The following is a 50,231-nucleotide window of genomic DNA, read 5'->3' as shown; positions in this document are numbered from 1 at the left end:
AAAATGAAAGTTTAAACAACTTTATTATTAAAGTTTGGTTATCAACAATTTTATTTTCTCCTTTTTTAATTTTTTTATTCTCATGGATTTTATTAAAAAAAGATATAGATGCAATTTTTGGAGCATTTAAATATTATTTACTTTATGCAGCCATTGGTTTTTTATTTTCAATTCCTTCAATAATTATATTTGGATACCTATATCGTTATTTGACTAAAAGAAAAGTAACCTTAGTTCAATTAAATCTATATTTATGTATATTCTCCATTTTTAGTGTTTTTACTAGTTTTTATTTTCTTGGTATAAATTTTTTATTTTCAAATATAGTATTTCCGATAAGTTATAGTCTTGTAACTTGTCTATCAATAATATTTATTAATAAAAATTATTCTATTACTTCTTCAATAAAATCTTAAACTCAGTTCCCGTTTCTTTAGATGATTTGGCAACAAATATTTTTCCTTTGTGATAATCTTCGATAATTCGTTTGGCTAATGATAATCCCAATCCCCAACCGCGTTTTTTGGTTGTAAAGCCGGGTTGAAAAATCTTTTTCTGCAATTTGGTCGGAATTCCAGATCCTGTATCGGTAATAGAAATTTCGACAAATTTACCTTTCGTTTTTATATCGATATCCAAAACGCCTTTATTTTGCATGGCATCAGCCGCATTTTTCATCAAATTTTCGATAACCCAACTATATAAAGAAGAATTAAGATTGATGTTAAATTCATCGACATCGGTAGCAAAATTTACTTCAATTCCTTTCGAAATGCGTTGCGAAATATAATCGACTGTTTGTTTGGAAGTTGAAATAATATCAGTTTGTTTGAGTTCAGAAGTTGAACCAATTTTCGAGAAACGTTCGGCAATATGTTTCAACCGATCCACATCTTTTTCAATTTCTATGACTGAAGTTTGATCGATTTCTTCCAATTTCAATAATTCGACCCAACCCATCAACGAAGAAAGTGGTGTACCAATTTGATGTGCCGTTTCTTTTGCCATTCCAGCCCATAAATAACTTTTTTCGGTGTCACGAACTGTTTTGAAATACCAGTACGAAAATCCAAAAAACAGTAAAATCAATAAAATAATGATGAGTGGATAATATTGTAATTGATTGAGAAGTTTTGAATTTTTGAAATAAACATAATTTTTAGTTCCGATTAATTCAACATCAATTGTTTGTTCCGACGATTTCATTTTGTTGACATATTTTTTTAATTGAACCGAATCTTTTACGATGGATTCATCAATATTTTTGGTGTCTACAATAATGCCTTTTTCGTCTACAAGTGCAACAGGGATTGATTTGTTGTCTTCAATTAATTTGAATAGAAAATCTTGCGTTTTCGGGTCTAAAAATTCTGATGAGCTTATCAACTCTAGCGATCGCGCATAATTCTCTACACGTTTGTGTTCTTCACGTTTTAGCTCTTGTACAATTTTGTTACTCGACCATATTGTAATAGCGAAAATCACAAATATTATAAAGAAGCCAATCCAACGTTTGTTTATTTTTTTTGTTAGAAAATTTCTCATCTAAATGTAAAATCTTTCTTAAATTTATATCAAATGTAATGATTATTTGATTATAATATATTTTTATGGCGAGATAAGATAAATATGATGAAAGTAATTTTTTTTAAAGCCTTAAATAGTTTATTTTTGTAGCTAAATCTCATAGAGAGTAAAATTTATGGATCGTTTTTCGTTTTTAAATGCCGCTCATTTAGAGTTTATAGGCGACTTATATGATCAATACGTCCAATATCCGGATAGTATTGAACCAAGTTGGAAAGCTTTTTTCCAAGGGTATGACTTTGCGAATGCAACATATGATGGAGAGCCATTATTTGCACCAGCAACACAAACAGCTCCTAACAAAGCTAGTCAAACAACGCAAGCAGTAGTTAATCCTGCAGTAGTATCTCAAGTTCCAGACAACGTACAGAAAGAATTTAAAGTAATCAATTTGATTGATGCTTACCGTTCTCGTGGACATTTGTTTACTAAGACTAACCCAGTTAGAGCGCGTAGAACTTTTGAACCTTCATTAGACATCAAGAACTTCGGTTTGACAGATGCCGATTTAGGATTGACATTCAATGCTGGTGAAATTTTAGGTATCGGTGGACCAATCACTTTACGTGAAATCATTGGACACTTAGAAAACATGTACTGCGAATCTATCGGAATCGAGTATATGTATGTAAGAGAACCTCAAAGAATTAATTGGATTCAGAATTGGTTAAACCAAAACTTGAATCAACCAAAATTATCTAAGGAGGAGAAAGAACGTGTTTTAGAAAAGTTGAATGAAGCAACTGCTTTTGAAAACTTTATGCACACGAAATATGTTGGACAAAAACGTTTCTCGGTAGAAGGAAATGAATCTTTGATTCCTGCTTTGGATACATTGATTAATCGTTCTGCAGAACACGGCGTACAAGAGGTTATCGTAGGGATGGCTCACCGTGGCCGTTTGAATGTTTTGGCTAACATTTTTGGAAAATCATATTCTCAAATCTTTTCAGAATTCGAAGGAAAAGCTTTTGATACGGATTTAATGGCTGGTGATGTTAAATATCACATGGGATCATCAAATCAAATCAAAGCATTGAATGGAAAAGATATCCGAATCAATTTAGCACCAAATCCATCTCATTTAGAGACTGTAGATGCAGTTGTAGAAGGTATTACACGTGCAAAAGTTGAGGAAGATTATAAAGATGATTATTCTAAAATTATTCCAATCTTAATTCATGGTGATGCTGCTGTAGCTGGACAAGGAATCGTTTACGAGGTTGTTCAAATGGCAGGATTAGACGGATACAAAACAGGTGGTACAGTACACGTTGTGGTAAATAACCAAATTGGGTTTACAACAAACTACTTAGATGCTCGTACATCTACATATTGTACAGATGTTGCAAAAGTAACATTGTCTCCTGTAATGCATGTAAATTCTGATGATGTAGAAGCGGTAGTTCACGCTTTCCGTTTTGCAGCAGATTATCGTGCAGAATTCGGTTCTGATGTATTCATCGATTTATTAGGATACCGTAAATATGGACATAACGAAGGTGATGAACCAAAATTCACTCAACCTAAATTATATAACTTAATCGCTAAACACCCAAATCCTCGTGAAATTTACAAAGATAAATTATTAAAAGAAGGTGTAATTGGTGAAGAAATCGTTAAACAAAAAGAAGCTGAATTTAAAGCTTTATTAGAAACGAATTTCGAAGCTTCTAAAGAAATTGAGCGTAATCACATTTTCCCTTTCATGCCAGAAGAGTGGGAAGGATTTGAAATTGCTGATGATGCAAAAGTTTTTGAACAAGCAAATACTGCTTACGATGAAGCAAAATTAAAAGAAATTGCAAAAGCTGTTTCTACCGTTCCAGAAGGTAAAAAATTAATTAAAAAAGTTTCTCGTTTAATTGAAGGACGAGGAAAAATGATTGAGGAAGATAAAATTGACTGGGGATTAGGAGAAGCTTTAGCTTTCGGTTCTATCTTAACAGACGGACGTAACGTGCGTGTTTCTGGGGAAGATGTAGAACGTGGAACTTTCTCTCACCGTCATGCGGTTGTAAAAACTGAAGACACAGAAGAAGAAATTATCTTATTAAACCATATCAATAATGAACAAGGTCAATTAAGAATCTATAATTCATTATTATCTGAGTATGCAGTTTTAGGTTTTGATTATGGATATGCAATGGCAAATCCTAAAGCGTTAACTATTTGGGAAGCTCAATTTGGAGATTTCGTGAATGGAGCGCAAATCGTAATCGACCAATATATTTCTGCAGCAGAAGATAAATGGAAATTACAAAATGGTTTAGTAATGTTATTGCCTCATGGATATGAAGGGCAAGGAGCAGAGCACTCTTCAGCACGTTTAGAGCGTTTCTTACAAATGTGTGCTGGTAACAATATGTTTGTTGCAAATATCACAACTCCAGCTAACTTCTTCCACGCATTAAGAAGACAGGTTGTAACAGATTACCGCAAACCATTGGTTGTAATGTCACCAAAATCATTATTACGTCATCCATCAGCAGTATCATCATTAGCAGATTTCGCAAATGGAGGTTTCCAAGAAATCATCGAAGATGTAACAGTAGATGCGAAAAAAGTGAAAAAAGTAGTTTTCTGTTCAGGAAAAATCTACTACGATTTAGACAAAAAACGCCAAGAATTAGGTGATAAAGAAACTGCAATTATTCGTTTAGAGCAATTATATCCTTTAAATGAAGAAAAAGTAGATGCTATCATCTCTAAATTTGGTAATGCTAAATTGGTTTGGGCACAAGAAGAACCAGAAAATATGGGAGCTTGGATGTATATCTTACGTAAGTTAAGAAAATATCCATTCGACGTAGTTTCTCCAGCAGAAAGTGCTGCAACAGCACCAGGTTCAAGTAAACGTTGGGCTGCAATTTACGAAGAGGTAATTAATAAAGTATTCAATTAAAAAATAAAGCTAATAGATATGTTAGAAATGAAAGTCCCATCACCAGGGGAATCAATCACAGAAGTAGAGATCGCTACGTGGTTAGTAAAAGACGGTGATTACGTAGAAAAAGACCAAGCAATTGCAGAGGTTGACTCAGATAAAGCAACATTAGAATTACCAGCAGAAGAAAGTGGAATTATCACTTTGAAAGCGGAAGAAGGTGATGTTGTAGAAGTAGGACAAGTTGTTTGTCTTATTGATACATCAGCTGCTAAACCAGAAGGAGGAAGCGCTTCAGCTGCAGAAGCACCAAAGGCTGAGGTTAAAGAAGAAGTAAAAGCTGCTCCAGTTGCTACACCAGCACCTGCTGCTCCAGCTGCAACTTACGCTACGGGAACTCCATCTCCAGCGGCTAAAAAAGTTTTAGACGAAAAAGGTATCGATGCTTCTCAAGTAAAAGGTTCAGGACGTGACGGACGTATCACTCAAGATGATGCAGCTCGTTTTACACCAGCAATGGGAACTTCTACTCAAGGAACTCGTGCTCAATCAGAGAAAAAATTATCATCATTACGTCGTAAAATTGCACAACGTTTAGTTTCTGTTAAAAATGAAACTGCAATGTTAACTACATTCAACGAAGTTGATATGTCTGCAATTTTTGCTTTACGTAACCAATATAAAGACGAATTCAAAGCTAAACACGGTGTTGGTTTAGGATTCATGTCTTTCTTTACAAAAGCAGTTACACGTGCATTAGAGTTATACCCAGACGTAAACTCTATGATTGACGGTGACTACCAAGTAAAATTTGACTTTGCTGACGTTTCTGTTGCAGTATCAGGACCAAAAGGTTTAATGGTACCAGTAGTACGTAATGCAGAAAATTTAACTTTCCGTGGTGTTGAGCAATCTATCAAAGATTTAGCAATCAAAGTACGTGACGGAAAAATTTCTGTTGATGAAATGACAGGAGGTACATTTACAATCACTAATGGTGGTGTATTTGGATCTATGATGTCTACACCAATCATCAACCCACCTCAATCAGGTATCTTAGGAATGCACAATATTGTTGAGCGTCCAGTTGTTAAAAACGGACAAATCGTTATCGCTCCAATGATGTATGTTGCTTTATCTTATGACCACCGTATCATCGACGGACGCGAATCTGTAGGATTCTTAGTTGCAGTTAAAGAAGCGGTAGAAGATCCATTAAACGTATTAATGGGCGGTGACGCTAAAAGAGCTTTAGAATTGTAATACATAAAAACATTCTAACAATCCATAAATTGAAAGTCGTTCGTAAGAACGGCTTTTTTGGTTTATGTAATTAATTTATAATATTATTTTTTTGTGTTTTTGTAATTGATTTAATGAAATTCAGTTTTTTAAATAATGTAATTTTTAAATGTTAATTTATTAATTACAAGTGTTTTATGTTTTTGTTTTTAAGGAAATTAATTCTTTAAATTATTGCTGATTAATATATATTGAAATATAATATAACCCGTAGTTCATTTGTATTAGATTGTATATAAAAGTTGTGCAACCTTCTAAAAAACAGGAAATTGTAATTATTACACAAACAATTCAATACACAACATTAGAGCAAATTTCTATAAAATTTTAGAAGTATTAAAGAGTTTATGTCTTGAAAGTGAGAATTTTTTTTTCAGATACGAAGGCCCAGATTATCTGACTTGAAATTAGTTGCTTTAAATCAGACTTCAGGAAACACGAGTATTGATAGTGAATATCAACTTTTTAGAATAATACCTTCTGATATTAAGTTACTTATAGAACGTAGCGTTTATAATAGACGAAAAATAAGATTATTTATACATATGGAACGAATTCGAAAACGGTTAGCATAAAAATTGAATGTTTCTGAAAAGTAGTTTATTGTGGATAGCATGCCTTTAGAAGTTTGCAAATTATCAAGAAGCACACGTAGTATAATATGCAGAGAAACCGATTATGCAATTCCAAATAAAGGTGATTGTGTTTCACAGAAAATGCATTATTACGGGTATAAAATTCATGGGTTTGCTCAGGGGAAGGAGTCTTTCAAAGTGTGGATATTAGTACTGTATAAGTGTATGAAATTCATTGTCTTAAAGATGTAAAACAGCAGTTTAAAAATTGTTCACTCTTAGGTGATAAAGGATTTTTATCCGCACAATACCAATTCGATTTGTTTACATCGCACAATATATAGCTAGAAGTTACTATGAGAACAAGTTAAAAAAAATATAAAGATCAACCTTTTGTAATTCGTAAATACAGAAAAAGGATAGAAACGTTATTCTCTCAATTATGCGACCAGTTCAAGATTAGAAAAAATAATGCTAAAAGCTTTTTAGGGTTTAAAACAAGGATACTATCAAAAATACTAACGCTCACTATTATTCAAACAATAAACAGAAACCAAAATAGAAATATTAACAACTTAAAAATTAACTAAATATACTACGGGTTAATAGACTATCTGCCAACTAATCGTGTCAGAAAAATATTTTTTTAAACTTAATTCTCTCTATTGACAGACTGTTTTTAAACGTTTAAAAATCAGTTGTATTATTTTTATCAAATCAAATTTACTTTTAAATTCTCGTTTACCTTGGCTTAAATGAGGTAGAATAAATTGTTTTATCTTATACTCACTAATGATTACCAGATGATTACTTATTTTTTTCGCAATCCAAATTTGATAATTTTCTCGAAACTTTTTTTATTTAATTTGTTTAAATAAGTTTAAAATTAAAGCTTTTTTTAATACAATTTTCATTTCACAAAAAAAGCTCTCCAAATGAAGAGCTTATTATATTATTTTCGAAAATTTATTTCTTTGGTTGAGGTGGAAATTTAGCTAATATTTCCTGTATTGCTTGCGGAATTCTTTCTGCTTTAGCACTGATACTACTCAAATTAAGATCAGAACCAACACCTTGCCAAACCAATATATTACGTTTATCATCAATAATGTCTATTACAATTGTTCCCGCTTGATAAGAAGAAACGCTATTTCCGCCGTAATATCCGCCATAGTAACCATAAGGACCGTAACCCCAATTGTTATTATTTACAGAAACTTGTTCTTTAGAACTTGTCAATAAGTTAATGACTAAGTCTGCATCAGAACTTACTTTTGTAAATCCTTTTGTAGCCATTTGTGCATCAATTGCTTTAATTAGTCGATTCTTATCCAAATCGTTAACCTTTAACTTATCTAATCCTTTTTGATGAAAAGTATAAGTTTTATATGAAGCAAAATTTGCTGATCTGTCGTAATCTGTACTTACTTGAACTGTTCCACAGCTTGTTACAAATAATGACAACAAAATTATAAAAGTAAAGTGTATAATTTTCATGACCTTGATTTTTTATTTAAAACTACAATTATTATTCCTAAATGTAAAGGTAAATCAAAAAAAAGAAGCTCAAAATACTTGAACTTCTTTTTAACTAATATTTACAATATTAGTTTGATAATTCTAACTCTTGAATTTTCACTTCAACAATTCCATTGTGATTGATTCTAACCAAATCTACAATTTGTGTTTCGTTGACTAATTCTGGATTAAAATCTGTCTGAACTTTCACATAATTCTCTGTAAAACCAAACATTTTTCCATCTTTATTATCATGTTCCCACAATACTTTCTGAGTCGAATTTAATTGCGATTGATAAAAAGCTTGACGTTTTTTCTCCGATAAAATACGTAACATTTTATTACGACGTTTACGTTCTCCTTGATCAACAACTCCTTCAAATTCGATCGCTTCTGTATTATCTCTTTCCGAATAAGTAAATACATGTAAATAGCTAATAGGTAATTCGTTTAAGAAATTATACGTTTCCATAAACAATTCTTCTGTTTCTCCAGGAAACCCAACAATTACATCCACACCAATACACGCATTTGGCATCACTTCGCGAATTTTTGTTACACGATCTAAATAAAGATTAGATAAATAACGACGTTTCATTTTCTTCAAAATCTCATCGCTACCAGATTGTAATGGAATATGGAAATGCGGCACAAATCGATTACTTTTTGAAACGAAATCAATTGTTTCATTTTTCAATAAATTTGGTTCAATCGAAGAAATTCTGATTCGTTCTATCGCATCAACTTGATCTAATTCTTGCACCAATTCCAAGAAAGTATGTTCGTGTTTTTTATTCCCGAATTCACCTTTCCCGTAATCACCTATATTTACACCCGTTAATACAATTTCTTTGATTCCTTTTTGTGCAATTTCATTTGCATTTTTGATAACATTTTCAACTGTATCCGAACGCGAAATTCCACGAGCTAAAGGAATTGTACAATATGTACATTTGTAATCGCAACCATCTTGCACTTTCAAAAAAGCACGCGTACGATCACCAATTGAATAAGAACCAACGTAAAAATCGGCTTCTTCAATCTCACAAGAATGAACAATTGTTTCTTCTTTTTTATTGATATCGTTTAAATATTCAGCAATATTAAATTTTTCTGCAGCTCCTAAAACCAAATCAACACCTTCCATTTCCGCAATTTCTTGCGGTTTCAACTGCGCATAACAACCTACAACGACAACAAAACCATCTGGATTTGCTTTCATTGCATTTTTCACAATCGTTCTGCACTCTTTGTCTGCATTTGCGGTTACCGAACATGTATTGATTACGTACACATTCGCAGAATCTGTAAACTCAACCTTCTGATATCCATTATCTTTCAAGTTTCTTGCGATCGTCGAAGTTTCAGAAAAATTAAGTTTACATCCCAATGTATGAAATGCAACTGTTTTAGTTTGATTATTCATAGCTGCAAATTTAAGAAATTATCCATAGTTTTGAAACATAAATAAATCAGCTATTCAAAATGACTAAATACTTTATCTACATTATGTTATTCGTTTCAATATTTTCGTGTTCTAAGAAAATTGAAATCGATGAAAACAAAGTATTTAAACTAAATCGTTACGATAATATTTCTTCTTTAGATCCGATTAATGCACGAACGCAAGCCAATAACTGGGCGTGTAATTTGATGTACAACAGTTTAGTGAAGATTGATAATCAATTAGAAATTCAGCCCGATATTGCAAAATCTTGGACAATTTCTGAAGATGGAAAAACGTATTCTTTTACTTTGAGAAACGATGTTTTTTTTCACAAACATGAAGCTTTCGGAAAAGATTCGACTCGAATTGTAACGGCTTCAGATTTTGAATATAGTTTTAATCGTTTAAAAGATCCGAAAGCTGGAGGTTCTGGAGGTTGGATTATGAATAATATCGATTCGTATAAAGCGATAAATGATACACTTTTTGAAATTAAATTGAAAGAGGCTTATCCTGCTTTTTTAGGTTTAATTTCGATGAAATATGCTTCTGTTGTCCCAAAAGAATTATTCAAAAATGGAAACAATGAATTCTTAAAACATCCAATTGGTACAGGTCCTTTTCAATTTAAGATTTGGGAAGATAATGTAAAAATGGTTTTCAGAAAAAATCCAAACTATTTCGAGTTTGATGAAAAAGGTCAACGTTTACCATATTTAGAAGCGGTTAATTTATCATTTTTACCGGAGAAAAATTCAGAATTTTTAGAATTAATTAAAGGTAATTTGGATATGATGGCAGATTTGGATCCTTCTTATAAAGACGAAATTTTAAATCCAATCGGAGATTTGAATCCAAAATATTCAAATATTTTAACGATTCAAAAAGTTCCTTATTTAAGTACCGTTTATTTATGTTTTTACCTTGATGCGCCTAATGCAGTTGATTTGAAATTGCGTCAAGCGTTGAATTATGGAGTTGATAAAAATAAAATCATCAAATATATGATGAAAGGACAAGCTTTTGAAGCAGATGGAGGTTTCATTCCGAAAGGTTTACCAGGTTATTCGCCAGAAAGTGGTTACAAATATTCTCCCGAAAAAGCACGTAAACTAATCAATAGCTATAAAAAAACGAACGAAAAAATTGTACCAATCGAGCTGACAACTGTGCAAGAATATGTAGATGTTTGCGAATATATTGCGGCAGAAATGGCAAAATTAGGTTTACCAATAAAAGTGAATGTTGTACCTGGACCAACGATGCGTGATGGAAAAGCAACAGGGAAATTTACGTTGTTCCGTGCAAATTGGGGAGCAGATTATCCAGATGCAGAAAACTTTTTGTCCTTATATTATTCAAAAAACTTTGCGCCAGAAGGTCCAAATTATTCACATTACAAAAATGGTGAGTTTGATAAAATGTATGAACAAGCATTTTTGATAAATAATCCTGACGAGCGTGCCAAAATTTATCAAAAAATGGATGCATTGATGATGCAAAACGCTCCAATTTTGCCATTATTCTATGATCAAACAACGTTATTTTTGAATAAAAAAGTCAAGAATTTTTCGATGGGACCAATCAAATTATTGGATTTAACGAGAGTTTACAAAGAATAATTCTTTTGACATTTCTCAAAAAGTTTGAACATCTTTTAAAAAAATCTAAATAATATTTCATTTTATTTCACGACATTAGATAATTGTTAACTTATTTGAAATAATCAGTTTTCTCTAACGTTTGAAATCAATATTTTAAAAGAAATAATTTCAGAATTAAAGGCGTTAAACCGAGTTTTTTTAGATATATTTGACACCAAATTTTTAATCAAAATCATTTAAATTTTTACTTATGAAAGTAAGACAACTTTTCGTAGTAGGATCTATCGTTACTCTTGTTGCAATTGGAGTAATCTCTTATTTTTGGCCAGGTATTTTATGGTCTTTAATAATTATTCTTCCTTTGATTGCTTTAGGATTTGCAGATATCTCGCAAACAAAACACGCTATCAGAAGAAATTTTCCAATTATTGGACATGGACGTTATTTGTTAGAAAGTATTCGTCCAGAAATTATGCAATACTTTGTTGAAACGGATACTGAAGGAAAACCTATTGACCGTTTAATGCGTAGTATGGTGTATCGTCGTGCAAAAAATGTAATTGACACAGTTCCTTTTGGGACGCAATTAGATGTTTATGAACCAGGATATGAGTGGTTAAATCATTCGATGTATGCTGGAAAAATCAAACATGCTGATGATCCACGTGTAAAAGTTGGTGGAAGTGAATGTAAACAACCTTATTTAGCAAGTTTATTAAATATTTCTGCAATGTCTTTCGGTTCGTTAAGTGAGAATGCTGTATTAGCGATGAACAAAGGAGCCAAATTAGGAAACTTTGCACACAATACTGGTGAAGGGGGAATTTCTCCATATCACTTACAGCCAGGTGGAGATTTAATTTGGCAAATTGGTACAGGATATTTTGGTTGTCGTGCTACTGATGGAGGTTTCGACCCAGATAAGTATGTAGAACGCGCTACTTTACCAAATGTAAAAATGATTGAGTTAAAAATTTCTCAAGGTGCAAAACCAGGTCACGGAGGAATTTTACCAGCAAATAAAAATACGCCAGAAATCGCTAAGATTCGTGCTGTAGAACCATATACAACTGTTGATTCTCCTCCATCTCATTCAGCTTTCTCTGATGCAGAAGGAATGTTACATTTCATCAAACAATTAAGAGAATTATCAGGTGGAAAACCAGTTGGTTTCAAATTGTGTATAGGGATTAAACGTGAGTTTATCGAAATTTGTGAAGCAATGATTAAAACGGGTATCAAACCAGATTATATCGCAATTGACGGTGGTGAAGGTGGAACTGGAGCTGCTCCTGTAGAGTTCTCTAACTCTCTAGGTATGCCTTTGTTAGATGGTTTAGCTTTCGCAGTTGATACTTTACGTGGTTATGGTCTTAAAAAAGATATTCGTGTTGTAGCTTCTGGAAAAATTATTTCTTCTTTCCACATTGCTCGTGCAATGGCGATTGGTGCAGATTTAGTTTATTCGGCTCGTGCTATGATGATGGCTGTAGGATGTATCCAAGCTTTACAATGTAATACAAATACATGTCCAGTTGGTGTTGCGACCCAAGATCGTGAATTGATGAAAGGGTTAGATGTAGAAGATAAAGCAACTCGTATGTATAATTTCCACAAGAAAACAATGCATATATTATCTGAATTAATTTCTGCAACAGGTGTTAAATCTCACAGAGATTTCAATCGTTCTCACGTAAATTTACGTATCGACAATACACGTATTATGTCTTATGATCAATTGTATCCAATTGTAGAAGAAGGTGCATATGTAGGAATGTCTGTAGAAGACGTATTACAAGAAATTAGAGTTCGTACATTAAGTAAAGTGAATTAATCAATTTCATATAATAGTAAAAAAGCAATCCAATTGGATTGCTTTTTTTATTCAAGAATATTCCGTAAATATTGAGACGGACGACAACCTGTATGTTCCAAAAAAGCATCCGAAAAAGTCTTTCTTGAATTAAAAACCAGTCTTTTATTGTATATTTTTTGAGATTTGGTTCATATGCAAATCGTTTCAAAAGATGATTAATTCTCAATTCGTTGGTTGTTATTTTACTTCTTTATACTCAACGCCCCTGAAGGACATTGGTGAACTTGTTTGATAAGTTCATCACTACTTGCATTTTCTGGTCTTAACCAAGGTTTTTCTTTTGGTTTGTAAACATTTGGAAGTGATTTTACGCAAATGCCTGCGTGTTGACATAATTTGGGCTTCCAGATTATGGTGATTTCTCCGTTTGTGTATTCGTGTTGGCTCATTTTGATATTTTTTATGAATTGAAGTTACTTAAAAATTTTCAATACTCAATGTTAAAATAATCTTAGTTCCAATATTTTGGGTACTCTCAATTCGCATTTTAATGTCAGCTATTTTAGCTAATTGTGTCGCGATATTCAATCCAAGTCCGCTACCGGAAATGTTTAGTGTAGATTCATTTTGAATACGGAAAAATCGTTCTTGAACAAATTTTAAATCTTCTTGATTCATTCCAATTCCATTGTCTTCAAAAATCAATTCATAACTATTATTCTCGATGTTAGAAAGAATTGTGATTTGACCTTTTAAGTTAGAATATTTTATAGCATTTGATAAAACATTATCTATAATAATCTCAAAAAATTCTTGGTAATTATCAATTTCACAAGCTTGAAGTTGTTCTGTATCGACAGAAATTTGTTTTTCTTGTAATAAAACATCAAAACGTTCAATTGATTTTAAAACTTCGGTTTTTAGCTCAAATAAAGAAGTTTTCAACTCTAAACTATTATTTTCTACACGAGAAATCAACAAAAATTGTTCTACCAAACGATCCAAACGATTCACTTGTTTCAAAGTATAATCAATTTTTTCATTGTATTGCTCAGGCGTGCGTTCGCGTCGAATCAAAATTTCCAATGTTCCTTTTATAATCGCCAAAGGTGTTCGAAGTTCGTGTGAAGCATCAGCCGAGAACTGTTTAGCTTTTAAAATTTGAAACTCTAATCGATCTAACAGTGAATTTATTGTTGCTGAAAGTTGAAATAATTCATCTTTATTTTTAGGTAATTGAATGCGTTCTGAAAGATTATTTTCGGTGATCGATTGCGCTGTATGAATCACATTGAAAACAGGTTTAATCGATTTAGCCGCAATAAAACGAGCTAAAAGAAACGTCAATAAAACTGAAATAGGAAAGATAATAAGTAAGGCAGTTTTTAAATAATCTAATGCTAATTGATTGTGTTTTGTAGAAACGCCTATTACTAAATAACCAACAACTTCGCCATGATGAATTAATTTTGCTTGAGAAATTAATAACTGAATTGAATTATATTCAGCATAAAATGGCTTGTTTTCTGGTTCTTCATTGTTCCAATCCAATTGATTTTGAACCATGTTTGGAGAACTTTCAACTAAGTTGAAATTTTTATCATAAATTGAGATAAAAACAGGATTCAGCGCAATGTCTGTATGTTCTACTTCTTCCCATTCGCGCGGTTGAACGAAGTTTTCTAATGTAGGTTCGTGTAAAACATAATCGACGTGACTGTTAATTTCTTCCTCCAACGTTTCGTACATTGTTTTGTTAATTCCCCTATTTACAACAAAGAAAATTAACCCAAAAATAATGAGTAAAACAGCAGAAAATAAAATGCTGTAAAAGGTTGCAATTCTATTTTTTACAGATAATTTTTTAAACATCGTTTGTTATATAACCCACGCCACGAATAGTATGTAAGCGCGGATCGTCTTTTTTTAGATTTAATTTTTTACGAATCGCGTTAATAAAAACATCAATTACACTTGTATCGTATTCAAAGTGAATGTCCCAAACGTTTTCAATGATTTCTTTGCGTGTACAAATTCGGTTTTTATTTTTGAAAAGGTAAGCTAAAAGTTGAAATTCTTTTAATGTTAATTCAACTAAATTATTGTCTAAAAAAGTCTGATGTGTTTCTGGATTGATTGAAATATTTCCGAAATTTAAAAGATTATTCGATTCATTTTGACGAAGATAAACGTTTATTCGCGCTACTAATTCATTAAAATCAAACGGTTTTTTGATGTAATCATTTGCACCAGCATTCAAACCTTCAATCGTATCTTGAACTGTATCTTTCGCTGTAATGAAAATAATGGGTGTTTTTTGGTTCATATTTTCAGAATTTCGGATTGCTTTACAAACGTCTAATCCAGAAATATTTAACATCATCCAATCCAATAAAATAACATCAAATTTCTCGTTATTTATTTTCACTAAGGCATCTTCACCACTTAAACAGTGCGTTGGCGATAAATTTTCTTCTTCTAAACCTTGAAGCATAAAATTGGCAATTCCCAATTCATCTTCAACAATTAAAACTTTTGGTTTGTTCATTTTCTAATTCGGAACAATAACATTCAAAGCATTCGGAACAATCGAAACTTCAATAGAATTTTGGTTAAAAATAACGGCTTCACCATCAACTTGAGCAATTGTTTTTGGTTGTTTGGAATTGAATTTTACTGAATTGACTTGCAATACTTTTGCTTGCTTCATTTTTTCAATTCGTTTTCCTAAAACATTAGCCGAAAACTGAATTTGTTGTATAAAATTAAGCTTTTTTACTGCAAGAAAGTCTAATTTTCCATCATTTAATTTTGCATTGGGTGAAAATGAGATGCCGTAACCCGCTTCGTTAGAGTTAGAGCAGAACACAAAATAAAAATCATCATCTAATATATGTTCATTGTCTAATTTGATGCTAAATTTTTTCGGTTGAAAGTTAAAAATTGCTTTTGTACTGGCAGTTACATATCCCAAAAAATTTCTGGTTTTGGTTTGCGCATAATTGTTAATTACATCTGCATCAATTCCCAATCCCATATTGCTAAAAAAGTAATTTTCGTTGATTTTTCCTGCATCAATTTTATTGATTTTTGCATTCAAAATCGTCTCAAAAGCTTTTTCTGTGGTTTTAGGAATGTGTAAATTCGCCGCTAATCCATTTCCGGAACCAATCGGAATAATCCCCAATGTAACATTGCTGCCAACCAAGGCTTGAGCGATTTCGTTTATCGTTCCATCACCGCCACAAGCTACGATTATATTAGGATTTTTTGTCAGAACTTGATTTGTAATTTCAGTTGCGTGACCAATATTTTCAGTTAAAAATGTTTCGAATTCAACATTTTTTTGACTAAAATAGTGTTGAATTTCAGTTTCAATCATTCGTCCTTTTCCCTTTCCAGCAATAGGATTGATGATAAAAATGATTTTATTTTTCATTTAATAAATGATTGCTAAATAAATAATCGGCTGTTTGATAATTAGATATGATAGAACGCTCGAAAATAGGATCAACCTTTGTATCAATTAAATTTTTGTCAATCCATTTGTATTGATTGATTTTCTTTTGATCAGATAAAATCGAAACATCTTCACCTTTTTTCATTCCTAATTTAATATACGTACCAACAAAAGAACGTGATTTGTATTGCGGATCAAAAATATCTTTTCCATAAAATTGAGATGTATATTTCCAATTGAACAACGAAAATAACGTAGGGAAAATATCAATTTGAGAAACTTCTTTTGTTACATTTTCGTTGGCGTGCGATTTTAAATTATAGATAAATGCCGGAATGTGATGATTTTTTACATCAATTGCATCTTTGCCCGCGCTACTTGCACAGTGATCGGCAATAAAAACAAAAACGGTATTACTGAACCAAGGTTTTGTTTTGGCTTTTGCAATTAAATCTCCAATTGCATAATCGGCATATTTTACAGCTCCAGGACGACCAGTTCCAGACGGAATATCAATTTTTCCATCTTCGTACGTATAAGGTTTGTGGTTAGAAGTTGACATGACAAAAGCAAAAAATGGTTGTTTTGTTTTGTATTTTTCATCGGCAACTTTGATCACTTTTCTGTAAATATCATCATCGGCAATTCCCCAAGCATTCTCAAAAGTAACTTCATCATCATTAATATTGTATCGATTGGTATTGATTTTATCACTCAAAACGCTGCCACGACCGCGATCGTAAATGTCAAAACCATTTCCACCATAAAACGCATTCATATTGTCAAAATATCCATCGCCACCATAAAAAAACATATTGTGGTATCCTTTTGCTTTGAAAACATTCGAAATAGTATATAAATTTTGATTATCAACACGCTTCACAATACTGTTTCCAGGCGTAGGAGGAATTGATAATGTGACAGCTTCCATTCCACGAACAGTACGCGTTCCGTTGGCAAACATATTTGAGAAGTAAATGCTGTTATTTGCAATATCATTAAGGTTTGGAGTTATTGATTTTCCGTTGAATTGCTCTTGCAAAAATGAAGCGCTCATACTTTCCATTAACACAAAAATCACGTTTGGTTTTTGTTCTGGTTGTGATGGATTACTCGCTAAAATTGTTCTTCGTATTGGATTTTTGAATTGTTGATCGAAAACAGTTTTCGAATCTTGCAATTCAGATTTCATCACTGCAAAAGCATCTTCAATCGGAATAGATTTATAATGTTCGTCATATTTTAAATGATTATTTCGGAAAGCTGAAAAGAAAGAAAAGATTCCCGCTTTTGAAATTTCGTTGTTGTATCGGTTTTCTGAAGTTGAACTACTATCATTATTTAAAAGAAACAATGAGCCAACCACAAGTACTAAATTGAACACAAAAACGCCAATTTTTTGACTTGTTTTTGGCTTGTTATGAAATGTATTGTAAAAGAAGTAACCTTTTTTTGTTGCAAAAATTGTTAAGCCAGTAATTAAAACAATTCCGCCAATTAAAACTGGTAAAGGATATGATTCTTGAATATTTTTAACAACTTCGTAGGTATAAATTAAATAATCGACCGCAATAAAATTGAATCGGCTTTTGAATTCGTCCCAAAATGTAACTTCGGCAAAAAATGTAAAATAAATGATTACCAAATACAATGTATAAACGAAATACACGAAAGTTCGATCAAATAATGAATTGACGAATTTGTTTGGTAAAATCATAAAATAAAATGATAAGAATAACGTGAAACAGCTTACAACGCTAATGTCGTACACCAATCCATAAAAAATAGTGTGCAATAACGAGCCAATATTCCAATCGAAATCACTTTTTACCCAAATTGCAAAAATTAGGCGTAGAATAAATGAAATTAGAATAAATAACGAACTGAAAAATAGTAAAATACTGTAACGTCCTTTTAAATTATTTGTAAACATTTTGTTTTTGAATTATTGTTCAAATATCTTGATATTTAATAGATTATTAACATGGAAAAGTGAATCTTAAGCGAATCTTAAGTTTGCGATTCTTGAATGAAAGATAGAAACTGAAAACGTTAATAATTCGTGAAAAAATGGTTTTGATTAGAAATAGTTGTAAATTTGTATTTGGTTTATAAAGTAGGTATAATGGAAGAGATATTAATCAATGAAAAAGAAGAAAAGTTTTTAACATATTGGGAGAAAAGATTCTCTACAATTTTTAAAGACAATACAAGTTGGACAACTTTGTTTATGACAGTTAACAAAGCTACTTTTCCAGATTCATTAAATATAGAAACGTTTTGCAAAAAGTTTATGCAAGATTTCAATATGAAATTATCATATAAATATGATGAATCAGATAACGAATACGATTTGACAATTACAAGATAATTACGGAAAACGAAAAATCCTTATCAATTTTGATAAGGATTTTTTTTGTTGTAAAATGGGACATTTGATTGATAATCATGCTTAAATTTTAAGAAAAATATTTAACCAAAAAATTAAATAAAATATTGTTGATTTAGATTTGATTTTACTAATTAAAATGTTTAATTTTGCAATTCACTTTTAAAGGTGATTTAGTTTTTAAAGTTTACAACATTTGTATAGCTCATAATAAGGTTGAGCGTCTCTACGGCAGACCATAAAAAATTGCCACTACAAATGAATTTTTTTCTACAAAATGAGTCTTGAACCACTCTCGTTAGAAAATAGTTTGTTTGTTGATGTAGATGATACAAATGGTTTAAACACATTAAACCAAATAGTACAGCAAACAATACAATGAACCAAAGACTTTTCATTCAGAAGAAATCGAATTTTGACGTTATCAGTCAGAAGACTACAATAGAACTCAAAAACCTTGTACCTACAATTGTGTGCAAGGTTTTTGTTATTTATGATCTATTTAATATAGAAGAAAGCCAATTACAAGAGGTTCAAAATAAGGTGTTTGTCGATCCTGTGACAGACGTTGTTTTCAAATACGTAGAAGATGCAGTTAACGAAAGCATTCCTTATTCTAAAAATTATTTTGCAACCGAATTTTTACCAGGTCAATATAATCAACGCGATGATTCTTCGGAACAATGTTTAGTGTTGATGAATGTTGAAAATGTAACCGTAAAATCTGGTTTACTATATGTTTTCAATGATGATTTGTCTGTGGAAGATTTAAAGAAAGTAAAAGATTACTTAATCAATCCAATTGAGTCGCGCGAGAAAGATCTTTCAAAAATGGAAATTCCAGCTAATCCAGAAGCTACAGAAGTTCCAATTATTGAAGGTTTTATTTCTGCTGACGAAAATAAACTACAAGACATTTACAACCAATTTGGATTATCGTTAGAGATGGATGATTTAGTTTTTATTCAAGACTATTTCAAATCAATCAATCGTAATCCAACCGAAACTGAGTTAAAAGTTTTAGATACTTATTGGTCTGATCACTGTCGTCATACAACTTTTGAGACGGAGATTACAGATGTTCAATTTAATTCTAAATTTAACGAAACACTTCAAAAAACATTCGATTATTACCAACAAGTTCGTCAAGAATTAGGAATAACTAAACCAATTCGTTTGATGGATTTAGCAACTGTGATGGGAAAATATCTTTCTCGTACAGGAGTTGTGAAAAATATTGATGTTTCTGAAGAAATTAACGCATGTTCTATTGTCGTTCCAATCGATGTAGATGGTGTTGAAGAAGAATGGTTATTACAATTCAAAAACGAAACACATAATCACCCAACAGAAGTGGAACCATTTGGTGGAGCTTCGACATGTGTTGGTGGAGCAATACGCGACCCTTTGAGTGGACGTTCTTACGTTTTCCAAGCGATGCGTATTACAGGAGCTGCAAATCCTTTAGAAAAAATTGAAGATACGTTACCAGGTAAATTACCACAACGTAAAATCTCTAAAGAAGCAGCAAACGGATACAGTTCTTATGGAAATCAAATTGGTTTAGCGACAACTTTTGTGAAAGAAATTTATGACGAAGGGTACAAAGCAAAACGCATGGAAGTTGGTTTTGTGGCTGGAGCTGTAAAAAAAGAATATGTTCGTCGTGAAGAACCAGTTGCAGGTGACCGAATTATTTTATTAGGAGGAGCAACAGGTCGTGATGGAGTAGGAGGAGCTTCTGGTTCATCTAAAACACACGATGGTCTTAAATTAGACGATTTATCAGCAGAAGTTCAAAAAGGAAATGCAATTGTTGAACGTAAAATTCAACGTTTATTCCGTAATCCAGATGTTTTAGCATTAATCAAAAAATGTAATGACTTTGGAGCAGGAGGTGTTTCTGTTGCAATTGGTGAAATTGCACGCGGAATTAATGTTAATTTAGATTTAGTTCCATTGAAATATGCTGGATTAAACGGAACAGAATTAGCGATTTCTGAATCTCAGGAACGTATGGCTGTTGCGGTTGAGGCTAAAGATGTGGAAACATTTATCTCATTAGCAAAAGAAGAAAATCTTGATGCGACTTGTGTTGCTGAGGTAACGGGAGATGATACAATGACTTTGGTTTGGAAAGGAACAAAAATTGTTGAATTAGACCGTAAATTTTTAGATACAAATGGCGTTCGTAAACAAGCTAAAATCGAAGTTACGGACGAAGAATATACAAATCCTTTTGAGAATAAAGCCTTCAATAAAGAAGCGTTTATTGCAATGATGCAAGAGTTAAATCATGCGTCGCAAAAAGGTATGGTAGAAATGTTTGACAATAACGTTGGACGTTCTACTATTTTGAATGCTTTTGGTGGACAAACAATGGATACACCAGAAGATGTTTCGGTACAAAAATTCCCAACAGACGGATTTACAAATGCAGTTTCTATTGCTTCATTTGGTTACAATCCTACAATTTCTCGTTGGTCAAATTATCACGGAGCTTATTTTGCGGTAATTGATTCGATGACAAAAATTGTTGCTGCTGGTGGAAATTACGCTGATATTCGTTTAACTTTTCAAGAATATTTTGAAAAATTACGTGATGAAGCTACGCGTTGGGGAAAACCATTTGCGGCTTTATTAGGAACGATTGAAGCACAAAAACAGTTCGGAATTCCTGCAATTGGAGGTAAAGATTCGATGTCTGGTTCTTACCAAGATATTGATGTTCCGCCAACGTTGATTTCTTTTGCAGTTGCACCTTCTTTGGCTAAAAAAATTGTACAAGGAACGTTAGTTGAAAAGAATTCTAAACTTTCAGTTTTTATTCCAACATTAACAGAAGATTATTTAATCGACGAAGCAAATACAAAAGCTATTTTTGATTTTATCGGAACAATTAATGCTGATGTAAAATCAATGATGACGGTTAAATTTGGTGGAATTGCAGAAACTGTAGCGAATATGGCTTTTGGTAATGAAATCGGATTTGAAATCAAAACTGATTTAGATGTAGCAAAATATTATCCAGCTTCGATTGTAATTGAACATTCAGATGATTTAAATATTCCTGCTGAAATCGCTCAAAATTATCATGTTTTAGGTCAGACAAATGATTCAACTTCGTTCAACTTTAATGGAGAAGAAATTAATTTGATTGAATTAAAACAACAATGGAAAGAAACATTCAATTCATTGTTTCCATATAAATCAACTACTGAAACTGTTGTTGAGGAAAAAGATTTAAAAGCAGAACAAATTTGTTTTGCCTTCGCCGATCATAAAGTAGAAAACCCAAAAGTTTTCATTCCAATTTTCCCAGGAACAAATTCAGAATATGATTCAGCAAAAGCGTTCCGTAGAGAAGGAGCAATCGTTTCGACTTTGCCTTTCCGTAATTTAACACAACAAGATGTTGAAGAATCAGTTGATGCTTTTGTAAATGAAATCAATCAAGCCAATATTTTCTTTGTACCAGGAGGTTTTTCAGCTGCTGATGAGCCAGATGGATCAGGTAAATTTATTGCAACGGTTTTACGCAATGAGAAAATCAAAAATGCAATTCACAATTTATTAGAGCGCGATGGTTTGGTTTTAGGAATCTGTAATGGTTTTCAAGCGTTGATTAAATCAGGATTATTGCCTTATGGACGTATTCAAGATTTAGAAGAAGATACACCAACATTAACGTTCAATGAAATTGGTCGTCACATTACACAATTAGCGAAAGTGAGAGTGAATAAATCGCATTCACCTTGGTTAAAAGGAATGGAAGGACAAGAATATTGGATTCCGTTTTCGCATGGAGAAGGTCGTTTCGTAGCAAATGAGGTTGAATTAGAAAAGTTAATTGATAAAGGACAAATTGCCACTCAGTTTGTTGATTTGGATGGAAAATTAGCTGGAAAAATGCCTTATAATCCAAATGGATCTACGTTTGCGGTAGAAGGAATTGTATCGCCTTGTGGAAAAGTTTACGGACGAATGGGACATCCAGAGCGTTACGAAGAAGGATTATTCAAGAACATTCCAGGAAATGGATATATGAATATCTTCAAAAATGCGGTGGAGTATTTTAGAGGGTAGTTTATAGATATGAGATATTAGATGTTAGATTTGAGAAAATTTAACTTCTAAAAATTAAATAAAAACTTGTCATTCCGAGCTTATCGAGGAATCTAAAAAAGATTCTTCATTACGCTAAAGCTTCATTCAGAATGACAATTGGAAATAAAATAACGAATTTCGAATCTCGCATTTCGAATTTCTAAAAAAGAAACAAACAACAAACTAATACCAATTTCGATCCTGAACCAATCGAAATTAATCTCGAAAGTTAACCTTGAACAAGTTAATTTTCAAAACAAACAACAAACACGAAGTGGACTTTTTCATTTCAAACAAAACAAAAAAACGATGTAATGAAGTTAGAAATAAGAAACTAGAAGTTAGATGAATTATAACTTTGAATTTCGAAAATCGAGCTTCGAAAAAACAAACAACAACGATGAGCTTAACAAAAAAAGACTTCATTTACGAAGGGAAAGCAAAACAAGTTTACTCAACAGAGGAAGCAGACAAAGTAATTGTTTATTACAAAGATGACGCAACTGCATTTAATGCACAAAAGCGCGGAACTGTTGAGGACAAAGGAGAAATGAACAACAAAATTTCGACTTTAATTTTCAACTATTTGATTGAAAAAGGAGTTAAAACTCATTTCATCGAGCAGTTGAATGATCGTGAGCAATTGGTGAAAAAAGTATCAATTATTCCAATTGAAATGGTTGTGCGCAACTATGTAGCTGGGTCTATGGCTCAACGTTTAGGATTAGAAGAAGGAGCGAAATCTCCAGTTACAATTTTTGATATCTGTTACAAAAAAGATGAATTAGGAGATCCATTAATCAACGATCATCATGCGGTTTTATTAGGAGCTGCAACATATGATGAGTTAGATGAAATGTACACACAAACAGAAGTAATTAACGAAGCGTTGAAAGAATTGTTCTTAAAAGCTGGATTAATTTTAGCTGATTTTAAAATTGAATTTGGTAAAGATGTTGATGGTAATATCATTTTAGCTGACGAAATTTCTCCAGACACATGTCGTTTATGGGATGTTGAAACAGGAAAAAAATTAGATAAAGACCGTTTTCGTCGTGATTTAGGTGATGTTTCAGAAGCTTATCACGAAGTATATAATCGTTTGACAGAAGTTTTAAAATAAACATTTTTTTCATTCTATAATGATTGATAAAAAATTACATAAAAGCCAATTAAAAGCTGAATATTTAACGAATTTCTACGAAAGAAATTTATTGAAAAAATATGCAGCCGATACTGTGGATAGTGTAAACGAAGAATGTGGTGTTTTTGGGGTTTATTCGCCAAAGAACATCAACACGTATTCTATTGCGCAGTTTGGTTTATTTGCGCTTCAACACCGTGGACAGGAAGCGTGTGGTGTTTCTTTCTTGAAAGATGGAAACATCAAAACGGTGAAAAAAACAGGTTTGGTATTAGACGTTTTCAAAACAATGGAAGCCGAAATTGAAGAATACCAAGGAAATGCTGCGATCGGACATACACGCTACACAACTGCTGGAGGTGGAAGTCGTCGTAACATTCAGCCACTTTACACGTACAATATTTACGGAAAACCTCATTTCTCTATTGCTCACAACGGAAATTTGATTGAAGTTGAAGAATTGAGAGCTGAATTAGAAGCAGAAGGTTTACCATTTTTAGCAACTTCGGATACGGAGGTTTTATTACGTTCTATTCAAAAATATTCGCATTTAGATATTGTAGAAGCTATACAGAAAGGTACAGAAAAGGTAAAAGGAGCTTATTCGGTTTTGTTATTAGCGAATAATCAAATGGCAGCTTTTCGCGATCCAAATGGTATTCGTCCTTTATGTTTAGGAAAATTGGACGATGCCTATGTTTTCTGTTCAGAAACATGTGCATTAGACGCTGTCGGAGCTGAATTTATCCGTGATGTAGAGCCAGGTGAATTGATTGTTGTAAATGAACAAGGTTTGAAATCTTATTCATTAAATCAACCAACGCAGCGTAATATTTGTGCTTTTGAGTACATTTATTTTGCACGTCCTGACTCGAATATCGAAGGAAATGAAATCTACGATTTACGTGTAGAATCTGGTCGAAAATTATACGAACAATCTCCTGTTGCTGCCGATATTGTAATTGGTGTTCCAGATTCTGGAATTCCATCTGCAATTGGTTATTCAGAAGCTTCGGGTATTCCTTACGAACCAATTTTGATTAAGAATCGTTATATGTCGCGTTCGTTTATCGTTCCTTCACAAGAAATGCGTGAACGTGTGGTCAACTTAAAATTGAATCCCATCAAAAATAAAATCAAAGGAAAACGTTTGGTTGTTTTAGATGATTCGATTGTACGTGGAACAACTTCGAAACTTTTAATCAAAATCTTAAAAGAAGCAGGAGCAAAAGAAATTCATTTCCGTTCTGCTTCGCCTCCAATTATTGCACCTTGTTATTTAGGAATTGATATGCCTTCTAAAGCAGATTTAATTTCAGGAAATAAGTCAATTAAAGAGGTTGAAGATTATTTGAATGTCGATTCGTTAGATTTCTTAACAGTTGATAATCTGATTGATTTATTAGGAAGTAAAGAACATTGTTTTGGATGTTTTACAGAAAAATATCCCGTAAATTATTCTAATGAAGAATGTAAAGAGGTAAAACCTTTGCATATAGATTAATAAGTTATACGAATTTCGAATCTCGTATTTCGAAAAACTAAATCATAATTAAAATGAGCAATACATATAAACAAGCCGGAGTAGATAAGGAAGAAGGTTATCAAACGGTATCGAAAATTAAAGATGCAGTTGCAGCAACACACAATTCAAACGTGTTGAATGGAATTGGAAGTTTTGGTGCATTTTACCAATTAGGAGGTTACAAAAATCCTGTTTTGGTATCAGGAACCGATGGTGTAGGAACTAAACTACGTGTGGCTTTAGATTCTAAAGTTTACGATACAGTTGGGATTGATTGTTTCGCGATGTGTGCAAATGATATTTTGTGTCATGGAGCAAAACCATTATTTTTCTTAGATTATTTAGCTTGTGGAAAATTAGATTCTGATATCGCAGCAGAAATTGTAGGTGGAATTGCACAAGCGTGTAAAGAAACTGGAACAGCATTAATTGGTGGAGAAACAGCAGAAATGCCAGGAATGTACCAAGTTGGTGATTATGATGTTGCTGGATTTTGTGTTGGAGTAGTAGAACGAGATGAAATTATCGATGGTTCTAAAATAAAAGCTGGACAAGTAATTATTGCGTTACCATCAAGTGGTTTCCATTCGAATGGATTCTCTTTGGTTCGTAAAGTTTTCCCAGATTTTAACGAAGAATTTGAAGGTAAACCTTTGTTCGAAACATTATTAGTTCCAACAAAATTATATCAAAATGATATTTTCAAAATCAAAGATGCTGGAATCGAAATGTCTGGAATTGCTCATATTACAGGAGGTGGATTAATCGAGAATGTTCCTCGTATTATAAATGACGGATTAACTGCTGTAATAGAAAAAGCAAAAATAAATGTACCAACAGTGATGCAAGAATTAGCTAAACGCGGAGGAATTGCAGAAAACGAAATGTTTGGAACATTTAATATGGGTGTTGGAATGGTTGTCATCGTTGACCAAACTGATGCTGAAAAAGTATTGAATATTATTGATGGAAGTGCGTTGATTGGAGAAATTCAAGAAGGTGCTGACAAAATTATATTGAAATAGTAGATTAAATAGTTTAAAAAAGCCGGATAAGATTTCTTATCCGGTTTTTTTATTTTTTGGGATTATTTGTTTTTGATTAAGATTGATCCTTGTTATAAAATTTTGTAGTTTTTTTCTTAAATAAAAAAGCTTAATTAAAATACAATAGCTTTTAAAGTTAATTCATTTTCTTTTTTTTAATTTATTAAGCATTTCCTCACCTCATTCAATCTTCGTATCTTTGCATTTCATTCAAAAAACTCCAAATTCACTCATAAGTTATGCAACAATCAAAGGCTTTGGCAATTCTAAAATCTGGTCGAAATGTATTTTTAACAGGTTCTGCGGGTGCCGGAAAAACTTATGTGTTAAATCAATACATTCAATATCTTAAACAACATGGCGTTCCTGTTGCTATAACGGCTTCTACGGGAATTGCTGCGACGCACATGAATGGTCAAACGATACATTCTTGGGCTGGAATTGGAATAAAAGATTATGTTTCTGATCGATATTTGGCTTCGCTTCGCGACAAGAAATATTTCCGAGATAAAATGGACAAAGTAAAAGTCTTAATTATTGATGAAATCTCGATGCTGCACCGAAATCAGTTGGATGCGGTTGATTATGTTTTGAAGTTTTTCAAACAAAACGATGAACCTTTTGGAGGTGTTCAAGTAATTTTTTCGGGTGATTTTTTCCAGTTACCGCCGATTGGTGAAGAGTGGGAAGAATCGAAAGATAAATTCTGTTTTATGTCCGATGCTTGGGTTCAAGCAAAAGTGCATATTTGTTATTTGACAGAGCAATATCGTCAAACAAACAATGCATTGAATGATATTTTGAATGAAATTCGTTCGGGGAATATTTCGCAAAAAACAGTTGATTTATTAGAAACTCGAATCGAATATTTTCCAGATGAAATAGATTCACAAACTCGTTTGTATACACATAATATGGATGTGGACCGAATTAATAAAGGTCAATTGATTAATATTGATTCTTCTTCCAAAACATTTGAAGCAAAAGTTGCGGGAAATCCAGCTTTGGTTGAGGTTCTTAAAAAATCTGTTTTAGCAGAAGAAGTTTTAGAATTGAAGATAGGAGCGAAAGTGATGTTTGTTCGTAACAATTTCGAAGTTGGTTTTGTAAACGGAACGCTTGGAAATGTTTCGGGGTATACTGAAAAAGATGAGCCAATTATCAAAACATTAGATGGAGAATTTTACGTTGCAAAACCAGAAACGTGGGCAATAGAGGACGAAAGCGGAAAAGCATTGGCTTCATTCACACAAGTTCCGCTGCGTTTGGCTTGGGCGATTACAATTCATAAATCGCAAGGAATGACGTTAGATTCTGCGTTTATAGATCTATCAAAAGCGTTCGAAAAAGGACAAGGGTATGTTGCACTTTCACGTTTACGAGATTTAAATTCGTTGATGTTACACGGATTGAATCAAACAGCTTTAGAAATTGATTCACTTGCAATGAAGGCAGATAGACGTTTTCAGGTTTTATCGAATGAAATGGATGAGTTTCTAGATGAAAAAGAATTGCAAAACTCTTGGGCTGCTTTTATCCGATATTCTGGTGGAACTTTGGATAAAAAACAAATTGCAAAAAATATCGAAAAGAATAAAACCAAAGAAAAAGGACAAAAGAAATCGACTTACGAAATTACATTAGAATATGTGAAAGAAGGTTTGTCTTTGGATCAAATCGCAGAGAAAAGAGGTTTAACTACTTCAGCAATTGTCGATCATATTGGTAAAATCAAAGAAAGTGAGCCTGATTTGGATTATTCAAAATTTAAACCTTCTGATAAAATTATTGATAAAGTTCGATTAGCGTATAGTGAAATCGAATTTGAAGAGAATAAAGTTTTAAAACCAATTTATGATTATTTCAATGGTGAAATTGGTTATGAAGACATCAAAAAAGCATTACTTTTTATAGATTAAATAAAAATTGTCAGTTCAAAAATCTAAATAACTGACAAAATTGGTCAAATTATTCGAAAGGAATAGTTGTTGTTAAAAGATAAGTATTAAAAATGAACGCTTTTTAAAAGCATCCATAATTTACAATTTATGTCAATAGAAAACAATAATGTAGTTTCAGTAAACTACTCATTACATACCATCGAAGCGAATGGTGAAAAAGTATTTGTAGAACAATCAAATGCAGAAGAGCCATTAACTTTTTTATTCGGAGCAGGAATGATGATTCCAAAATTTGAAGAAGAATTAAAAGAGTTATCAGTTGGTGATAAAAAATCATTCGTAATTACTCCAGCACAAGGATACGGTGAAAGAGTAGAAGAAGCTGTTGCTCAATTACCTTTAGATATGTTCAAAGAATCTGGATTGCCACCAGTTGGAGCAATTTTACCTTTGACTGATGATGCAGGAAATCAATTCCGTGCTTCAGTTGTAGAGGTAACAGATGAAGCTGTTATTGCAGATTTGAATCCTCCAATGGCAGGAAAAACATTAGAATTTGAAGTTGAAATTCTTAATGTTCGTCCAGCAACTGAGGAAGAATTATCTCACGGACACGCACATGGAGTTGACGGAACTCAAGGGCACTAAAAAATATTTTCAAAAGGCTATTTCAATTTGAGATAGCCTTTCTTGTTTTTAATTGTGAATAAATCATTAATAAATAGATTAAATCCACGTTATATTTTTCGACTTGCATCAACTAAAATCTTATCTTTGTAAAACAAACAAGATTACTTACAAACAAACATGAAAATAGCTGTATTTGTTTCCGGAGGCGGAACAAATCTTCAAAATATTATTGATGCAGTTGAAGACGGAACGTTACCAAATGTCGAGATTTCGATGGTAATGGCAGACCGAGATTGTTATGCAATAGAACGATCGTTGGATAAAGATATCCGAACGTATGTCTTAGACCGAAAAACTTTTTCGGAAGATGCTGAACATAATTTAGAAGGAGAAGAAATCGACTTAATTGTTTTGGCAGGTTTTTTAACCATATTATCTCCAGAATTTACCTCGAAATGGGGCTCTAAAATGATTAACATTCATCCTGCATTATTACCAAAATTTGGTGGAAAAGGAATGTATGGCGCGAAAGTTCACAAAGCAGTTTTAGAAGCTGGTGAAAAAACATCAGGAGCAACTGTACATTTTGTAACGGCTGGTGTAGACGAAGGACAAATTATTTGTCAAGGAATTTTTGAAATTGAAGAAGGTGATGAAGTAGCAGATTTACAGCGTAAAGTTGCTGAGGTAGAAAGTGAAATCTACATTAAGGCAATCAAGCAAATCAGCGAAGCATAAAATATAGAATGCCTCAATGTTGTGTACATTGAGGTTTTTCATTTCCAATAAAATAGTAAACAAACAATAAACTTTAAAAACTAAACACAATGCAAAAACAAGCGCTAATAAGTGTTTCGGACAAGTCGAACTTGTTAGAATTTGCAAAATTCTTGGTTGAACAAGATTACAAAATCTTATCAACTGGAGGAACATTCAAACATTTACAAGACAACGGAATCGAAGTTACAGAAGTAAAAGATGTAACTGGTTTTCCTGAGATTTTAGATGGTCGCGTAAAATCTTTACATCCTGCAATTCATGGTGGTATTATGGCGCGTCGTTCGGACGAAAATCATATGGCAACAATTGCGGAACATGGAATTAACCCAATTGATATCGTTATTGTAAATCTTTATCCTTTCTTCGAAAAGATGAATACAGGTCTTTCTGAAGCGGAAATGATTGAATTTATTGATATCGGTGGTCCATCAATGTTACGTTCTTCTGCAAAGAATTTTTATGATGTAACAGTTGTAACGGATGTGAATGATTATGAAGTAGTGATGAATGAAATTCGTGAGAATGGTTCAACTTCTATCGAAACGCGTAAATTATGTGCTGGTAAAGTATTCAACTTAACTTCTGCTTATGATGCGGCGATTTCTACTTACATTTTAGGAGAAGATTTTCCTCAATTTTTAGAGTCTTCTTACGAGAAAGTGATGGATTTACGTTATGGAGAAAATCCACATCAAAAAGCAGCTTATTATGTTGATAAAACGAAAAATGGCGCAATGAAAGATTTCGAATATTTACAAGGAAAAGAACTTTCTTTCAACAATATTCGTGATATGGATTTGGCTTATAAAGTGGTTTCAGAATTTGAGGAAACAACTTGTTGTGCAGTGAAACATTCAACGCCTTGTGGAGTGGCAATTGGAGAGAATGTTTTAGAAGCTTATGAAAAAGCGTATGAATGTGATCCAATGTCTATCTTCGGTGGAATCATCGCTTTTAACAAAGAAGTGGATGGTAAAACTGCTGTTGAATTAAATAAAATTTTCTTAGAAATTGTCATTGCGCCTTCATTTACAGAAGAAGCTTTAGAAATTTTTAAAGCGAAGAAAAATGTGCGTATCATCAAAGTTAACAATCCAGTTTCGGATAAAGTTACTTATGTAAAAGTTGATGGTGGATTAATCGTTCAGTCGACAGATAATCAATTTTCAACAGATTTAAAAGTGGTGACTGAAATTCAGCCAACTGAAAAACAAATGACGGATTTAGTTTTTGCTCAAAAAATTGTTAAATGGGTAAAGTCGAATGCAATTGTTGTGGCAACAAATGGTCAATCTTACGGAATCGGAGGTGGACAAACGAATCGTATTTGGGCTGCTCAACAAGCGATTGAACGTGCAAAAGAAAAAGTTCAAGACGATTTAGTTTTAGCTTCTGATGCATTTTTCCCATTCCGTGATGTAGTAGATTTTGCTGCAGCCAATGGAATTAAAGCGATCATTCAACCAGGAGGATCAATCAAAGATGAGGATTCTGTAGCGGCTTGTAACGAGCAAGGAATTCCAATGGTTGTGACTGGTATGAGACATTTTATGCACTAAATTCGAAATGTGATATTCGTTTTGCGATGTTGGAATTTAAGATTAACTTAGTGTAAATGAGAAGTTATAGAAATTTAGACATATGGCAAAAAAGTTTGGAAATTTTAAGACTGGTTTATAATCTTTCTAATAAATTTCCAGAATCAGAAAAATATGGATTAACAGCACAGATTAGAAGAGCTGTAATTTCTATTCTTTCGAATATCGCTGAAGGTTCTGGGAGAAATTCAAATAACAAATGATTAATTTTCTTTCTATTTCAAAAGGTTCAGCTTTTGAAGTTGAAGTTCAATTATTAATTGCTTTTGAGTTGAATTATATTACAGAATCTGAATTAAATGAAGCTTTAGAATTAATTGATCATTATTGTAGAATGAATCAAAGTTTTCAAAACTATTTAATTAAGAAAAATAATGGAACAAAATAATATCGCAAGCCGTGATTCGCATACAGCGACACGCATCTTAATAATTGGATCAGGAGGCCGCGAACACGCAATCGGGTGGAAGTTTGCCGAAGATTTCAAAAATAAAGGAGAAGAAGTTGAAATTTTCTTCGCACCAGGAAATGCTGGAACTGTACAAATCGGAACGAATGTGAATTTAGGTTCGATTGAGGAGATGAAGAATTTCGCTTTAGAAAATCAAATCAACTTAACATTTGTTGGACCAGAAGCTGAATTAGCGGAAGGAATTGTTGATATTTTCCAAGCGGAAGGTTTATCAGTTTTCGGACCTCATAAAGCAGCAGCGCAATTAGAAGCATCGAAAGCATTTGCTAAAGATTTTATGGCGAAATACGGCGTAAAAACTGCAGCGTATAAAAACTTCCAAGGATCTCAATTAGCCAAAGAATATTTACAAACACAAGAATTTCCTATTGTTGTTAAAGCCTCAGGTTTGGCAGCAGGAAAAGGTGTTATTATCTGCCAAAATTTAGAAGAAGCTGAACAAGCAGTTGACGAAATTATGGAAGATAAGACGTTTGGAGATGCAGGAAATGAAGTAGTAATCGAAGAATTTTTAGAAGGGTTCGAAGCTTCAATCTTATCATTTTTCAACGGAAAGAAAATCGTTCCATTTATTTCTGCCAAAGATCACAAGAAAATTGGTGAAGGTGAAACAGGGTTAAACACAGGAGGAATGGGTGTAATAGCGCCAAATCCATTATTTACAGACGAACACTTTAAATTGTTTGAAGAAGAAATTATGGAGCCGACAAAATGTGGTTTAATCAAAGAAGGATTAGAGTTTGCAGGAGTTATTTTCTTTGGATTAATGATTACTCCAAAAGGCGTTTACTTATTAGAGTACAATTTACGTATGGGTGATCCAGAAACGCAAACAACTTTACCTTTATTAGAAACGGATTTATACGAAGCTGTTATGAAATCTATCAACGGAGAAGATTTTGATTTAACGTTCAAAAATCAATCGGCTTGTTGTGTGGTAATGGTTTCTGGAGGATATCCAGGAAATTATGACAAAGGTTTTGAAATTCGTGGTTTAGAAAAAGTAGAATGTCCAAACTTTATTGCTGGTGCTAAATTAGATGGTGAGCAAATCTTAACTTCTGGTGGACGTGTTATTAATGTGGTTGGATTAGGTGATACCTTAGAAGAAGCACGTGAAACTGCTTACGAAAACATCAAAAAAGTACATTTTGATTACGAATATTATCGAAATGATATTGGAGTAATTCAATAAAAAATACAGTTTATATTATTAAAAAATGCGTTTCATTTGAAACGCATTTTTTTTTAATTTATTCTGAAAATTCGACGTGATAAACATCGCTTTTATTTCGATTTATTTTTCGATATTCAAATCCTCCAGCTTGCGGAATAATTTCGACTAAATCAAATGATTGACAACTTTTTGGCAAACCATTAAAAATTAAAGTGAAATGAAGAGACGAACCTTCTTCGATATACGTCCAATTTGGATACATTGTAATTCCATCCGCAAAAACCAATTGACAACGTTTTCCTGATTGATTATCAATAATAAAAGTAGAAGGCCAAATACGTGCAGCATTTGCATATTCATCTGCCGCCATACAACAATGTATAATAACCTGACTTTCTTCTTCGATATTGGTTAAGAGCTCAGAATCAATAAAAATCTTTTCTTCAAGAATAGTTGCACTCATTATTTTGCAATTTTCTTAATGTACAATTCTTCTACTTTTGCACGTGCCCAATCTGTTTTTCGAAGAAATTTCAACGATGATTTCAAACTTGGATTATCATTAAAACATCTGATGTTAATTTGGTTTCCCAAACCTTCCCAACCGCCGTAATAAATTACTAATTCTTCGATAATATCGTCTAAACGTTTTCCGTGTAATGGATTATTTTTTTGACTTTCCATTTTGCAAATTTACGAAAATGTTGGCTTACTATTTTAAAATAAACTCTTTTAGGTTACTTTTAGATTTTCCGCTATTTTCTACCACTTTTGAAAAAACTGAATACAGAATAACACCAGAATTATGCGTAATTTGTTTCATATTGAATAGAAAAGAAATATCTAAATTTTCTGATTTTTTCGATCCAAATTTATTTTCGATTTCGTTGATTAATTTCTCTTCATCGACTAATTGATCCATCTTTAATGTATACGTTTCATCTTCTTCGTTAATATCAATCAAAGTATAAATTTGTTTGTATTGCAAAGGTGTATTGGTAAAAGGATTTGTTAATTCTACTTCGGTAACCAATGGGTTTTTAGAAAATTGACTGCCATAAAAATGATGATATTGATTTAAATCTTGCATCAAATAATTCTGAAAAAGTTCATCATTATCAATAAATTGGTAAATCATATTTTTTTCTGTTTTTTGAAAATTATCTTTTGAAATAGCTAAATCAAAAAGTTTTTTGTAGAATTTTTTGACTTCTTTTAAATTGATAATGTTTTCAACAGCCCCAAACTCATCAGTTTTATAAAGAATGGTATAATTATTAAATTCTTTTAAGTTTTTTTCAATATATTTTTTAATCTCAGGATTATCATCTGGTATTGGAAATTTTGTTTCCCATTTTAAGGTATAAGAATTTGAAGTTGAGTCAATAATAGTTAATTTTAAATCGTATTTATTTTCCTTTTTAGTAATAGTGTCAAATCTATTGTATTCGAAAGTTGACTCGATCACTTCGTATTCAAAAATGTCGCCTTTACTCCAATAAGGAATAGCATCAGCTGTTTGATTTATAGCATTATATTGCCCAAAAGTCAATGAAGATATTAAAAGTATAAACAAAAGATAAATTTGCTTCATTTTACAATGATTAAGATTTATTGTAAAGGTAAAAAGAATTGATTGCTCAATTCTTTTATTCATATTTTTCTTCCAATTGTTCTGCTAAATGTAAAATATCATTCACTCGCGCTAATTGCTCAATCCAATTGGTCGGAATTGTTTCTGCATCATAATAAATCCCTGCAATTCCACCAGCAATACAAGCAATTGTATCGGTATCATGTCCTAAATTCACCGCTTTCAAAACACAATCTTTATACGAACTTGTATGTAGCAAACACCAAATAGAAGCTTCTAAACTATCCATGACATAACCAGTTGATTTAATTTCATCTTCTTTTAAATCAATTAGTTTTCCACTTAAAATTCGTTCGAAATATGTAAATTCATTTTTATAAATTTCATTTTCTTCTAAGAATAATTTTAACCAAAAATTTGTGTTCAGATAAGCTTCTTCTAGATTTTCGGCATCTAAAACGTTCAACGCAAATTCAATATAATAAATACACGCCAAAACAGAACGATTGTGCGCATGCGTGATAGAAGAAACTTCTTTGACGATTTCACAGCGTTCATCAATCGATAAATCTTTCGTGAAAATTGCTAAAGGAAGAATACGCATTAACGATCCATTTCCATTATCAGATTCGGATGTAGAACCAGCCTCAATTGGATTTTTTACAACTCGTAAACGATTTATTGCTTTTCGTGTAGAAATTCCAACATCAAAGACTTCTCCGTCAGCCGTCCAATAACCTTCGTGCATCCACATCTGAAATTTTTCTGCAATATCATTCACATTATAACCATTACACAACGATTCAGCCAAGCAAAACATCATCGAACTATCGTCAGAAAAAGTGCCAGGAGGCATATTGTATGTTCCATAACCCATCATATCTGTGACAGGATTTTGTTGTAAATATTGCCTACTTTTAAACTCAACTGGAACTCCTAATGCGTCACCAACCGCCGATCCAATTAATATATTTTTCGAAAAATTTTTTCTATTCATAACTTTCTTTTATAAATGAAAAATAATTGATTTTTTTGAATATATCCAAATTATTTTTGAAAATTTATGAATTAATCATAATAAATTTATCTTTTTCGGATAAAATATTAAAAGGTTTAAAATAGATAAAAAAGAATAAGTCGTATTGTCAGTTTTGAAAAAATTGGAACTGATTTTGATTAAATTACCACACAAACTTATTATTACTATGGCTTTTATAGATTATTATACAACATTAGGTCTGCAAAAGACCGCATCACAAGATGAGATAAAAAAAGCTTATCGGAAATTGGCACGTAAGTATCATCCCGATCTTAATCCAAATAACGATGAAGCTGCACAGAAATTTAAAGAATTAAATGAAGCAAACGAAGTGTTGAGCGATCCAGAAAAACGTAAAAAATACGATAAATATGGAGAAAATTGGCAACATGGTGAAGAATATGAAAAAGCTCGTCAGCAACAACAACAGCAACAATATCAATATAGTAATAGCGATTTTGATGGAGCTGAAGGTTTTGGTGATTTTGATGGCTATTCAGATTTTTTCAGTTCGATGTTTGGACGCGAAGGAAGGAGTAGATCAACAGGTTATAAAGGGCAAGATGTTAATGCCAGTTTGACACTAAATTTGACAGATACATTGACTTCGCATAAACAAACTTTTACTGTGAATGGTAAAAATATACGAATTACAATTCCAGCTGGAGTAGAAGATGGGCAAACGATTAAGATAAAAGGTCACGGTGGAAAAGGTTATAACAATGGTCCAAATGGAGATTTGTATATCACGTTTCATATCGAAAATAATACGTCTTTTGAAGTTAATGGAGCAGATTTATCTACAATTGTTGAAATCGACTTATACGATGCAATTTTGGGTGGAGAAGCGATGATTGATACACTTTCTGGAAAAGTGAAAGTTCCAATAAAAGAAGGAACAGAGAATAATAAAAAGGTTAAATTGAAAGGAAAAGGTTTACCAATTTATAAGAAAGATGATCAATTTGGAGATTTGTATGTGACATTTTCAGTAAAAACTCCAACTAATTTATCAGCAGAAGAAAAAGAATTATTCGAGAAATTACGTTCACTTAAAAAAGCTTAAAACCATGAAAAATATAACGATATCTGTTATTCAGTTTAGTAAATATCATCAGATTGAACCTCAATTTGTGATTGATTTGTACAAAAATGATTTGGTTGTTTTGCACGAGCGTAACCAAGAATATTTTATCGAAGAAAATGATTTGAAATTAATCGAACGATTTATTGAATTTCATTATAATTTGGGCGTTAATATAGAAGGTTTAGAAGTGATTCATCATCTTTTGAAACAAATCGAAACGCTACAAAAACAATTAAAATAAACGAATTCAAAAACAACCTTTGCAGAAAACTGCAAAGGTTGTCTTATTTTTGCATAAATATTTTTGTATGAATACTCCCGAAAAGAAGAGTAAATTAAAAAAATTACATTCGCGCAATCGTCATTTAGCGCCTTATAATTTCGAAAAATTGTGTGCGATTTATTCCCCACTTTCCAAATATATCAAACCCAATAAAGAGAACGAACCAACGATTAATTTCTCGGATAGAGAAGCTGTAAAAGCGTTGAATAAAGCGTTGTTGAAAACATATTATGATATTGATTATTGGGAATTGCCAAAAGATAATTTGTGTCCACCAATTCCTGGTCGCGCCGATTATATTCATTATGTTGCCGATATTTTGGGTGAAAGTTTTGATGGTGTAATTCCGCGTGGAAAAGATGTAAAAGTCTTGGATGTTGGTGTTGGAGCGAATTGTATTTATCCGATTATTGGAAATTACGAATACGACTGGAACTTTGTTGGCGCAGAGTTGGATTATGCTTCTTTCAAAAATGCGGAAGAAATTGTCAAGAAAAATGCTCGATTACGTAACAAAGTTGAGATTAGAATGCAATTTAATCCAAACAATATTTTCAAAAAAATCATCAAACAAGGCGAAAAATTTGATATTACAATTTGTAATCCTCCATTTTTTAGATCGAATCAAGAAGTGATGGAGCAAACAATGCGTAAACTGAAAAACTTAGGTCAAAAATCTGATCAAAAACCAATTCAAAACTTTGGTGGGAATAATTCTGAGCTTTGGTGTAGAGGAGGAGAGCGTCTGTTTATCACGAAAATGATAAAAGAAAGTGCGGATTATAAACATCAAGTAAAATGGTTTACAACATTGGTTTCTAAGAAAGAAAATGTTCGAATTTTGGAAGGTATTTTGAAACGTGAAAAAGTAAGAGATTACCGAATTGTAAATATGCAACAAGGGAATAAAATTTCGCGTTTACTAGTTTGGAGATTTTAATTGATTTATTTTTAATTCATTAAAGGTTTTATTTAAAATTATTCCAAATTTTTCTGAAGGGTTTATTCGGTTTAAGATTTGTTTTACCTTTTATAAACAAAATTATTACAAATGAAAACAAATAGAATAATGGTTTCTTTGGGAGTTTTAGCGTTGATGTTTAGTATTTTTTCGTTTACGACTTCTCGTCAAATTGACACAGGAAAAGCAATTTCAAGTTCAGAATGGAAAAATCTAAAAGTGTTACCACAAAACATTTCGGAAGATAGTTTGAAAGGTTTGATGCGCGGATATAATGCTGCTTTAGGTGTGAAATGTAATTTTTGCCACGCCGAAAATCCAGATACGAAAAAGATGGATTTTGCAAGTGATGCAAAAAAAGAAAAGGAATTTGCACGTCATATGATTGTGATGACACGTGATATAAACGCAAAAAATTTCAACTGGGAAAACTCAAAAAATCCAGAAATGATCAATGTTGTAACATGTGTAATGTGCCACAGAGGTAACGAAAGTCCTACAAAATCATTGATTGAGCCTGTAAACGTTGAGTTGAAAAACGTGAAAGATGTTGCAAAAGAAAAATTAGCTCCAGCATCTGGTTCAGCGAAAGTTGAGAAAAAATAAAGAATAGAAATATAAGCTCCATTTTTGGAGCTTTTTTTATAAATTTAAGCTTGTTAACATTATTGGTATGATTAAATTTTTATGCATTCTTGTTGCTTTATCGATATTTAGTTGTAATAAAACAGAAAGAAATATTCAAAATAACTCGGTTACAAAATCCGGTTCTAAAGACTTAATCGTAAAAAAATATTATCTTGGTTTTGGAAAGTATTCTCATCCATTAGATTTATATGATGAGTTTGAAATGAAAGATTCAACTAATGTTAAAAATGCTTATTATATTGGATATTATAGAGATAATAGATTAGTCAAAATTGAAAAATATCTTCATCAAAATTTTGAATATGGATTTATTTATAATTACAATGAAAATGGAGATCTAGAAAAAGTTATTAATTTACCAATAGAAGATAAAAAGTGAGATGTATAAAATTTAAAAAAGCCATTCTTACGAATGGCTTTTTTAAATTTATTTCGAAGTAATAATCTACTCTTTAACCTCTGATTTATTCGAAATTAACGACCAAATAATTGTTATTAATAAAACTCCACCAATTATTGACAATGAAATAGTCGATTCGAAATGATAGAATGGCATAATAATCATTTTAATTCCGATAAAACTTAAAATAATCGCTAAACCGTAATGTAGTTTATTGAATTTATCCATTGAATTTGCCAACAAGAAATACAATGAACGTAGTCCTAAAATTGCAAAAATATTAGATGAATATAGAATAAAAGGATCATCTGGAGCAACAGCGAATATAGCAGGAATACTATCTACAGCGAAAACCAAATCAGTTACTTCAATTACCATTAAAGCGACGAAAAGTGGTGTTGCCATTTTAATTCCGTTTTGTACAGAAAAGAATTTATCGCCATCAAAATTTGGTGTAACCTTAAAGAATTTGTGTACCAATTTAACACCAAAATTTTGTGATAAATCTTGATTTTCATCATCGTCACTTGATTTCCAAGATTTGATTCCAGCAACAATTAAAAAGAATCCGAACAGTGTTAACACAACATTTGGACGGAAGAATTGTTTTGCTTCAAAATTTGCATGAGTAGCTTCATCACCAAGATTGAAGTGCCAATCTCCAATTGAAAAAGCTGGTAAATAAGTCATTTTAATTAACTCAACTCCTGCAAAAATAAAGATTGCTCTAAAAAGAAGAGCACCTAAAATTCCCCAAAAAAGGACTTTATGTTGATATTCTTTTGGAATTTTGAAGAACCCAAAAACGAGGATGAAGACGAATAAATTATCAACGGATAAGGCTTTTTCTATCCAATATGCCGCCTGAAATTGCGAAAATTTATTGATGGCAAATGCATGTCCATCTGCTTCTTTAAAAACGAAATAAATTACACCACTAAAAATCATCGCTAAGGAAATCCAAACGACAGTCCAAGTAAGCGCTTCTTTGTTCGAAACCGCGTGCGCATTTTTATTAAAAACACCTAAATCAAGTAGCAACATAATAATTACTGCAACCCCAAAAACAGTTATTAGTCCAGGATGATTCAACATGCTATCCTGTACAACACTGAAAATACTCATATAAATTTATTTAATTTGACAATTTACTATAAATTTACCAATCCTAACTCGATTGGCCTTTAAAAAATGTTTCTAAAAAAGAAAAAACAAGCAAAATTAATTTATTCCGGAATGAAAAGAGTAATCGCATACGTATTCTTAACAATTATTTTACCTATAGCTTCGAAAGCGCAACACGTTTCACCATTGTACAAAGATTCTATTCAGATGAAATGGGTGGATGAAAAGTACAATTCTATGTCGTTGGAAGAGAAAGTAGGTCAGTTATTTATCGTTGCAGCCTATACAAACAGAGATGCGGTGCATGAGAATGATATTCAAAAATTAATTGAAGAAGAACATATCGGAGGATTAATTTTTATGCAAGATCAAGCGGCTCATCAAATTGAGTTGACAAATAAATTTCAATCTATTTCTAAAATTCCATTGTTAATTGGAATGGATGCAGAATGGGGATTGGCAATGCGTTTGAAAGGAGTGGAGCGTTTTCCTTGGAATATGACGCTTGGTGCTCTACGCAATAATAAGTTGGTGTATCAAGTTGGAAAACAAATTGGTATACAAGCGAACAGAATGGGTGTTCAGTTTAATTTTTCACCTTCAGTTGATGTCAATGTTAATCCAAATAACCCAATTATCGGGAATCGTTCTTTTGGTTCAAATCCAGATCGAGTTGCAGAAAAAGGAATTGCTTATATGGATGGAATGCGTGCGCAAAACGTATTATCGTCTGCAAAACATTTTCCTGGACATGGAAATACAGATCAAGATTCGCACAAAGTTTTGCCGTTGATTCCAGATAATAAAGCAGATTTAGAGAAATATCACATTGCACCTTTCAAGAAAATGATTGATGAAGGTGTACAGTCAATTATGGTGGCGCATCTAAATGTTCCAGCTTTAGAACCAGATCCAAAAATACCTTCAACTTTATCTAAAAATATTATTACAGATTATTTGAAAGGAGAATTACAATTCAAAGGAATTGTGATTACAGATGCGTTGAATATGGATGGTGTAGCAAAAATGTTTCCTGCTGGTGATGTAGATTATAGAGCATTTGTAGCGGGAAATGATATTTTATTGTTTTCGCAAAATGTACACGTTGGGAAACAAAAAATTATTGATGCAATAAATAAAGGTCAGATTTCTGAAGCACGTTTAGAAGAAAGTGTGAAGAAAATTTTGATGGCAAAATATATTACAGGTTTAAATGAAATAAAAACTTTAAATTCTGCAAATGTTTTAGAAGATTTAAATTCTCCTGAAAATCTAGCGTTAACAACTAAAATTTTTGAGAAAGCTTCGACAGTTGTAAAGAATGAACACAAACTTTTACCAATTAAAAAATTGAATCAAAAAATAGCTTTTGTTCCCCTTGAACAAACAGATTATGATCAATTTTTGAGACATTTACAAAAATATACAAATGTTGAGTTGGTGAAGATTTCAAATCCAAATCAGATCAATTTATTGAATGATTATGATGTGATTATTTCGGGAGCGTTTTTATCGAATGAAACGGTTTACAAACCATATAAATTGTCAGATAACTCGAAAGCAATTTTGAAAGCATTACCAAAAGATAAAAAGAAAATCTTCTCATTATTCACAAGTCCTTATGGTTTGAAAGATCTTGATTTATCAAATTTAGATGCGGTTACAGTTCATTATCAAAATACAAAAGATGCGCAAGCAGCTGCTGCGCAAGTTATTTTTGGAGCAATTGATGCAGATGGAACATTTCCGGTAGATATCAATCAAAACTTGAAAGAAGGGCAAGGAATTGTAACAAAACACATCAAACGTTTAGGATTTACTGCACCTGAAAATGTGAATTTAGGAAAAAAAAACTCTTAGAAATAGATAAACTTGCCGAAGAAGCAATTGCAAATCATTACACGCCTGGAATGCAAATTTTAGTCGCAAAAGACGGGAAAATCGTGTATGATAAAAGCTTTGGAACTCAAGATAAAAATTCTTTAAAAAAAGTGAAGTGGACAGATTTATATGATGTCGCTTCTGTAACAAAGGTGACGGCGACGTTGCCTTTGTTGATGCTGGAGGTAAACGAAGGAAAATTAAACCTTGAGCAAACAATTGGAGAAATTGATAATGATGCAAAAAACTCGAACAAATCTTCCTTAAAAGTTCGTGAAGTATTAGCGCATCAAGCTGGTCTTAAGCCATGGATTGGTTTTTACAATGAAACTGTCAATGTAAAAAATGCGCGATTATATTTAGATTTCTATTCGAGAAAGCAAGATGAGGAACATCAGATAAAAGTTACAGATAACATTTATATTATCAACTCTATTAAAGATACGATTTACGAAGATATTTATAAATCATCTTTAGGCCGTAAATCATACGAATACTCAGACTTAGGCTATTATATTTTCAAGAAGAAATTAGAAAAGGATTTTGGGAAAGATTTGAATCAACTGACACAAGAAAAATTTTATCAATCATTGGGAATGTATCGCACAACTTTTAATCCAAAAGAAAAATTTAGTTTAGAAGATATTATTCCAACCGAATACGACAAAACCTATAGAAATCAATTGGTACATGGTTTTGTACACGATCAAGGAGCTGCGATGATGGGCGGAATTGCTGGTCATGCTGGTTTATTCTCTAACTCGATTGATTTGGCAAAATTGATGCAAATGTATTTGAATGGTGGAGAATATGGCGATGAGGTTTATTTGAAGCCAGAGATAGTTGCGGAATTTACAAAACAACAATTCAAAGGAAATCATCGTGGAGCTGGTTTTGATAAAATGCAACATATTTCTAAAGTTGGCCCATCTGTCGAAAGTTTTGGTCATACAGGTTTTACTGGATCTATGGTTTGGGCTGATCCTAAATATAATATAGTGTATATTTTTCTTTCGAATCGTGTCAATGAAACCGTCGAACCAAATTATCTTTCCATTAAAAAAGTGAGAGAAAATATTCGACAAGTAATTTATGAAGCAATTTTACCTTAAATTTGTCTAAATAAAAATCGCGAATGAAAATAGGAATTGTATGCTATCCAACCTATGGAGGGAGTGGAATTGTGGCAACAGAACTGGGAATGGATTTAGCGGAAAAAGGTCATGAAGTACATTTTTTTAGCACAAATGTTCCTGCGAGATTAAACATCAAATTACCAAATATATACTTTCATCGAATTCATGTCGAAACGTATCCATTGTTTCAATATCAGCCATACGATTTGGCGTTGAGTACAATTTTGTATGATAAAGTTTTGCATTACGAATTAGATTTGGTTCATGTACATTATGCGATCCCGCATGCGTATGCGGCGTATTTTACGAAACAAATGTTGGCTCGAAAGGGGTATAAATTACCAATTGTAACAACGTTGCACGGAACAGATATTACGTTGGTAGGGAAACATCCTGTGTATAAAACGGCTGTTGAGTTTTCGATCAATGAATCGGATGCTGTAACGTCAGTTTCCGAAAGTTTGAAACAAGATACTTTACAAGCATTTGACATTACAAATGAAATAGAAGTAGTGCCAAATTTTATTGATAATGATCAATATTTGCCAGAGAAATGTGTGTGTTGTCGTGATAATTTTGCGCAACCAAAAGAGAAGGTAATTTTGCACACTTCAAACTTGAGAAAGGTAAAACGTATTGAAGATGTAATTGGAACGTTTAATTTGATCCAGAAACAAATTCCATCGAAATTGATTATTGCTGGAGAAGGTCCTGAATGGGATATGGCGGATCAAATGATTCAAGAATTTGGAATTCAAGATAAAGTGAAAAGTCTTGGAATGGTAAGTGACTTGAATGATGTTTTGAAAGCGGCAGATTTATTCCTTTTACCGTCTGAACAAGAAAGTTTTGGATTGGCAGCACTTGAAGCTATGGCGGCAAGTGTTCCGGTTATTTCGTCCAATGCAGGCGGAATTCCAGAAGTAAATATTAACGGAGTCACTGGTTTTGTTTGCCCAGTAGGAGATATCGAAATGATGGCAGAAAAAGCGATTTATATTTTAGAGGACGAAAAGCGTTTGGCAGAGTTTAGTTATCAAGCAAAAGAACAAGCGATACGATTTGATAAAACGAATATTCTTCCGCAATATGAAGAATTGTACCGCAAAGTAATTGCAAAATCTAAAATCGGGTAAATCCCGATTTTTTTTATTCATCCTCATTCAAAACCTTTATTGAAAAACTGACAATATATTTTATTGGCATAACGTTTGACTTATTTATACTCGCTTTTCTAAATGCTTTAGACAAGATTCAAATCTTAATAATGTTGTTATTATGAAAGGCTTTCGTCAGTTAAAAATAGTTTTACTGACACTTTGAACGTATAAAAAAATTATGAACATAGACAATTTGTCATTAGCACAAGTAATGGAAGAAGAAATCGAATTAATTCCTTTGATGAGTAAAGACGAAGAAAGTAAGCTAAATAAGCAAGATATTTCTTCGGTATTGCCTATTTTATCGTTAAGAAACACTGTCTTATTTCCGGGTGTGGTTGCGCCAATTACCGCGGGTAGAGATAAATCTATACAACTTTTAACACAAGCTTACAAAGAAGATCGCATTATTGGAGTGCTTTCGCAGAAAGAAATTGCTGTGGAAGATCCTACACAAGACGATTTGTATACAGTTGGTACAGTTGCGAAAATCATGCGAATGATAAAATTGCCAGATGGAAACATTACGGTGATTTTACAAGGGATGAAACGTTTTAAAGTAAAAGAATTTGTTTCAAATGATCCTTATTTTAAGGCAGAAGTAGAAATTCTGACAGAAAAAGTTCCGACATCACGCAACAAAGAATATCCAATTATTATTGAGTCGATTAGAGATTTAGCTTTTCAGATTGTAGAAGAAAATCCGATGTTGCCTTCGGAAGCTGCAGGAGCTATAAAAAGTATTGAAAGTAATACATTTTTAATCAACTTTGTAGCGTCTAATTTGACGTTGAGTTTAGATGAAAAACAATTGTTGTTAGAGATTTCTGATATGAAACTTCGCGCAATGGAAGTGATGCGTTTTATGAATGTTGAGCTTCAGAAATTGGAGTTGAAAAATACAATTCAGAATAAAGTTCGCAAAGAATTAGATCAACAACAAAAAGAATATTTCTTAAATCAACAAATCAAATCGATTCAAGAGGAGTTAGGAGGAAATTCGACAGAAGAAGAAATTAATGAAATGCGCAAACGTGCTTTAACGAAAAGTTGGAGCGAAGATGTAGCAAATCATTTTGATAAAGAAATCAACCGTCTTTCTCGTCTAAATCCGCAAATGCCAGAACATAATATTCAGCGTAATTACCTTGAATTTATGTTGGATTTACCTTGGAATACCTTGACAAAAGATAACTTTGATATCAAGAATGCAAAGAAAATTTTAGATCATGATCATTATGGTTTAGAAGATGTGAAAGAACGCATTTTGGAGCATCTTGCTGTGTTGAAATTGAAAGGGGATATGCGTTCGCCAATTCTTTGTTTATATGGACCTCCGGGTGTTGGTAAAACATCGTTGGGGAAATCTATTTCAGAAGCGATTGGGCGCAAATATGTACGTATGTCGTTGGGTGGTTTACACGACGAATCTGAGATTCGTGGTCATCGTAAAACCTATATTGGAGCGATGCCAGGACGAGTTTTACAGTCAATTAAAAAATCTGAATCGTCGAATCCGGTTTTTGTTTTAGATGAGATTGATAAAATGTCGGCTAGTGCGCATGGAGATCCTTCATCAGCAATGTTAGAGGTTTTAGATCCAGAGCAAAATTCAACTTTTTATGATAATTTCTTAGAAATTGGCTACGATTTATCGAAAGTATTTTTCATAGCGACAGCCAATAATATTGGAGATATTCCAAGTCCGTTACGTGATCGTATGGAGATGATTAATATTGCAGGTTATACAATCGAGGAAAAATCTGAAATCGTAAAACGTCACCTTTTACCAAAACAACTAACAGAACATGGCTTGAAAGAGAAAGATGTTGTGTTAGGAAAAAAAGAAATCGAATATTTAATAACAGGTTATACGCGTGAATCTGGTGTTCGTAAATTGAATCAGAAAGTTGCGAAATTAGTTCGTTCAGCTGCAAAACATATTGCGTTGGAAGAAGAATTTAATACTAAATATTCAATTGAAGATATTTCGAAAATCTTAGGTCCTTCTATTACGCCAGATCAATACGAGAACAATGAAGTTCCAGGTGTTGTGGTTGGTTTAGCTTGGACAAGTGTTGGAGGGGATATATTGTTTATCGAATCTATTTTATCGAAAGCAAAAAATGGTGGACTTTCTATCACAGGAAATTTAGGAACTGTGATGAAAGAATCTGCAACAATTGCATTAGAATACATCAAATCGCATGCGGATGAATTGGGAATTAAACCAGAAGTTTTCGAGAATTATAAAGTTCATATTCACGTTCCGGAAGGAGCAACGCCAAAAGATGGACCATCTGCCGGAATTACAATGTTGACGTCTTTGGTTTCGTCTTTTACACAACGAAAAGTAAAAGCAAAATTAGCAATGACAGGTGAGATCACGCTTCGTGGAAAAGTGTTGCCAGTTGGCGGAATTAAAGAGAAAATTTTAGCGGCAAAACGTGCAAATATCAAAGAAATTATTTTGTGCGAAGATAACCGAAAAGATATTGAAGAAATTAAAGCAGAATACGTAAAAGGAATGACTTTTCATTTTGTAAAAGAAATGAAAGAAGTTTTGGATATTGCTTTAACGAATCAAAAAGTAAAAGGAGCAAAGGTTTTGGATTAATCTATAAATCTTTTTAGAACATATAAAAAGGAACTCAATTTAGAGTTCCTTTTTTGTTTATTATAGAATACTAATATCTTCTAAATTTGGATTTTTAGATTTAATTAAATTAATTTTCCATTCCCGTTTCCAATTTTTCAATTGCTTTTCTCTTAACATATCTTGACTAATTGAAGTAAAATCTTCAAAATAAATTAATGATTTTACATTGTATTTTTGAGTGAAAGCTGAACCAATTCCTTCTTTATGAGCTTCTATTCTTTTAATTAAATTGTTGGTAACTCCAATATAGAAAACAGTTCGATATTTGTTTGTAAGTATATAAACATAATATATTTTCATAAGAATTCCTTATATGATATGTTCCTGAAACGAGTTCAGGATGACTTCGTTAGATAAACTAATTAAAGGATTATTAATGATAATGTAGAGAAAGAATGTCAAGCTGAATTCATTTCAGCTTCGCATCAACATAAAAGGAACTCAATTTAGAGTTCCTTTTTTTGTATACTTTATCTTAACTTTAGTCTAAATCTTAACCTTAGTTTTACTTTATCTTATAAGCAATTCCCCAAAAAACAGGCATATTAAAAGGACCACTATATTTCCCATAACCAGGAATAACCAAAGGATCAATTCCTTGATCTTTTTTACCACCAATATAAGCTGCAGGATGTAAGGCTAATTCACCATAAAAATTCTTAAAAATCTCTACACGTCCACCGACAACAGCTTCTATCCAATAACTGCTTACATTCGCTTTTGGCAAACTTCCTGTCCCTATAATCTCATTTGATTGTAAATCTCTAATCGGATAACTATTGATGGTTTGCGAATATTTAGAATACGCAATTCGTCCACCAATGTAAATTCCGTTCGATTGATTTTCGATATCTTGCGTTATAAACCAGTTTGCACCAAGTTTTGCAAAAACGCCGTCAACATCAACATCCCAATTGATTTCATTGAAATTATTTTTCTCGAAACCAGCTTCTACAACGGCATGCCACTTATTATTGATTTGATAAGAAGCATAAGCGCTAACTCCTTTTTTATCGTTGAAAGCAGAAACAATTGGATTGAAAACGTCTACACCGATAAAAATATCGTGGTATTTTTTTTTGAGAATAGAATCTGTAACCGAAACTTTTGTCGAATCAGTTTTATTTTCTTGACCAAATGCAAAATTAATTGCGCTCGTCAGCAAAAAGCTTAATAACAGTTGTCGAACCATCTTTAATTTCAGTATTTACAGTTTCTATTTTCTTTATCCAATTTCCAGAACTATTTGCAGTTTTCGTAACCAGTTTTACATCAACTCCTTTAAAAGTTAATCCAAAACCGCAAGCTTTAGAAGTATAGCCATTTCCAAGTGTATCGTATTTTAAAATCAATCGATCACGTTTTGCAGGGATTGTTCTGATGACCTTACCCGTTATAGAATCTTTTACATCTATATCTGGACCTTGCGCTATAGTATAATAAATTTCTTTTTTTGAATTATTACGCAAAGCAATTCCGAAACTCGTTTTTCCTAAAGCAGAATTTTTTTCGATTAAGACAGTATCTTTACTCGTTCCTGTAGCTTCTCTAATTCCTTTTGTAATCGAATCATTATAAACATACGCCCAATAATAAATCGAATCTTCTAAAGGAACATTTGTTCCATCATAATACATATCAGCAACCATGCGAGGAACATCACCTTCGTCAGTACAAATATCATCGTCTTCGCAACTATAAAATGCTAAAGAAATTATAGAAGCGAAAATTGAATAAACTAGAAAACGTTGAATATTTTTCATTTTTTTTTGATTGAATTTTAAATTCGCTCTAAAAGTACAATATTTTCTACATGATGTGTTTGTGGAAACATATCAACTGGTTGAACTTTAACAATTTTATATTGATCTTTCATCAATTCTAAATCGCGCGCTTGTGTAGCAGAGTTACACGAAACATAAACAACACGTTTTGGATTCATGAACAAAATATTTTCAACCACTTTTTTATGCATTCCATCACGTGGAGGATCAGTAATAATTACATCTGGAATTCCGTGCTCGTTGATAAAATCTTGATTCAATACATCTTTCATATCACCACAATAGAAATCACAATTATCAATTCCATTGAATTTTGCTGCCGCTTTTGCTGCATCAATCGCTTCTTGAACAGATTCTACACCAACTACTTTTTTTGCTTTTTTCGAAACGAATTGCGCAATTGTTCCAGTTCCTGTATATAAATCGTACACTAATTCATATCCAGTTAAACCTGCAAAATCACGTGTTAATTTATATAATTCGTATGCTTGTTCTGGATTTGTTTGATAGAAAGATTTTGGACCAATTTTAAAGTTCAAATCTTCCATCTTTTCCATAATATGATCATCTCCAGCAAAAACTTCGATATCTAAATCATAAACAGAATCGTTTTGTTTTGGATTGATTGCATACAATAATGAAGTAATTTCTGGGAATTTATCTTTCAAGTTTTGTAAGAAAGCTTCACGATTTTCTTTTTCTTCACGGAAAAATTGAACCAAAACCATTACTTGTCCATTCTGAGAAGTTCTGATCATTAACGTTCTCAATAAGCCTTCTTGATTTTTTAAATCGAAGAAATCTAAATGATGCTCTAATGCAAAACGTTTTGCTTCGACACGAATCGCATTTGAAGGATCACGTTGTAAGTGACATTTTGTAACATCCAAAACTTTAGACCAAGCACCAGGAATATGGAATCCAACTACGTTACGGTCGTCAAATTCTTTCCCAGACTGAATTTCTTCTAACGTTAACCAACGTGCATTAGAAAAAGTAAATTCTAATTTATTACGATAAAAATATTGTTCTTTAGAACCTAAAATTGGAACAATTTCAGCATCTAAATCTTTGAAACCTCCGATACGAACTAAATTGTTAACTACTTCGTCGTGTTTAAATTTTAGTTGCGCATCATAGCTCATATCCTGCCATTTACAACCACCACAAACACCAAAATGCTCACATTTTGGCTGAACACGATAAGGCGATTTTGTGTGAATTTCGATTGCTTGTCCTTCTAAATAGCTGCTTTTTTTCTTCAAAACGTGTACATCTACAACGTCTCCTGGAATCGCACCTTTTATCAGAACCGTTTTTCCTTCATCTGTTTTACCAACCGATACACCTTTTGCACCAGCACGTAAAACTTCTATATTATTTAATATGATTTTTTGTTTCGCTTTTCTTGACATTTTGCAAAGGTAAGGAAGTCGTCGAAATATTCAATTTTTTATCTTTTTTTGGAATCAATCTTTGTATTTTAAATAATGAAGTTGTTTAAACTTT

General features: G+C 32.3%; 43 protein-coding genes, 1 pseudogene and 1 riboswitch. Of the genes and pseudogenes, 27 read left to right on the top strand and 17 right to left on the bottom strand.

All coding sequences use genetic code 11. The annotated features are described in order from the left end of the window. A partial coding sequence (locus B3J26_RS02140) for a hypothetical protein (RefSeq protein ID WP_291072992.1) occupies positions 1-416 on the top strand: 416 nt, incomplete at its 5' end. On the opposite strand, the gene B3J26_RS02135 is transcribed toward B3J26_RS02140, so the two are convergent. Then, positions 394-1,545 carry a sensor histidine kinase gene (locus tag B3J26_RS02135; RefSeq protein ID WP_291072991.1) on the bottom strand — a complete coding sequence of 384 codons (1,152 nt, stop codon included), beginning with the start codon at positions 1,543-1,545 and terminating at the stop codon, positions 394-396. The genes B3J26_RS02140 and B3J26_RS02135 overlap by 23 nt on opposite strands. Before the next feature lie 157 nt (positions 1,546-1,702). On the opposite strand from B3J26_RS02135, the gene B3J26_RS02130 reads away from it, so the two are divergent. The 3 genes and pseudogenes from B3J26_RS02130 (at position 1,703) to B3J26_RS02120 (ending at position 6,941) form a co-directional block, all read left to right on the top strand. Beyond that, positions 1,703-4,492, top strand: coding sequence for a 2-oxoglutarate dehydrogenase E1 component (locus B3J26_RS02130; protein ID WP_291072989.1), 2,790 nt, complete (start codon positions 1,703-1,705; stop codon positions 4,490-4,492). 18 nt (positions 4,493-4,510) lie between these two features. Next, the gene (odhB, locus tag B3J26_RS02125; RefSeq protein WP_291072987.1) at positions 4,511-5,737 is read left to right on the top strand and encodes a 2-oxoglutarate dehydrogenase complex dihydrolipoyllysine-residue succinyltransferase; all 1,227 of its coding nucleotides are present in this window, start codon (positions 4,511-4,513) and stop codon (positions 5,735-5,737) included. Between the two features lie 333 nt (positions 5,738-6,070). Continuing rightward, a pseudogene (locus tag B3J26_RS02120) lies at positions 6,071-6,941 on the top strand (IS982 family transposase). Positions 6,942-7,317: 376 nt separating this feature from the next. Here B3J26_RS02120 and B3J26_RS02115 read toward each other — a convergent pair. Further along, on the bottom strand, positions 7,318-7,848 hold the full coding sequence (locus B3J26_RS02115; RefSeq protein WP_291072986.1) for a DUF4136 domain-containing protein: 531 nt from the start codon (positions 7,846-7,848) through the stop codon (positions 7,318-7,320). 109 nt (positions 7,849-7,957) lie between these two features. After that, positions 7,958-9,295 (bottom strand): tRNA (N(6)-L-threonylcarbamoyladenosine(37)-C(2))-methylthiotransferase MtaB, encoded by a 1,338-nt coding sequence (gene mtaB, locus B3J26_RS02110; RefSeq protein WP_291072985.1) that lies wholly within the window; start codon positions 9,293-9,295, stop codon positions 7,958-7,960. 59 nt (positions 9,296-9,354) lie between these two features. Here mtaB and B3J26_RS02105 point away from each other — a divergent pair, with 59 nt between their 5' ends. Both B3J26_RS02105 and B3J26_RS02100 read left to right on the top strand, forming a co-directional pair. Then, on the top strand, positions 9,355-10,938 hold the full coding sequence (locus tag B3J26_RS02105; protein ID WP_291072983.1) for an ABC transporter substrate-binding protein: 1,584 nt from the start codon (positions 9,355-9,357) through the stop codon (positions 10,936-10,938). A 232-nt stretch (positions 10,939-11,170) separates the two neighbouring features. Beyond that, positions 11,171-12,754: an FMN-binding glutamate synthase family protein gene (locus B3J26_RS02100; protein ID WP_221855006.1), complete on the top strand. Its 1,584-nt coding sequence runs from the start codon at positions 11,171-11,173 to the stop codon at positions 12,752-12,754. A 224-nt stretch (positions 12,755-12,978) separates the two neighbouring features. Here B3J26_RS02100 and B3J26_RS02095 read toward each other — a convergent pair whose 3' ends face one another. The 5 genes from B3J26_RS02095 to B3J26_RS02075 are packed head-to-tail and all read right to left on the bottom strand — an operon-like array spanning position 12,979 to position 18,129. Next, positions 12,979-13,185, bottom strand: a complete 207-nt coding sequence (locus B3J26_RS02095; protein WP_286474443.1) for a (4Fe-4S)-binding protein — start codon at positions 13,183-13,185, stop codon at positions 12,979-12,981. Between the two features lie 28 nt (positions 13,186-13,213). Continuing rightward, positions 13,214-14,608 carry a sensor histidine kinase gene (locus B3J26_RS02090; RefSeq protein ID WP_221855539.1) on the bottom strand — a complete coding sequence of 465 codons (1,395 nt, stop codon included), beginning with the start codon at positions 14,606-14,608 and terminating at the stop codon, positions 13,214-13,216. Further along, positions 14,601-15,284, bottom strand: coding sequence for a response regulator transcription factor (locus tag B3J26_RS02085; protein WP_221855537.1), 684 nt, complete (start codon positions 15,282-15,284; stop codon positions 14,601-14,603). The genes B3J26_RS02090 and B3J26_RS02085 overlap by 8 nt, the downstream gene beginning before the upstream one ends. A gap of 3 nt (positions 15,285-15,287) precedes the next feature. Continuing rightward, positions 15,288-16,175: a diacylglycerol/lipid kinase family protein gene (locus B3J26_RS02080; protein WP_291072979.1), complete on the bottom strand. Its 888-nt coding sequence runs from the start codon at positions 16,173-16,175 to the stop codon at positions 15,288-15,290. Next, a complete protein-coding gene (locus B3J26_RS02075) occupies positions 16,165-18,129 on the bottom strand; it encodes an LTA synthase family protein (protein ID WP_291072977.1) in 1,965 nt (654 codons plus the stop codon). Before B3J26_RS02075 ends, B3J26_RS02080 begins: the two co-directional genes overlap by 11 nt. Before the next feature lie 192 nt (positions 18,130-18,321). Here B3J26_RS02075 and B3J26_RS02070 point away from each other — a divergent pair, with 192 nt between their 5' ends. The 12 genes from B3J26_RS02070 to purD all read left to right on the top strand — a co-directional run bounded on the left by B3J26_RS02070 (position 18,322) and on the right by purD (position 32,983). Further along, on the top strand, positions 18,322-18,567 hold the full coding sequence (locus B3J26_RS02070; protein WP_038332385.1) for a hypothetical protein: 246 nt from the start codon (positions 18,322-18,324) through the stop codon (positions 18,565-18,567). Between the two features lie 194 nt (positions 18,568-18,761). Further along, a riboswitch (purine riboswitch) is annotated at positions 18,762-18,860 on the top strand. A 103-nt stretch (positions 18,861-18,963) separates the two neighbouring features. Further along, positions 18,964-22,671, top strand: a complete 3,708-nt coding sequence (locus B3J26_RS02065; RefSeq protein WP_291072976.1) for a phosphoribosylformylglycinamidine synthase — start codon at positions 18,964-18,966, stop codon at positions 22,669-22,671. 421 nt (positions 22,672-23,092) lie between these two features. Next, positions 23,093-23,815 (top strand): phosphoribosylaminoimidazolesuccinocarboxamide synthase, encoded by a 723-nt coding sequence (gene purC / locus B3J26_RS02060; RefSeq protein ID WP_038332381.1) that lies wholly within the window; start codon positions 23,093-23,095, stop codon positions 23,813-23,815. 19 nt (positions 23,816-23,834) lie between these two features. Continuing rightward, complete coding sequence (gene purF / locus B3J26_RS02055) at positions 23,835-25,340, top strand: amidophosphoribosyltransferase (protein WP_291072975.1); 1,506 nt, start codon at positions 23,835-23,837, stop codon at positions 25,338-25,340. Positions 25,341-25,393: 53 nt separating this feature from the next. Further along, positions 25,394-26,386, top strand: a complete 993-nt coding sequence (gene purM / locus B3J26_RS02050; RefSeq protein ID WP_114999539.1) for a phosphoribosylformylglycinamidine cyclo-ligase — start codon at positions 25,394-25,396, stop codon at positions 26,384-26,386. A gap of 260 nt (positions 26,387-26,646) precedes the next feature. Beyond that, positions 26,647-28,326: an AAA family ATPase gene (locus tag B3J26_RS02045; protein ID WP_280036522.1), complete on the top strand. Its 1,680-nt coding sequence runs from the start codon at positions 26,647-26,649 to the stop codon at positions 28,324-28,326. A 129-nt stretch (positions 28,327-28,455) separates the two neighbouring features. Next, the gene (locus tag B3J26_RS02040; RefSeq protein ID WP_291072973.1) at positions 28,456-28,956 is read left to right on the top strand and encodes an FKBP-type peptidyl-prolyl cis-trans isomerase; all 501 of its coding nucleotides are present in this window, start codon (positions 28,456-28,458) and stop codon (positions 28,954-28,956) included. 159 nt (positions 28,957-29,115) lie between these two features. After that, positions 29,116-29,676 (top strand): phosphoribosylglycinamide formyltransferase, encoded by a 561-nt coding sequence (gene purN, locus B3J26_RS02035; protein ID WP_038332368.1) that lies wholly within the window; start codon positions 29,116-29,118, stop codon positions 29,674-29,676. An 89-nt stretch (positions 29,677-29,765) separates the two neighbouring features. After that, positions 29,766-31,277 carry a bifunctional phosphoribosylaminoimidazolecarboxamide formyltransferase/IMP cyclohydrolase gene (gene purH, locus B3J26_RS02030; RefSeq protein WP_291072971.1) on the top strand — a complete coding sequence of 504 codons (1,512 nt, stop codon included), beginning with the start codon at positions 29,766-29,768 and terminating at the stop codon, positions 31,275-31,277. Between the two features lie 56 nt (positions 31,278-31,333). Beyond that, positions 31,334-31,519 (top strand): four helix bundle protein, encoded by a 186-nt coding sequence (locus B3J26_RS02025; RefSeq protein WP_052217590.1) that lies wholly within the window; start codon positions 31,334-31,336, stop codon positions 31,517-31,519. After that, positions 31,516-31,704 (top strand): four helix bundle protein, encoded by a 189-nt coding sequence (locus tag B3J26_RS02020; RefSeq protein WP_052217586.1) that lies wholly within the window; start codon positions 31,516-31,518, stop codon positions 31,702-31,704. The genes B3J26_RS02025 and B3J26_RS02020 overlap by 4 nt, the downstream gene beginning before the upstream one ends. Further along, positions 31,691-32,983 (top strand): phosphoribosylamine--glycine ligase, encoded by a 1,293-nt coding sequence (purD, locus tag B3J26_RS02015; RefSeq protein WP_052217584.1) that lies wholly within the window; start codon positions 31,691-31,693, stop codon positions 32,981-32,983. The genes B3J26_RS02020 and purD overlap by 14 nt, the downstream gene beginning before the upstream one ends. A gap of 58 nt (positions 32,984-33,041) precedes the next feature. On the opposite strand, the gene B3J26_RS02010 is transcribed toward purD, so the two are convergent. From B3J26_RS02010 to B3J26_RS01995, 4 genes are read right to left on the bottom strand one after another with little or no spacing between them, the layout of a single operon-like run. After that, the gene (locus B3J26_RS02010) at positions 33,042-33,428 is read right to left on the bottom strand and encodes a hypothetical protein (protein WP_114999543.1); all 387 of its coding nucleotides are present in this window, start codon (positions 33,426-33,428) and stop codon (positions 33,042-33,044) included. Next, the gene (locus B3J26_RS02005; RefSeq protein ID WP_038332359.1) at positions 33,428-33,649 is read right to left on the bottom strand and encodes a VF530 family DNA-binding protein; all 222 of its coding nucleotides are present in this window, start codon (positions 33,647-33,649) and stop codon (positions 33,428-33,430) included. Before B3J26_RS02005 ends, B3J26_RS02010 begins: the two co-directional genes overlap by 1 nt. Positions 33,650-33,677: 28 nt before the next feature. Then, positions 33,678-34,559, bottom strand: coding sequence for a hypothetical protein (locus B3J26_RS02000; protein ID WP_152606095.1), 882 nt, complete (start codon positions 34,557-34,559; stop codon positions 33,678-33,680). Positions 34,560-34,614: 55 nt separating this feature from the next. Beyond that, positions 34,615-35,556: an ADP-ribosylglycohydrolase family protein gene (locus tag B3J26_RS01995; protein ID WP_291072969.1), complete on the bottom strand. Its 942-nt coding sequence runs from the start codon at positions 35,554-35,556 to the stop codon at positions 34,615-34,617. 208 nt (positions 35,557-35,764) lie between these two features. Between B3J26_RS01995 and B3J26_RS01990 the strand changes: the two genes are divergently transcribed. The 5 genes from B3J26_RS01990 to B3J26_RS01970 all read left to right on the top strand — a co-directional run bounded on the left by B3J26_RS01990 (position 35,765) and on the right by B3J26_RS01970 (position 38,956). After that, positions 35,765-36,664 carry a J domain-containing protein gene (locus tag B3J26_RS01990; RefSeq protein ID WP_291072967.1) on the top strand — a complete coding sequence of 300 codons (900 nt, stop codon included), beginning with the start codon at positions 35,765-35,767 and terminating at the stop codon, positions 36,662-36,664. Between the two features lie 4 nt (positions 36,665-36,668). Beyond that, the gene (locus tag B3J26_RS01985) at positions 36,669-36,926 is read left to right on the top strand and encodes a chaperone modulator CbpM (RefSeq protein ID WP_038332351.1); all 258 of its coding nucleotides are present in this window, start codon (positions 36,669-36,671) and stop codon (positions 36,924-36,926) included. Positions 36,927-36,993: 67 nt separating this feature from the next. Next, a complete protein-coding gene (rlmF, locus tag B3J26_RS01980) occupies positions 36,994-37,908 on the top strand; it encodes a 23S rRNA (adenine(1618)-N(6))-methyltransferase RlmF (protein WP_038332349.1) in 915 nt (304 codons plus the stop codon). Between the two features lie 111 nt (positions 37,909-38,019). Further along, entirely contained in the window at positions 38,020-38,535 is a 516-nt protein-coding gene (locus B3J26_RS01975) for a c-type cytochrome (protein WP_291072965.1), read from the top strand. Positions 38,536-38,602: 67 nt separating this feature from the next. Next, positions 38,603-38,956 (top strand): hypothetical protein, encoded by a 354-nt coding sequence (locus B3J26_RS01970; RefSeq protein WP_052217580.1) that lies wholly within the window; start codon positions 38,603-38,605, stop codon positions 38,954-38,956. Between the two features lie 66 nt (positions 38,957-39,022). Here B3J26_RS01970 and B3J26_RS01965 read toward each other — a convergent pair whose 3' ends face one another. After that, entirely contained in the window at positions 39,023-40,102 is a 1,080-nt protein-coding gene (locus B3J26_RS01965) for a TerC family protein (protein WP_291072962.1), read from the bottom strand. A gap of 111 nt (positions 40,103-40,213) precedes the next feature. Between B3J26_RS01965 and B3J26_RS01960 the strand changes: the two genes are divergently transcribed. The 4 genes from B3J26_RS01960 to lon all read left to right on the top strand — a co-directional run bounded on the left by B3J26_RS01960 (position 40,214) and on the right by lon (position 46,896). Further along, positions 40,214-41,962, top strand: coding sequence for a glycoside hydrolase family 3 protein (locus B3J26_RS01960; RefSeq protein ID WP_291072960.1), 1,749 nt, complete (start codon positions 40,214-40,216; stop codon positions 41,960-41,962). Between the two features lie 2 nt (positions 41,963-41,964). After that, entirely contained in the window at positions 41,965-43,095 is a 1,131-nt protein-coding gene (locus B3J26_RS01955; protein WP_125348799.1) for a serine hydrolase domain-containing protein, read from the top strand. A gap of 23 nt (positions 43,096-43,118) precedes the next feature. Beyond that, positions 43,119-44,255, top strand: a complete 1,137-nt coding sequence (gene bshA, locus B3J26_RS01950; RefSeq protein ID WP_125348800.1) for an N-acetyl-alpha-D-glucosaminyl L-malate synthase BshA — start codon at positions 43,119-43,121, stop codon at positions 44,253-44,255. Between the two features lie 202 nt (positions 44,256-44,457). Continuing rightward, a complete protein-coding gene (gene lon / locus B3J26_RS01945; RefSeq protein ID WP_291072958.1) occupies positions 44,458-46,896 on the top strand; it encodes an endopeptidase La in 2,439 nt (812 codons plus the stop codon). A 60-nt stretch (positions 46,897-46,956) separates the two neighbouring features. Here lon and B3J26_RS01940 read toward each other — a convergent pair whose 3' ends face one another. The 4 genes from B3J26_RS01940 to rlmD all read right to left on the bottom strand — a co-directional run bounded on the left by B3J26_RS01940 (position 46,957) and on the right by rlmD (position 50,137). After that, on the bottom strand, positions 46,957-47,238 hold the full coding sequence (locus tag B3J26_RS01940; RefSeq protein WP_125348802.1) for a GIY-YIG nuclease family protein: 282 nt from the start codon (positions 47,236-47,238) through the stop codon (positions 46,957-46,959). Positions 47,239-47,443: 205 nt separating this feature from the next. Then, on the bottom strand, positions 47,444-48,130 hold the full coding sequence (locus B3J26_RS01935; RefSeq protein ID WP_280035559.1) for a DUF6048 family protein: 687 nt from the start codon (positions 48,128-48,130) through the stop codon (positions 47,444-47,446). After that, positions 48,084-48,701: a DUF6452 family protein gene (locus tag B3J26_RS01930; protein WP_291072956.1), complete on the bottom strand. Its 618-nt coding sequence runs from the start codon at positions 48,699-48,701 to the stop codon at positions 48,084-48,086. Before B3J26_RS01930 ends, B3J26_RS01935 begins: the two co-directional genes overlap by 47 nt. 17 nt (positions 48,702-48,718) lie before the next feature. Then, on the bottom strand, positions 48,719-50,137 hold the full coding sequence (gene rlmD / locus B3J26_RS01925) for a 23S rRNA (uracil(1939)-C(5))-methyltransferase RlmD (protein ID WP_291072954.1): 1,419 nt from the start codon (positions 50,135-50,137) through the stop codon (positions 48,719-48,721). Positions 50,138-50,231 lie beyond the last annotated feature (94 nt).

This window comes from Empedobacter sp. UBA5987 (assembly GCF_002429865.1).
GTDB lineage: Bacteria > Bacteroidota > Bacteroidia > Flavobacteriales > Weeksellaceae > Empedobacter > Empedobacter falsenii_B.
The sequence above is the reverse complement of the archived record's forward strand: the minus strand, read 5'-3'. Positions and strand labels throughout refer to the sequence as shown.

What these genes read in the sequence shown, in the direction of transcription:
- B3J26_RS02130 (WP_291072989.1), top strand. Translation starts at nt 1,703, where the DNA reads ATGGATCGTTTTTCGTTTTTAAATGCCGCTCATTTAGAGTTTATAGGC.
- purM (WP_114999539.1), top strand. Translation starts at nt 25,394, where the DNA reads ATGAGCAATACATATAAACAAGCCGGAGTAGATAAGGAAGAAGGTTAT.
- lon (WP_291072958.1), top strand. Translation starts at nt 44,458, where the DNA reads ATGAACATAGACAATTTGTCATTAGCACAAGTAATGGAAGAAGAAATC.
- B3J26_RS02095 (WP_286474443.1), bottom strand. Translation starts at nt 13,185, where the DNA reads ATGAGCCAACACGAATACACAAACGGAGAAATCACCATAATCTGGAAG.
- B3J26_RS02105 (WP_291072983.1), top strand. Translation starts at nt 9,355, where the DNA reads ATGACTAAATACTTTATCTACATTATGTTATTCGTTTCAATATTTTCG.
- B3J26_RS02135 (WP_291072991.1), bottom strand. Translation starts at nt 1,545, where the DNA reads ATGAGAAATTTTCTAACAAAAAAAATAAACAAACGTTGGATTGGCTTC.
- purD (WP_052217584.1), top strand. Translation starts at nt 31,691, where the DNA reads ATGGAACAAAATAATATCGCAAGCCGTGATTCGCATACAGCGACACGC.
- B3J26_RS01995 (WP_291072969.1), bottom strand. Translation starts at nt 35,556, where the DNA reads ATGAATAGAAAAAATTTTTCGAAAAATATATTAATTGGATCGGCGGTT.
- B3J26_RS02070 (WP_038332385.1), top strand. Translation starts at nt 18,322, where the DNA reads ATGGAAGAGATATTAATCAATGAAAAAGAAGAAAAGTTTTTAACATAT.
- B3J26_RS02000 (WP_152606095.1), bottom strand. Translation starts at nt 34,559, where the DNA reads ATGAAGCAAATTTATCTTTTGTTTATACTTTTAATATCTTCATTGACT.
- B3J26_RS02065 (WP_291072976.1), top strand. Translation starts at nt 18,964, where the DNA reads ATGAACCAAAGACTTTTCATTCAGAAGAAATCGAATTTTGACGTTATC.
- purF (WP_291072975.1), top strand. Translation starts at nt 23,835, where the DNA reads ATGATTGATAAAAAATTACATAAAAGCCAATTAAAAGCTGAATATTTA.
- B3J26_RS01990 (WP_291072967.1), top strand. Translation starts at nt 35,765, where the DNA reads ATGGCTTTTATAGATTATTATACAACATTAGGTCTGCAAAAGACCGCA.
- B3J26_RS01985 (WP_038332351.1), top strand. Translation starts at nt 36,669, where the DNA reads ATGAAAAATATAACGATATCTGTTATTCAGTTTAGTAAATATCATCAG.
- bshA (WP_125348800.1), top strand. Translation starts at nt 43,119, where the DNA reads ATGAAAATAGGAATTGTATGCTATCCAACCTATGGAGGGAGTGGAATT.
- B3J26_RS01930 (WP_291072956.1), bottom strand. Translation starts at nt 48,701, where the DNA reads ATGAAAAATATTCAACGTTTTCTAGTTTATTCAATTTTCGCTTCTATA.
- rlmD (WP_291072954.1), bottom strand. Translation starts at nt 50,137, where the DNA reads ATGTCAAGAAAAGCGAAACAAAAAATCATATTAAATAATATAGAAGTT.
- B3J26_RS02090 (WP_221855539.1), bottom strand. Translation starts at nt 14,608, where the DNA reads ATGTTTAAAAAATTATCTGTAAAAAATAGAATTGCAACCTTTTACAGC.
- B3J26_RS01960 (WP_291072960.1), top strand. Translation starts at nt 40,214, where the DNA reads ATGAAAAGAGTAATCGCATACGTATTCTTAACAATTATTTTACCTATA.
- B3J26_RS02045 (WP_280036522.1), top strand. Translation starts at nt 26,647, where the DNA reads ATGCAACAATCAAAGGCTTTGGCAATTCTAAAATCTGGTCGAAATGTA.
- B3J26_RS01975 (WP_291072965.1), top strand. Translation starts at nt 38,020, where the DNA reads ATGAAAACAAATAGAATAATGGTTTCTTTGGGAGTTTTAGCGTTGATG.
- B3J26_RS02115 (WP_291072986.1), bottom strand. Translation starts at nt 7,848, where the DNA reads ATGAAAATTATACACTTTACTTTTATAATTTTGTTGTCATTATTTGTA.
- odhB (WP_291072987.1), top strand. Translation starts at nt 4,511, where the DNA reads ATGTTAGAAATGAAAGTCCCATCACCAGGGGAATCAATCACAGAAGTA.
- B3J26_RS02005 (WP_038332359.1), bottom strand. Translation starts at nt 33,649, where the DNA reads ATGGAAAGTCAAAAAAATAATCCATTACACGGAAAACGTTTAGACGAT.
- mtaB (WP_291072985.1), bottom strand. Translation starts at nt 9,295, where the DNA reads ATGAATAATCAAACTAAAACAGTTGCATTTCATACATTGGGATGTAAA.
- B3J26_RS02075 (WP_291072977.1), bottom strand. Translation starts at nt 18,129, where the DNA reads ATGTTTACAAATAATTTAAAAGGACGTTACAGTATTTTACTATTTTTC.
- purC (WP_038332381.1), top strand. Translation starts at nt 23,093, where the DNA reads ATGAGCTTAACAAAAAAAGACTTCATTTACGAAGGGAAAGCAAAACAA.
- B3J26_RS01970 (WP_052217580.1), top strand. Translation starts at nt 38,603, where the DNA reads ATGATTAAATTTTTATGCATTCTTGTTGCTTTATCGATATTTAGTTGT.
- B3J26_RS01940 (WP_125348802.1), bottom strand. Translation starts at nt 47,238, where the DNA reads ATGAAAATATATTATGTTTATATACTTACAAACAAATATCGAACTGTT.
- B3J26_RS02025 (WP_052217590.1), top strand. Translation starts at nt 31,334, where the DNA reads ATGAGAAGTTATAGAAATTTAGACATATGGCAAAAAAGTTTGGAAATT.
- purH (WP_291072971.1), top strand. Translation starts at nt 29,766, where the DNA reads ATGCAAAAACAAGCGCTAATAAGTGTTTCGGACAAGTCGAACTTGTTA.
- purN (WP_038332368.1), top strand. Translation starts at nt 29,116, where the DNA reads ATGAAAATAGCTGTATTTGTTTCCGGAGGCGGAACAAATCTTCAAAAT.
- B3J26_RS02010 (WP_114999543.1), bottom strand. Translation starts at nt 33,428, where the DNA reads ATGAGTGCAACTATTCTTGAAGAAAAGATTTTTATTGATTCTGAGCTC.
- B3J26_RS01935 (WP_280035559.1), bottom strand. Translation starts at nt 48,130, where the DNA reads ATGGTTCGACAACTGTTATTAAGCTTTTTGCTGACGAGCGCAATTAAT.
- B3J26_RS02080 (WP_291072979.1), bottom strand. Translation starts at nt 16,175, where the DNA reads ATGAAAAATAAAATCATTTTTATCATCAATCCTATTGCTGGAAAGGGA.
- B3J26_RS01965 (WP_291072962.1), bottom strand. Translation starts at nt 40,102, where the DNA reads ATGAGTATTTTCAGTGTTGTACAGGATAGCATGTTGAATCATCCTGGA.
- B3J26_RS02020 (WP_052217586.1), top strand. Translation starts at nt 31,516, where the DNA reads ATGATTAATTTTCTTTCTATTTCAAAAGGTTCAGCTTTTGAAGTTGAA.
- B3J26_RS02085 (WP_221855537.1), bottom strand. Translation starts at nt 15,284, where the DNA reads ATGAACAAACCAAAAGTTTTAATTGTTGAAGATGAATTGGGAATTGCC.
- rlmF (WP_038332349.1), top strand. Translation starts at nt 36,994, where the DNA reads ATGAATACTCCCGAAAAGAAGAGTAAATTAAAAAAATTACATTCGCGC.
- B3J26_RS02040 (WP_291072973.1), top strand. Translation starts at nt 28,456, where the DNA reads ATGTCAATAGAAAACAATAATGTAGTTTCAGTAAACTACTCATTACAT.
- B3J26_RS02100 (WP_221855006.1), top strand. Translation starts at nt 11,171, where the DNA reads ATGAAAGTAAGACAACTTTTCGTAGTAGGATCTATCGTTACTCTTGTT.